The sequence below is a fragment of the Burkholderia sp. Bp9142 genome (assembly GCF_003853415.1).
Taxonomy (GTDB): Bacteria; Pseudomonadota; Gammaproteobacteria; order Burkholderiales; family Burkholderiaceae; genus Burkholderia.
In genome coordinates, this window is record NZ_QTPP01000011.1 from 114,763 (window position 1) to 171,471 (window position 56,709).

Sequence of the window (56,709 nt, forward strand, 5' to 3'; positions counted from 1 at the left end):
CGGTCTTCGGCCGCGTCGATCATGTCCGGCGACGTGCCGACGATCGGCACGCCATGCGCCTCGAGGTCGAGCGCGAGCTTCAGCGGCGTCTGGCCGCCGTACTGGACGATCACGCCGACCGGCTTTTCCTTGTCGACGATCTCGAGCACGTCTTCCAGCGTCAGCGGCTCGAAGTACAGGCGGTCGGACGTGTCATAGTCGGTCGACACCGTTTCCGGGTTGCAGTTGACCATGATCGTTTCGTAGCCGTCCTCGCGCATCGCGAGGGCCGCATGCACGCAGCAGTAGTCGAACTCGATGCCCTGGCCGATCCGGTTCGGGCCGCCGCCCAGCACCATGATCTTCTTGTTGGTGGTCGGCTGCGCCTCGCACTCTTCCTCGTAGGTCGAGTACATGTAGGCCGTCTTGGTCGCGAACTCGGCCGCGCAGGTGTCGACGCGCTTGTAGACCGGGCGCACGTTCAGTTCGACGCGGCGGCGGCGGACGTCTTCCGGCGTCGCGCCGAGCAGCTTCGCGAGGCGGCGGTCGGAGAAGCCGCTTTGCTTCAGGAAGCGCAGCTCGTCGAACGTCAGCGACGCGAGCGTGCGGCCCGACAGCGCCTTTTCCTTCAGGATGATCTGCTCGATCTGCGCGAGGAACCACGGATCGATCGCGGTTTCCGCGAAGATCTCTTCGGCCGTCATGCCGATGCGGAACGCATCGCCGACGTACCAGATGCGGTCCGGGCCCGGCTCGTGGATCTCGATCGCGATCTCGTCGCGGTCGGTCGACTTCTCGTCGAGACCGTCGACGCCGACTTCGAGGCCGCGCAGCGCCTTCTGGAACGATTCCTGGAACGTGCGGCCGATCGCCATCACTTCGCCGACCGACTTCATCTGCGTGGTCAGGCGCGAATCGGCTTCACGGAACTTCTCGAACGCGAAACGCGGGATCTTCGTGACGACGTAGTCGATCGTCGGCTCGAACGACGCCGGCGTCTGGCCGCCGGTGATCTCGTTCTTCAGCTCGTCGAGCGTGTAGCCGACCGCCAGCTTCGCCGCGACCTTCGCGATCGGGAAGCCGGTCGCCTTCGATGCGAGCGCCGACGAACGCGACACGCGCGGGTTCATCTCGATGACGACCATGCGGCCGTCCTTCGGGTTGATCGAGAACTGCACGTTCGAGCCGCCCGTGTCGACGCCGATCTCGCGCAGCACCGCGAGCGATGCGTTACGCAGGATCTGGTATTCCTTGTCGGTGAGCGTCTGCGCCGGCGCGACCGTGATCGAGTCGCCGGTGTGCACGCCCATCGGGTCGAGGTTTTCGATCGAGCACACGATGATGCAGTTGTCGGCGCGGTCGCGCACGACTTCCATCTCGTATTCCTTCCAGCCGAGCAGCGATTCCTCGATCAGCAGTTCGCGCGTGGGCGAGAGATCCAGGCCGCGCCTGCAGATCTCCTCGAACTCCTCGCGGTTGTACGCGATGCCGCCGCCCGAGCCGCCGAGCGTGAACGACGGACGGATCACGACCGGATAGCCGCTGCCGCCGGTGTACGCCATGATCTCGGCGTGCACCTGGGTCGCTTCTTCCATCGAGTGCGCGATGCCCGACTTCGCCGAGCCGAGACCGATCTTGGTCATCGCGTCCTTGAACTTCTGGCGGTCTTCCGCCTTGTCGATCGCTTCCGGCGACGCGCCGATCAGCTCGACGCCGAACTTCTCGAGCACGCCGTGGTGATGCAGGTCGAGCGCGCAGTTCAGCGCGGTCTGGCCGCCCATCGTCGGCAGGATCGCGTCCGGGCGCTCCTTCTCGATGATGCGGGCGACGACTTCCCACGTGATCGGCTCGATGTACGTGACGTCGGCCGTGTTCGGGTCGGTCATGATCGTCGCCGGGTTGCTGTTGACGAGAACGACCTTGTAGCCCTCCTCACGCAGCGCCTTGCATGCCTGTGCGCCCGAGTAGTCGAACTCGCACGCCTGGCCGATGATGATCGGGCCGGCGCCGATGATGAGGATGCTTTTGATGTCTGTGCGTTTTGGCATGGCTTGTGAATTCAATAAGTAATCGTTGTCGTGGGTCGGCCGGCCGCGCTCAGCTCATGGTGGCGAGCGCGAGCTTCACCGAGAAACCGATGAACAGGCCGCCCACGCTGCTCGCCGCGCCCGCCGCGAGCTTGCGGCGGCGGCGGAAATGCTCGGCGAGCCGTGCGCCCGCGAAGATCAGCGTGCTCAGGTACAGGAAGCTCGCGCATTGCGCGATCGCCCCGAGCACGACGAACGACAGCGCGGGATGCGGGAATGCCGGGTCGACGAACTGGATGAAGAACGAGATGAAGAACAGGATCGCCTTCGGATTCAGCAGGCTCACGATCAGCGCCTTGCGCAACGGCCGCTCGCCGTCGACCGCGGGCGGCGCGTCGGCCGGTGCCTGGGCCGGCGCACGCAGCTTTCGCCACGCGCTGCGCAGCATGCCGGTGCCGATGTAGAGCAGATACGCGGCGCCGCCGTACTTGACGACGGAGAACAGCAGCGGGTTCGCCTTCAGCAGCGACGCGACGCCGGCGGCCGACAGCACCATCAGCACCGTGTCGCCGACGAACACGCCGCACGCCGCGCGATAGCCGGCCTTCACGCCGCGCTGCGCCGCGAGCGACAGCACGTACATCGAGTTCGGCCCCGGCAGCAGGATGATGAAGATCACGCCGAACACGTAGGTCCAGATATCCGTGATGCCGAGTGCGTGGCCGAACATGATGCGAATCTCCCGTCCTTCGGTTGCGTCGGTGACGTTAAGCGTTACGCTGCTTCGCCGCGTCCATCAGCGCGGTGAAACGATCGAACAGATAGCCGATGTCGTGCGGACCGGGCGACGCTTCCGGGTGGCCCTGGAAGCAGAATGCCGGCTTGTCGGTCAACTCGAAGCCCTGCAGCGTGCCGTCGAACAGCGACACGTGCGTCACGCGCGCGTTGGCCGGCAGCGAATCCGCATCGACCGCGAAGCCGTGGTTCTGCGACGTGATCACCACGCGGCCGTCGCCGAGATCCTTCACCGGGTGGTTCGCGCCATGGTGGCCCGTCTTCATCTTCAGCGTCTTCGCGCCGACCGCGAGGCCCATGATCTGGTGGCCGAGGCAGATGCCGAAGGTCGGCACGCCGCGCTCGATGAATGCCTTCGTGGCCGCGATCGCGTAGTCGCACGGCTCCGGGTCGCCCGGGCCGTTCGACAGGAAGATGCCGTCCGGATTCAGCGCGAGCGCATCTTCCGCGCTCGCCTGCGCGGGCAGCACCGTCACGTGGCAGCCGCGCTCCGCGAGCATGCGCAGGATGTTGTACTTGACGCCGAAGTCATACGCGACGACGCGGTACTTCGGGGCTTCCTGCATCCCGTAGCCGCTGCCGAGGCGCCATTCGGTCTGCTTCCACTCGAACGGCTTCGTGGTCGACACGACCTTCGCGAGATCCATGCCCGCGAGGCCCGGGAACGAGCGCGCGAGCTCGATCGCCTTGGCCTCGTCGTCCGAACCGGCGAGGATGCAGCCGTTCTGCGCGCCCTTGTCGCGCAGGATGCGGGTCAGCTTGCGGGTATCGATGCCGGCGATCGCGACGACGCCTTCGTCGCGCAGGTAGTCGCCGAGCGTGCGGCCCATGCGGAAGTTCGATGCGAGCGTGGGCAGATCACGGATGATCAGGCCGGCGGCATGGACTTTCGTGGCTTCGACGTCTTCGGCATTGACGCCGACGTTGCCGATATGCGGGTAGGTGAGCGTGACGATCTGACGCGCGTAGCTCGGATCGGTCAGGATTTCCTGATAGCCGGTAATCGCGGTGTTGAACACGACTTCACCGATCGTGTGGCCTTCGGCCCCGATCGAATAACCACGAAAGACCGTGCCGTCGGCGAGTGCAAGCAAGGCGGGAGAAAAAGACGGCAACACGGGAGGCTCCTTGGGGAACACCCTGCTGCCGACCTGTTTACCCTGCCGCGCGAGCGCCGCGCTGCGTAGGCGCGCGGAGTCGCTAGCTGGACGCGACCTGCGTTGTCGAGACGCGAACCCGGCGCGTGGCGCACGAGGCTTCGCGGCATCGCCCGACAGGCGGCGTGCGGCGGATGAACGGGATGAGTGAGGTAGGCGCTAGGGTGCGAGGTTGATCAGCACAAACTTTCAAATTATAGCCCGAAAATGGCCTTATCTTCAATCGATATGGCCGTCCGATCGTACATGCGGCACGCATGGCGCCGTGGCGACGGCGCGCGGCCAGCGCTGCTGCGGCCCCGTTTACTCGGCCGCCCCACCTGTCAGCGTACCGCCGGATCAACCTGCTTGCCAGCGCCGCGCGCGGGCCACACGTACCAGGCTGCGCTCGCGAGCTGCTGCGCGGGCACCCTCGCCTGCACCGACGACATCGCCCCCGCCTGTGGCAGCGGCCCCGTTGCCTTGCACAAACGAAAACGCCGTCACCTCGGTGACGGCGTTGCTGCGCGTTTCGTCGGACGATAAACGCAATCGCGCGACCCGGCCGGACCGCCGCGTCGCGATCGCGACGGCGCTACTTCTTCTTGCCCTTGTTTGCCGCGGCCTTCGGCGCCGCCTTCGCGGGAGCGGCCTTCGCCGCGCGGGCCGCCGGCTTCGCGGCAGCATGCTTCGCGCCGCGCGACTTGCCGCCGACGGACAGGCTCGCGCGCTCGATATGCGCGCCGCCGGCCGACGTCGCGATTCGCTCCGGACCCGGCTCGGCCGGCACCGCGCGGCCGACCGGCACGTGCAGCACGAGCGCCTGACCCGGCATCGCCAGATCGCGATGCGTGCGGTTCCATGCCTTCAGCTGGCCGACCGACACGCCGTAGCGGCCCGCAATCGCCGCCATCGACTGCTTGCGGCGCACGCGGATCAGCATCTTGCGCGTGTCGGGCACGTCGGGCTCCATCGCGAGCACGCCGTTTTCCGCGACGTCCGCGCTAATGTCCTCGTCGTCGTCATCGCCGCGCGGCACGACGATCGTCGAGCCCGGCTTCAGGCGCATGCCGGCCGGAATCTTGTTGACCGACATCAGCGTATCGGCGTCGACGCCGATCTTCTCGGCGATCGCGGCCGGGCGCGCGCGCTCGCTGACCGTATAGGTGGTCCACGTCGACAATTGGCCGTTGTAGGCCTTCAGGCTCTTCTCGAACGCCGCCGCGTTGTCGAACGGCAGCAGGATCTGCGGCTCGGTCGCGCCGAGGATCACCGGCTTCGAGAACGACGGGTTCAGCGAGCGGAACTCGTCGAGCGGCAGGTTCGCGAGCTTCGCGGCCACCGCCACGTCGATGTCGCGCGACGTCGTGACCGTCACGAAATACGGGTGGTTCGGAATGTCAGGCAGCGCCAGGCCGAACTGCTGCGGATTCGCGATGATGTTCTTCACCGCCTGCAGCTTCGGCACGTAGTTGCGCGTCTCGTTCGGCATCCGCAGGCTCTGGTAGTCGGTCGGCAGGCCGGCTGCCTGGTTGCGCGCGATCGCGCGCTGCACGTTGCCCTCGCCCCAGTTGTAGGCCGCCAGCGCCAGATACCAGTCGCCGAACATGTCATGCAGGCGCGACAGGTAGTCGAGCGCGGCGCTCGTCGACGCGAGCACGTCGCGGCGCTCGTCCTGCCACATGTTGCGCTTCAGGTTGTACGTGCGGCCCGTGCCCGGCATGAACTGCCACATGCCGGCCGCCTTCGCGACCGACAGCGCCTGCGGGTTGTACGCGGATTCGATGAACGGCAGCAGCGCGAGCTCGGTCGGCATGTGGCGCGCCTCGAGTTCCTCGACGATGTGATACAGGTACTTCTGCGAGCGCTCGGTCATGCGCTGCACGTAATCGGGCCGCTGCGTGTACCACGTCGTCTGCATGTCGACGAGGTCGGTCTGCAGGTCGGGCATCTGGAAGCCGCGGCGAATGCGCGCCCACAGATCGGAATCTGCGCTGGTCAGGTCGCCGACGGATTGCTTGTCGACGTCGACAGTTTCTTTGGCAGTGGCTGATTTACGGAGGTAGGTGGACGTCGCCTGCGAATCGGCGGCGTTGTTGGCGACAGGGCCCTGGCTCGCACAAGCGGCGAGTAGCAGGACCATCAGCGCGCTCAATATAAGTCGCATGAAAATCTCGGCTTCCGACGGCTGGAAATTGCTGGCGATACTACGGAAGTGCGTGCTTCACGTCAATAAAAACACCGAAAACTCAGCGAAATCCTACATTTGGAGCAATTTTTACAGATGCCACCTGAGGTTTTGGAGTCCTCCGGAATGCCTCATCGGAAACGATTTTTCCACTCGCGCATCAGCGTGAATGCCGCCAGACGATCCGGCACCGTTTCGTGCAGCTCGGCCTCGAGCGTTGCATGGATCGCCGTGCTGTCCGCCCGCATGAACGGGTTGACGGCACGTTCGTGCGCGATCGTGGTGGGCAGCGTCGGCACGCCGCGCGCGCGCCGCGCCTGCGCGTCGTCGCGCCAGGCGGCGAGCGCCGTATTGCCCGGCTCGCACGCGAGCGCGAAACGGATGTTCGACAGCGTGTATTCGTGTGCACAATGCACGTGCGTGTCGCCGGGCAGCGCCGCGAGCGCGTCGAGCGACGCGAGCATCTGCGCGGGCGTGCCTTCGAACAGGCGGCCACAGCCGCACGAGAACAGCGTGTCGCCGCAGAACACGTGCGGGGTGGCCGCGCCTTGACCGGCCCGCTGGAAATACGCGATGTGGCCGCGCGTATGACCGGGCACGTCGAGCACGTCGAACGCAAGCGCCGGCGCATCGAGCGTCACGCGATCGCCGCCCGCGAGCGGCCGCGTGACCACGCCGATCGCCTCGGCCGCCGGGCCGTAAACAACGAGCGGCACATCGTCCGGTTGGCCATCGCGCAGTGCGGCGACACCGCCGACGTGGTCGGCGTGATGGTGCGTGAGTAAAATAGCGGTCAACCGCCAGCCGCGTTCGGCAAGAACACGGCGTACCGGCGCGGCTTCACCCGGATCGACGGCGATCGCATCGCGGCCGTCCGAGACGAGCCAGATATAGTTGTCTTCGAATGCCGGCACCGGCACGTATTCCAGCTCGTTCATGGGCGCGCAATCATCGTTATGTCCGATCCACAAATTATAGACTGGCCCGCCTGGACCGACTCGCCGCCCGGCCGCTACGTGCTGGGCTGGGAGCAGGCGCAGCTCGACCGGATCGTGTCCGACGTCTTCGGGTTTCACGCGCTCCAGCTCGGCCTGCCGCAGCTCGATGCGCTGCGCGAGAACCGCATGCCGTATCGCGGCCTCGTGCTCGATCCGGCGAGCGGCGCGAGCGCGCCGTACCAGTATCCGTGGGCGCGCGAGGCGCGCGCGCCCGAACATGCGCCGGCCGATCGCAGCACGACCTGGTGCGACCTGCTCGACCTGCCGTTCGAGTCGCAGAGCGTCGACCTGATCGTGATGCCGCACACGCTCGAATTCACGTCCGACCCTCACCGCCTGCTGCGCGAGGCCGAACGCGTGCTGATGCCGGAAGGCCAGCTCGTGATCACCGGCTTCAATTCGTTGAGCCTGTGGGGCATGCGACAATCGTTCGGGCGCATGGCGAACCGCCCGTTCGTGCCGGCCGCGCGCGACCAGATCGCGTTCATCCGGCTCAAGGACTGGATCAAGCTGCTCGGCTTCGATCTCGAGCGCGGCCGCTTCGGCTGCTACCGGCCGCCGCTCGTCACCGACAAATGGCTTGCCCGCTACGGCTTCATGGAAGCCGCCGGCGACCGCTGGTGGCCGATCTTCGGCGCCGTCTACATGGTCACGGCCGTCAAGCGCGTGCGCGGCATGCGCCTCGTCGGCCAGATCAGGATGAAGAAGCCCGTGCTCGCGCCGGGCCTGACGCCGGCGGCCACCCCGACCACCCATCAAGAACACTCATGACCACCGACACCATCGACATCTATACCGACGGCGCCTGCAAGGGCAACCCCGGCCCCGGCGGCTGGGGCGCACTGCTGCGCTACGGCGACCGCGAGAAGGAACTGTTCGGCGGCGAGCCCGACACGACCAACAACCGCATGGAACTGATGGGCGTGATCGCCGCGCTCGAAGCGCTGAAGCGGCCGTGCCGCGTGATCGTCCATACCGACTCGCAATACGTCCAGAAAGGCATCAGCGAGTGGATCCACGGCTGGAAGAAGAAAGGCTGGATCACCGCATCGAAAACCCCGGTGAAGAACGCCGACCTCTGGAAGCGGCTCGACGCGCTCGTCGCGCAGCACGAGGTCGAGTGGCGCTGGGTGAAGGGCCACGCGGGCCATCCCGAAAACGAACGCGCGGACGCGCTCGCGAATCGCGGCGTCGAATCGCTCGTGGCCTGAACGCAGGCCGCCCTACTGTCTTTCCCGATTTATCCGACATGCGCCAGATCATTCTCGATACCGAAACCACCGGCCTGAACCCCCGCACGGGCGACCGCCTGATCGAAATCGGCTGCGTCGAGCTGCTGAACCGGCGGCTCACCGGCAACAACCTGCACATCTACGTGAACCCCGAGCGCGACAGCGATCCGGGCGCACTGGCCGTGCACGGCCTCACGACCGAATTCCTGAGCGACAAGCCGAAGTTCGCGGAAGTCGCCGACCAGATCCGCGACTTCGTGAAGGACGCCGAGCTGATCATCCACAATGCGCCGTTCGACCTCGGGTTCCTCGATGCCGAATTCGCGCGGCTCGACCTGCCGTCGTTCACCGAGCATTGCGGCGGCGTGATCGACACGCTCGTGCAGGCCAAGCAGATGTTCCCGGGCAAGCGCAACTCGCTCGACGCGCTGTGCGACCGGTTCGGCATCAGCAACGCGCACCGTACGCTGCACGGCGCACTGCTCGACTCGGAGCTGCTCGCCGAGGTCTATCTCGCGATGACGCGCGGCCAGGACAGCCTCGTGATCGACATGCTCGACGACGCAGGCGCCGACGGCGGCGCGGCGAACGGCCAGCGCGTGTCGCTCGCGTCGCTCGACCTGCCGGTGCTCGCGGCGAGCGACAACGAACTCGCCGCCCACCAGACCCAGCTCGACGAGCTCGACAAATCGGTCAAGGGCACCTGCGTATGGCGCAAGTCCGCCGACGCGGACGCCGCCGAAGCCGCCTGACGCGACACCCCACCCGCCGCGCCGCGGCCGCGCTTACGCGCGCGGCTGCAGCGCGATGACGGCCATCCCGCCGAGCGCGAGCATCGCGCCCACTGCGTCCCAGCGGGTCAGCGCGACGCCATCGACCGCGCGCAGCCAGATCAGCGCCACCGCGATGTACATGCCGCCGTACGCCGCATATGTGCGTCCCGCCGCGCTCGGGTGCAGCGTCAGCAGCCATGCGAACAGCGCGAGCGACAGCGCGGCCGGCACCAGCAGCCACACGGGCCGCCCGCCCTTCAGCACGAGCCACGGCAGGTAGCAGCCGACGATTTCGGCCAGTGCGGTGACGGCAAACAGCGCCGCAATCTTCATCAGTTCGCTCATCCGGTTCCTCGTGGATTCGCCCGTCGCCGGGCGGGCCGCGCGACCCCGCCGCGCGCCGCCGATCATACCGGAGCCGCCCCCACCGGAACGGCCGCCAGACGGGGGATTCCAGGCAATTTGCGCGATCGTCTGCCATCGTGCTATCATGTCGCCTGTTTCAACATTCAATCTCTGTCTATTCGATTTCGAAAGAAGTCCGTCCGTGCGTTGCGGGCCGGTGCTTCGATCGAAATTGCATCCACAGGAAAGCCCGCCCGACAGGCCCGCTTTTCTCGTTTCGTTGCCCCTCCGGGGCGCTTGCCGGAACGCCGGACCCCGTCCGCACCGGCATTCGCCGCTCGCATCACGCGGCCCATTCTTCATGAGCGCACCGTCGCGACGGCCCTTCGGGCCCGCGTCGAAGCAGTCCCTTACGGCCCCTTACCGCCCCATGTGCAGTAAGTGCTTAAAGGCTTGCCCCGACGCGCAGCACACGACATCGCGCTCGCCGGCAAACCGTGTCGGACGGCCCGCCCGTTCCGGCGCAGTCAAAGGAGTGCATGACCTTGACCGCAACACACGTCAGCCCGACCGCTGCTTCTTCCTCCAAGTCGTCCGGCGAGGCCCCGCTCGCCGCGGACGACATTACCGTCGTCGACCAGAGCCTGCTCAAGCGCGCCGTCAGCGCGATGGCCATCGGCAATGCGATGGAATGGTTCGACTTCGGCGTCTACAGCTACATCGCCGTCACGCTCGGCAAGGTGTTCTTCCCGTCGAGCAGCCCGTCCGCGCAGCTGCTCGCGACCTTCGGCACGTTCGCGGCCGCATTCCTCGTGCGTCCGCTCGGCGGCATGGTGTTCGGCCCGCTCGGCGACCGCATCGGCCGCCAGCGCGTGCTCGCCGCCACCATGATCATGATGGCCGTCGGCACCTTCGCGATCGGCCTGATCCCCAGCTACGCGTCCATCGGCATCATGGCGCCCGTGCTGCTGCTCGTCGCCCGCCTCGTGCAGGGCTTCTCGACCGGCGGCGAATACGGCGGCGCCGCGACCTTCATCGCCGAGTTCTCGACCGACAAGCGCCGCGGCTTCATGGGCAGCTTCCTCGAGTTCGGCACGCTGATCGGCTACGTGATGGGGGCCGGCGTCGTCGCGCTGCTCACCGCGTCGCTGTCGCAGGAAGCACTGCTGTCGTGGGGCTGGCGCGTGCCGTTCCTGATCGCGGGCCCGCTCGGCCTGATCGGCCTGTACATCCGGATGAAGCTCGAGGAAACGCCGGCGTTCAAGCGCCAGGCCGAAGAGCGCGAAGCGCAGGACAAGGCCGTGCCGAAGGCACGCTTTCGCGAAACGCTGCTGCACAACTGGCGCGCGCTGCTGCTCTGCGTCGGCCTCGTGCTGATCTTCAACGTGACCGACTACATGGTGCTGTCGTACCTGCCGAGCTTCATGTCGTCGACGCTGCACTTCGACGAGTCGCACAGCCTCGTGCTGGTGCTGATCGTGATGGTGCTGATGATGCCGCTGACGCTCGCCGCCGGCCGCCTGTCGGACAAGATCGGCCGCAAGCCCGTGATGCTGTCCGGCTGCGTCGGCCTGCTCTTGCTGTCGATCCCGTCGATGATGCTGATCCATGCGGGCACCACCGCATCGGTGTTCGGCGGCCTGCTGATCCTCGGCATGCTGCTGTCGTGCTTCACCGGCGTGATGCCGTCCGCGCTGCCGGCGCTGTTCCCGACCGAGATCCGCTACGGCGCGCTCGCGATCGGCTTCAACGTGTCCGTGTCGCTGTTCGGCGGCACGACGCCGCTGGTGACCGCGTGGCTCGTCGACGTGACCCACAACCTGATGATGCCCGCGTACTACATGATGGGCGCCGCCGCGATCGGCATCGTGTCGGTGCTCGCGCTGGCCGAGACCGCGCGCCAGCCGCTCAAGGGCTCGCCGCCGGCCGTCGCGACGCGCCGCGAGGCACACCAGCTGGTGCGCCAGCTGCGCGAGGACGACGACGCGGACGTCTACGGCGTCGTGCCGACCGCGCGCGCTTGAGCGTCACCCACGAAAAAGCCCCGGCACAAGCCGGGGCCCGATCGACTCCGCTCCGCCCGACCGGCTTGCCGCCGGCCGGGCATTTTTTCATCCGTGCAGCGGACGCGCGTTCATGCGTGCGCTTCGCCGTGGCGGGAGAAGATCAGCGCGCGCGAGCGCGACACCGCAGCCTGCGCGCCACGCGCGGCGACGATCAGGCCGACCTGGCCGAGATTGAAATCGCGCTCGACCATCAGCTGCGTCAGCGCGGCAAGCGGCAACACGACGGACGGGTGGTACAGGCTCGATTCGATCAGGGCTCTCATCATCGGCTCCATCAGGCAATGCATATTCGATGGAGTGGATTCTAGGGATGGGCCGCATCCGGATAAACCGCACGAATGCGAAGTCACTTGTTGGCGGCGGTGAACAATCGGCCGCCCCTTGATCCGACAGGGCCGAGCGGGTGGCGTGGGGCAGTTCGGGAACGTAAAGCGGAAGGACGCGACGTGGTTTTGCGGACGCTGCGGCGACCGGGGAGAGAACAGGCGGCCGGGCGGTGGTCGAGGACGGACGGGTCGATCCGTGCCGACGCGGGTCGCGACGAGACCACGCGCCGGTCGCGCCGCCCCGCCCTCGCCCCGTGCCGACGCGATCGAAGCCGGGCTCAGTCGAGCGGCGTCTCGACAAACGCCGGCAGCGCTTCCGCGCGCACCGAGTGCGCGGCGAGCGCCGGATAACGGGCCGGGTCGATCCGCGCGAGCGCCGGGTATTCGGCGGTCATGAATTGCGTGAAACGCCATGCGACGGCGACGGTCACGTCGGACTGCAACAGGCGCGCGCCGCCGAGCCAGCCGTTCGCGGCCGCGACGAGCGGCTCGAGTGCGCCATACGCAGCCTCGAGCTGGCTCAGCACGCGCTCGAGCCACGGCGCGTGCTGCTTGTCGGCCGGGCGCAGCGACTGCTCGTACACGACCTGCACCGTCTTCTCGGCCGCCGCCAGCGCGAAGCCGACCGGCACGAGCGCGCGCAGCCGCGCATCGACGGCGTCGGGCAGCAGGCGCCGCTCCGGCGCGACGCGATGGTCGAGGTAGTCGACGATCAGCGACGAATCGATCAGCGTCGTGCCGTCGTCGGTCACGAGCGTCGGCGCCTTCACGACCGGATTGAAGGTCCGGAACCGGTCGAAGTGGCGGAACACCGAGACGGACTCGTGTTCGAACGGCAGGTCGAGCAGCTTCGCCGAAATGGCGACACGGCGCACGAACGGGGAATCCAGCATGCCGATCAGCTTCATCGCAAACGCTCCGCGTGAGGGAATGGGACCGACGACTGTAGCAGCGCCGTGCGTCGCCGCCTAGCGCGACGCGCACCTGATGCACGTCATCCGGTCACGTATCCGACACCCGCTGCGCGGCCAGAATGACCATAATGCAGATTCACGCCCCTTCCGCCCCAAGGTTTGCCATGTGGTATGCCGTCGTCGAGCAGCAGCGGGAATGGATGCGCGCCTGGCGCGAGGCGACGCGTCACGCGTTCGACGTGTGGCCCGCGGCGACGCTGCCGCACGCCGCGTCGTCGTGCTATGACGACCTCTTCGAGCCGCTGCTCGGGCCGGCCGTCGGGCCGCCGCGCTTCGAGATCCGGCGGCCGGCCGTCGACGAGCGGATCATCGCGCGCACGCCGTTCTGCCAGCTGCGGCGCTTCGCGCGCGACGATGCGCGGCGCACGGTGCTGCTGTGCGCGCCGCTCGCGGGGCATGCGGCCGTGATGATGCGGGAGACCGTCGAGGCGCTGCTCGCCGACGGCGACGTCTGCGTGACCGACTGGGTCAATGCGCGCGACGTCCCGCTCGCGTCGGGCCGCTTCGGGCTCGACGAATACGTGGCGACGCTCGACGGCTTCGTCGACGCGCTCGCACGCGACGACCGGCCGCTGCACGTCGTCGCGGTATGCCAGGCCACCGTACCCGCGCTCGGCGCGCTCGCGCTGCGCGCGGCGCGCGGCCTCGCAGCGCCCGCGAGCGTCACGCTGATCGGCGGGCCGCTCGACGCGCGTGTCAATCCGAGCACGCTCGGCACCACGGCCGCGTCCCGGTCGCTCGCGTGGTGCCGCCGCCACCTGATCGACATCGTGCCGCCCCACTTCCCCGGCCATGGCCGCCATGTGTTCCCGACCTATCTTCAGCAAGGCGAGATCGCGCTGCTGTTTCCGCAGCGGTTCCTGACGCTGATCGAGGACTACGCGCGCGCCGCGTCGCACTTCGATGTGACGGCACTGACGGACGCGCGGCGCGCGCTGCGCGAATACACGGCGCTGCTCGACATGCCGGCCGAATACTTCCTGGATACCGTCGATGTCGTGTTCCAGCGGATGTGCCTCGCGAACGGCACGTGGGAGGTCGGCGGCCGGCGCGTCGAGCCGGCCGCGCTGCGCGGTGTCGTACTGCTGACGGTCGAAGGCGGTTGCGACGCCGTCACCGGCGCCGGCCAGACGCATGCGGCACTCGACATGTGCCGCGGCCTCGCGGCCAGCGAGCGTCATCGTCTCGATATCGACGATTGCGATCACTACGGGCTGTTCACCGGCGACCGCTGGCGCGGCGACGTCCATCCGGCGCTGCAGCGCGTGTTCGCGCAGGCCGAAGCCGAACGCCCGGGATCGCGCCGGCGCCGGATCAGGCGGACGTAATGCCGTCGTCCCACGCGCGCGCCGCCTCGAGCAGCGCGCGCACCTCGTCGTCCCCGGTCTGGTCGAAACGCGCGTAGAACTGGCTGATCCCGAAGAACCCCTGCGGCTGCAACTCCGTGACGAACACGTCGGCCAGATCGTCGAGGGCATGCTCGGCATCGGCCGGCGCGACCGGTACGGCAACCACGACGCGCGCGGGATGGCGCTCGCGCAGCGCCTGCAGCGCGACGCGCATCGACGCGCCGGTTGCGACGCCGTCGTCGACGACGATCACGATACGGCCGTCGACCGGCAGCGGCGGCCGCGCACCGCGATACAGCGCGTCGCGCCGCCGCAGCTCGGCGGTCTCGCGCGCGATCACGTCGGCCACTTGCGCATCGGTCACGCCCATCGCGCGGATCGCCGAATGCTGCAGGTGGATCGCCCCGCCGGTCGCGATCGCGCCGATCGCGAATTCGGGATCGAACGGCATGCCGAGCTTGCGCACGACCAGCACGTCGAGCGGCGCACGCAGCGCCTGCGCGACCGGGAATGCCACCGGCACGCCGCCGCGCGGCAGCGCGAGCACGACGACGTCGCGCCGCCCCGCATAGTCGCGCAGCGCGTGCGCAAGCCGGCGACCCGCGTCGGCGCGATCGGCAAAACACTCGGTCACGATCGGCTCCCTGCCGTTGCACCGGATGCGCGACCATCGCGCCGGCGCCTGTCCAACGAGCATGGTTCATCGGGCGCGCCGATGCAAGCGGGGTCATACCGGCGCGGGCGGCATGCGAATTGCGGTGAGAAAGGGATGAGCGGGGTTCGCTCGCGCGGCCCGGGCGGACCGCCGGTCGGCGGTCAGAGCCCGCCGGCCTGCCGGTACAACCGCCAGAACGACTGTGCGTACGACTGCGCAAGCTCCGGCGCGCGCTGGAACACGTTCACCGTTTCCGCGTGCGCGGCCGCGCCGTCGGACAGCGTCGTCAGGGCGACGCTGTCGTCGACGATCACGAAGCGCGGCGCCGGATCGCCGTGCCGCGAGTCGATCGCGACATCGATGCCGGCCGATTTCAGATAGCCCGCGCCGCTGTACTTGCCGGCACGCGACGAACGCACCAGCACGACCCGCACTTCGATCCCGCGCGCGCGCGCCGCACGCAGCGCCGCCGCGACCGCGGGCGGCACGTACGCGTAGCCCGCCAGCAGCACGCGGCGCTGTGCTTGCCCGATCAGGTCGACCGTCGCGTCGGCCGCCGCATTGTCATACGAAAAGTACGTGCCGACCGAGGCGGCGTCGGACGGAATCGGGCTGGCGTGGGCGGTCGCCGCGCAGCCGAGCGCGGCGAGGAGGAAGGCGGCTGGTCTCATGGCGGGCGCCATTGTAGCGACGCCAATTCGCGTGGCAAGCGCCTGCTGAAACGGTGCTGCGCCGGCGCAACACCCGCTGCGGAACGGCCATCGGACGGGCCGGTTCCCGAATCGATTTCGCCGCGTTGCCGGACCGCTTGCGCGCCGCCGGTCAGCCGGCCGCGACGCGCGCGAGCCAGCTCGCGATGCCGTCGACCGAACGGAAATCCGCGACGCTGCGCGCCGGCAGCGCCGGATACGCGCCGCTCGCCATCTCGGCCAGCGCCCGGCCCGGGCCGAGTTCGAGGAACGCGGTCGCGCCGGCCTCGACGCACGCGGCCAGGCAGGCCGCCCACTCGACCGGCTCCGCGATCTGCCGCGCGAGCTTGTCGAGCCCCGCCTCGACATCAAGCACCGACGCGCCGTCGATCCCCGAAAACAGTCGCGTGCCGGGCAGCGGCCGGCGCACGTTCACGGCGGCCAGCGACGCGCGAAACGCGGGCACCGCCGACGCGAGCCGGCGCGTGTGCGACGCGATCCGCACGCACACGGGCGCGACGCGCAGTGCGCCGTCGCGTGCCGCGTCGCCGGCCACCGCGGCGACGTCGGCCTGCCGCCCTGCCACCACGAATGCGTCGCCGGGATTGACGATCGCGATCGCCGCGTCGCGGCCATCGCACAGCTGCGCGAGTTGCGCGCGCGTCAGCCCGCGCACGAACGCCATTCGCTCAGCGCCGCCGCTCGCGGCGTCCATTGCGCGCGCGCGCGCATCGGCGAGATCCAGCGCATCGTACGGGTCGATCATCCCCGCGACGCTCCACGACGCGACTTCGCCGACGCTGTATCCCGCGACACAGCGACGCCGCGGCCACACCGCCTCGAGCAGCGCGGTCGCCGCGAGCGCCTGCACCGTGCAGAGGATCTGCGCGGCGCGGTTCTCGCGCAGCGCGTCCGGTTCGGCGTGCCGCACCCAGTCGCGCGGATCGTCGCCGAGCAGCCGGCCCGCGTGCGCGAACAGCGCGTCGGCCTGCGGCACCGCGCCGGTCAGTTCGAACATGTCCGCGCGCTGTGCGCCTTGCCCCGAACACAGGATCGCCAGCGTCATCGCCTCACCTCGTCCGCTTCGTCCGCTTCGAGCGCATCGACGAACACGCTCATTGCCAGCAGGTCGGCCGCGCCGCCCGGGCTCAGCCGGCGTGCAACGAACGCGCGGTGTGCGGCGGCCGCACGCAAGCGCCAGTCGCGGGCGCGTATGCCGCCGCGAGCGACGAATGCGCGCGCCGTGGCGCGCGCGAAATCGAGGCCGGCCTGCCCGCCTCGATGCAGCAGATTCGTATCGTCGAGCACGGCGATCAGCGCAAAGCACGCGTCGACACGCACGCCTTCCGGGTCGTCCGGGACGCTGCGCCGCGCACGGCGCAATGCCGGCAACCCGACGCCGTACACGGTCGTGAACCCGTCGGCCGCCTCGCGACGCGCGCCGCCGACGCCGTAGCGGCGGCTCGCACGCTCGCCGTGACTGTCGGGCAGCCGCGGGCCGCCGAGAATCTCGGTACCCCAGCGCCGCGCGACGAACGCACCGAGCGTCATCGTGCGAGCAGCCGTGCCGGGCACCGTGCGACGGCCGGCGGCCGCGCACAGCAGCCCGAGCCCGAAGATCGCGCCGCGATGCGTGTTGACGCCGCCGGTCGCGGCGAGCATCGCGTGTTCCGCACGCAGCCCGATCTTGCGCAGCACGGCCATGTCCGCGTCGCGTGCGCCGGCGTCGGCGAGCTCCGCGAAGTACGGCCGCAACACGGCCGCGCTGCGCGCGAACGTCGCGGCGTCCATGTCCGTATGACTGCCCGTGTCGACGTGACTCACGAGCCCCGGTTTCGGATACGTCTCGATTTCGAGCACGAGGCTGCGCTCGGCGAGCTCGGCGATGCGCTCGGCGTCGGACGGCGCCGGTGCGCGGCGGGCGGCCCATGCGCTCATCGCATGCCTCCCGTGAATGCGTCGGCAGACATCAATTCGACAGCGATCGCCGTCTTGACCGCGACTTCAGGCAGCCGCGCATGCAGTTCGCGCCAGTTCACGCCCGCGCCGTCGTCGCGCAGCAGTTCGCCGTCGATGCGCATCGGCGCACGCGCGTCGAGCGCCGCCAGGCCGTCGAGCAGCGCGGCGAGCGATGCGGCGGCCGGCAGCGGAAACACGATGTCGAGATCGGAAGACGCGCTCAGGTAGCGCTCGCCCGTGAGCGCCTGCCATGCAAGGCTGCCGAACACGCGACCCGGCACGCCGCAGCGCGCGCCGAGCGCATCCAGCTCGCGCAACGTCGCGTGCCATGCGTCGGGGGCGACGGCGAGCACGTCGGCCAACGCGGGCAGCGGGCCGATCGACTCCACCATGTCGGCGGCGACGTTCAGTGCAATGCGCCGCTTGCCCGCGGAGGGCGGCAGCGGCAGGCCGAGCGGGATGCGCCCCGCATCGGCCTCGTCGGGCGATGCGCGGCGCACGATCAGCGGCCAGCAGTGCGCGGCCCACGCCCGCACGAGCGGATCGGCCGCCAGCGCGGGATCCCGCGCGCATGCCGCGCCCCACCCTGCCGCCGTCAGCGTGACGAGCGTGTGGCGGCGCGGCGGCGTGTCAGCGTGCTGCACGCGCGAGTGCCTCGACGCGTCGCGCGACGTCGGCCGCGACCGGCCGGCCGCGCGCCGCACGGCCATCGCCGCGATCGGCCGGTCTGCCGAGCCATTCGCCGACCTGCGCGTCGAGCGCGCGGGACGGGTCGAGCACGGCGTCGACGGCGCCCATCTTCACGAGATTGTCGAGCCCCGGCGCGAACACCGGCGTCGAGCGCGCCATCTCCTTCAGCACGTCGATCGGCAGCTTCGTCACGCGCGACATTGACGGCAGGTCCATCACCTCCGGCTCGGCGCCCGGCACCGCGAGCAGCGTGCGCGTCGCGAGCGCGGTCGCGATGAACGCACCGGCGGCCGTATGGCCGTACAGCACGCCGATCGTCCGGTGCCCGGCGAGCTCCGCGTGCATCAGGCATTTCGCGAGATGCGACAAGCCTTCGTTCAGGCCGAGCAGTTCGTCGCGCTTGCTCATCCGCTGGCTGTCGCTGTCGACGAGCACGAGAATCGGCGTGTCGCCGCCGCGCTCGATCGTGTCGAGCACGTGCGACGCGAGCGTCACGGCTTCGTCGATGCCGAACGGCAAGCGGTCGGCGACGCCGATCACGTCGACGCGCGTGCCGGCCAGGTCAGCCCGGCCCTTCAGCAGGCCGCCGGTTCGCACGATCGAATGGCCTTTCGGAAACAGCGAAGTCAGTACTTCATCGAGCGTCATGCTGGAACTCCTGCAGTTGGTCGGCGAGCTTCGCGAATGCGTCGTCGGGCATGCCGGGGATCGCTTCCGGCGTGTCCGCGCCGAGCATGCGCCACACGTCGAGCGCGTCCTTGCATGCGCCGAACCGTTCGACGCGCGCTTCGAGACGCGTCTGCTCCGCACGCAGCATCGCCGCATCGAAGCGCGGCGCACGGCCGAGCAGCTCGAGCGCGGCTGCACGAAACGCGTCCGGCGTATCGGCCACATAGCGGTCCGCGCCGCCGATCAGCCGCCGATGCTTGCCGCCCATCGTGCGCCAGATCAGCGCGCGATCCTTCGCGTCGAACTCCTCGACGCCGCGATTGGTCTCGATCACTTCGGGACCCGACACGCTGATGCGCCCCTGCTCGGACACCGCGAGCGCCGAGCAGCACGCGGCGAGCAGCCCGCCGCCGCCGTAGCACCCCGCGCGCCCGCCGATCAGCCCGATCACCGGCACGCCGGCCGCACGCGCGTCGACGAGCGCGCGCATGATCTCGGCGATCGCGAGTTCGCCCGCGTTCGCTTCCTGCAGCCGCACGCCGCCCGTATCGAACAGGATCAGCACCGGCGTGCCGAGTTCGCGCGCCGCACGCAGCAGCCCCGTGAGCTTCGCGCCGTGCACTTCGCCGAACGCGCCGCCCATGAAGCGGCCTTCCTGTGCGGCGACGAACACCGGCTTGCCGTCGAGCCGGCCGTGGCCGACCACCATCCCGTCGTCGAACTGCTGCGGCAGGTCGAACAGCGGCAGGTGCGGGCTCGTCACGCGCTCGCCCGGCCCGAGAAATTCCGTGAAGCTGCCCGCGTCGAGCAGCCCGTCGACGCGCTGGCGCGCCGACGCTTCGTACCAGCTCGCGCCGTTCGCGACGAACGCAGGTGCGTCATGGATCACGTCGTTCATCATGCGTCCCCCTCGATCGCGCGCACGGCCTGCGCGAGCCGCAGCGACACCATGTCGGGCCGCGCGCCGCCGTCGTTGATCGACAGCTTCAGGCCGCCCGGCGCGCGCCGCTCGACGAAGTCCGACACGACCGCCTGCCACACCGCGCCGAAACCGATCGCCGCGGTGCGGATGTCGATCTCGCATGCATTGCCCGGCAGCACGCGCTCGACGAGCACCTCGAGATTGCCGGACGCGACCACGCCGACGAGCGCCGTGGCCCGTTCGCCCTGCGCGCGTTCGCGCGCGGTGAAGCGATAGTTCAACTGTTCCATGCCCTCTTCCTCACCAGTTGCGGAACCGGGCCGGCGGCGCATACAGGCCGCCCGACCAGTGCACGAGATCCTTGATCGAGCGCGCGGCGAGCCAGCGGCGGTCGGCGTCGAGCGGATCGATGCCGAGATCCTCCGGGCGGCGGATCACGCCGCGCTCGCGCAGCCGCTCGACCATCCTGCGGTCGCGGCCGCGGCCGATTTCCGTATAGCCGGCCACGCCCCGGATCGCGTGCTCACGCTCGTCCTTGTCGCGGCACATCAGCAGGTTCGCGATCCCTTCCTCGGTGACGATGTGCGTGACGTCGTCGCCGTAGACCATGATCGGCGCGAGGTCGAGCTGCAGCTTGTCGGCGAGCTTCAGCGCGTCGAGCTTCTCGACGAACATCGGCACGTTCTTGTCGCCGAACGTCTCGCCGATCTGCACGACCAGCTTGCGGCCGCGCCTGAGCGCCGCCGGCGTGTCGGGGTCGGCTTCCGCACCGGCCTTCAGCCACGGCTCGCTCGGGTGGCGCCGGCCGCGCGCATCGCTGCCCATGTTCGGCGCGCCGCCGAAACCGGCGATCCGCTCGGCGGTGACCGTGGACGAATGGCCCGACAGGTCGATCTGCAGCGTCGAGCCGATGAACATGTCGCACGCATAGAGGCCGGCGGTCTGGCAGAACGCGCGGTTCGAGCGCAGCGACCCGTCGGAGCCCGTGAACCACACGTCGGAGCGCGCGCGGATATAGTCGTCCATCCCGACTTCGGAACCGAAGCAGTGGATCTGCTCGACCCAGCCCGATTCGATCGCGGGGATCAGCGTCGGGTGCGGATTGAGCGCCCAGTGCGTGCAGACCTTGCCCTTCAGCCCGAGCTTCGCGCCGTAGGTCGGCAGGAGCAGCTCGATCGCGGCCGTGTTGAAGCCGATCCCGTGGTTCAGGCGCTTGATCCCGTACGGTTCGTAGATGCCCTTGATCGCGAGCATCGCGGTCAGGATCTGCGTCTCGGTGATCGCGGCCGGGTCGCGCGTGAACAGCGGCTCGACGTAGAACGGCCGGCCGGCCTCGACGACGAAATGCACGCGGTCGCCGGGAATGTCGACGCGCGGCACCTTGTCGACGATGCGGTCGACCTGCGCGATCACGATGCCGTCCTTGAATGCGGTGGCTTCGACGACGGTCGGCGTGTCTTCCGTGTTCGGGCCGGTGTACAGGTTGCCGTCGGCGTCCGCGCTGACCGCGGCGATCAGCGCGACCTGCGGCGTGAGGTCGATGAAGTAGCGTGCGAACAGCTCGAGATACGTGTGCACCGCGCCGAGCGCGATCTTGCCGCCGAACAGCAGCTTCGCGATCCGCTGCGACTGCGGGCCCGAATACGCGAAGTCGAGACGCTTCGCGATCCCGCGCTCGAACACGTCGAGATGCTCGGGCAGCACGACGCCCGACTGCACCATGTGCAGGTCGTGGACCTTCGCGCTGTCGACGTCGGCGAGCGCCGTCGCGAGCAGGTCGGCCTGCTTCTGGTTGTCGCCTTCGAGGCAAACGCGGTCGCCGGGCCGCAGCACCGCTTCGAGCAACGCGACGGTGTCGCGCGCATCGACCCGCTTGCCGCGAGCGAAGGCCGCGCCGGCCGCGAGGCGTGCATCGCGCGCCTGCCGCGCGTGATTCCATCCCGTCATGAACAGTTCTCCCGCTTCGATGGTTCAGCGGCATTCTAAGCCGGGCGCCGCCGCCGATTGATGATGTTGACGCATGCGACTCAGAGGACGCCGCGATGGATGCGGCCCGCCGGGGCCCGCGCGCACCGGCTGCGCGCGCTGGGCCCCCGCGGGCCGCCCGACACGCAGGCGGCGGCTATGCGCCGACCAGCGCGCGCGTCGCGAAGAACAGCACCGACGGGCCGAGCAGGCAGCCGACGCCGGTATGGAACGTCGCGACCAGCGCGCCGTACGGCACGAGCCGGCGGTCGGTCGCGGCGAGGCCCGCGCTCACGCCGCTCACGGTGCCGGCGAGGCCGCCGAAGATCATCGCGGAGCGCGGGGTCTTGAGGCCCATGAAGTTGGCCGCGACCGGCGTGCCGACCATCACGATGATCGCCTTCACGAGCCCCGTCGCGATGCTGAGCGCGATCACGTCGGAGCTCGCACCGATCGCCGCGCCCGTGACGGGCCCGACGATGTAGGTGACGGCGCCCGCGCCGATGGTCGTCATGCTGACCGCATCGGTATAGCCGAACGCGCGTGCGACGCATGCGCCGACGATGAACGGCAGCACGGTGCCGAGCAGCAGCGACACGAAGCCGACGAGGCCGGCCTTGCGCGCCTCGGTCGGCTGCACTTCGAACGCGGTCGCGACGATCGCGAAATCGCGCAGCATCGCGCCGCCCATCAGGCCGACGCCGGCGAACAGCGGCACGTCGGCGATCCCCTTCTGGCCGCCGGTGAACGCGCCGCCGACATACGCGAGCACAAGACCGATCACGATCGCGATCGCGGAGCCGTGTACGCGGCCGAATGTGAGCTTGCGCGACGCGATCGACGACAGCCACATGATCAGGCCGACCAGCGCGAACGACGCGACGAGCCCGTTGTGGGCGACGGTTTTTTCGAGCATCTGCAGCATGGCGGTCTCCTTCACCGTTCGTCGAGTGCCGGCACGCCCGCGAAGGCCGTGTCGTCGCGCCCCATGCGCACGAGTACCGCAATGCAGCATGCGCAGATCGCGACCGCGCCGACGGCTGCGAGCAGGGCGACCGGCCCGCCCTTCAGCGCGGCGACGACGTTCTGGTTCGCGGCCATCGCGACGACGACCGGGATGTACATCGCGCCCCAGAAACCGACGCCCGCCTCGGTCTCCTTCGGCAGCCAGCCGCACCGGTGCAGCCACAGGCGCAGGCAGATCAGCAGCAGCATCGCGATGCCGACGCCGCCGACGTTGGTCTTCACGCCGATCGCGGCGCCCAGCAGGTCGCCGAGGAACAGTCCGGCCAGATGGCAGAACGCCAGCAGCGCGGTTCCGTAGATGATCATGAGTCGTCTCCAGTCTCTTCGTGACGGGCGCCTGACACCTGCGGGAGCCGGGCCCGCACGCCGATCCCGTGCGGACTGCCTGTCTCCTGCGGCGGTGCGCCGCGGCCCGGCGGCTCGTCGTGCGAGCGCGTTCTCGGGGGTCGATGGGATGATGCGGTTTCGGGCCGGACGCCGGATGGCTTAGACTGACCGATACAGCCGGCGGCGCGACACGGGCTACGCGTCCGGTGCGCCCCGCTTGCATGGGCCGCACCAGGGCGTGATCCGATACTAGCGCCGCAAAATCCGGCCATTTATGAAGTTGTCGAAACCGATTCAGTGGATTTAGCAATGCGTCCGTTACCGCCCGAGCTGCTGCGCAGCTTCGTCGCCGTCGCCCAGTCCGGCAGTTTCACCGCCGCGTCCGAGCGCGTGAGCCTGTCGCAGTCGACCGTCAGCCAGCACATCCGCCGCCTCGAGGAGCTGCTCGACCGGCCGCTGTTCGAGCGCGACACGCGCAACGTGCACCTGTCGCAGCACGGCGACGCGCTGTTCCGCTACGCGGTGCGCATCCTCGAACTGATGGACGAGGCCGTCACGTCGGTGTGCGGCCCGCCGCTGTCGGGCAAGGTGCGGCTCGCGATGTCGGAGGATTTCGCGTCCGCGCACCTGACGGCCGCGCTCGCGAGCTTCGTGCAGCGCAATCCGGACGTCGAGCTCGCGATCTCGACGGGGCTGTCGGGCGACCTGTTCGATGCGCTCGACGAAGGCCGCCACGATCTCGTGTTCGCCAAGCGCGTCGCGGGCAGCCGGCGCGGCCGCGTGATCCGCAGCGAACCGCTGTACTGGTGCACCGGCCCCGATTCGCGGATCACCGGTCACGAGGCCGTGCTGCCGCTCGCGATGCATCCGGAGCCGAGCGTGTCGCGCCGCCGCGTGCTCGAGTCGCTGGAGGCGGTGGGCCGCCCTTACCGGATCGCCGTCGTGAGCAGCAGCATCGCGGTGCTGCGCGCGGCCGCGAGCGCGGGGCTCGGCGTCAGCGCGTTCGCGGGCTACGTGATTCCGGCCGGGCTCGCGCGGCTCGACGCGGGACTGCCCGAACTCGGCGAACTCGAATACGTGATCGACCGGCCGGCGGCCGCTTCGCGCTCGACACTCGCGCTCGAAGCAACGCTGATCACGGCGGCGGCCGAACTGTAACGATCGTCTTCCATCGCGCATCACGCCGACGCCGCCCCGCCGCGGCGTTCGCGCGCAACTGACGGTCTTGCCCGGAACGCGTCAGCGTCCGCGCAGTACCCGCTCGCGACAATGGGACCCATCGGAACGCACGGCAGTGTGCCGCGCGTCCGCTGTCCCGTCCCCTTGATCGGAGCACACCATGAACGTCTTGCGATTCGCCGTCGCGACCGCCGCAGCCGCGCTGCTGTCCCCCGCCCTTGCGCAAACCGATGCCGCGGCGCCCGCACCGGGCCTGACGCGCGCGGAAGTCGTCGCCCAGTTGAAGCAGGCCTATCTCGACGGCGAACTGCCGACCAACGACGGCAACTATCCGCCGAATGCCGCGACGCGCGCACGCAACCGGGAACTGGTGCAGGCCGTGCAGCCCGCGTGGCTCGCGCAGACGCCGCAGGCACCGCAAACGGCCACCCAGCAATAACCCTTTACGGCCCGGCCGAAACGCGCGGCGCGGACGCGCTCAGGGCAGGAAGCTGCGGCGCCGCGCGTCGATCAGCTCGACGAGCAGCCGGTCGCGCTCGGCCGCCAGTTCCTGCATCGAGCGCGCGCCCTGGATCGCGCGCAGTTCGTCGTTCAGCTTGCGATCGACGGCCGGATCGAACGACGGCGTGCCGAGGTCGTCCCACCACGTCGTGATCGGCCCCGACAGGTGTTCGAGGAAGTGCGCGATCCCGCCCGCGCCGCCGCCGAGGTGATAGGTCAGGCACTGCCCCATCAGCCCCCAGCGCAAACCCGGGCCCCACGCGACCGCCTTGTCCGCATCGGCGACGCTCACCACGCCTTCCCCCACGAGGTGATACACCTCGCGAAACAGCGCCGCCGCGAGCCGGTTCGCGACGTGGCCGGTCATTTCCTTGTTGAGCACGATCGTCTGCTTGCCGAGTGCGTCGTAGAAATCCTTCACGCGCGCGATCACGCCCGGGTCGGTCGCGTCGCCGCCGACCAGCTCGACGAGCGGAATCAGGTGCGGCGGGTTGAACGGATGCGCGATCAGGCAGCGTTCCGGATGCCGGTCGCACGCGGTCTGGATCTCGGACATCTTCAGGCCCGAGGAGCTCGACGCGATTGGCACGCGCGCGGGCAGCACGTCGTCCATCTGCCGGTACAGCGCACGCTTCAGGTCGAGCCGCTCGGGACCGTTTTCCTGCACGAAATCGACGCCGTCGAGCGCGCGCACGAGATCCGCGTCGAACGACAGCCGCGCGGAAAATTCGGCGGCCCGCTCGCCAAGGAACGCAGCGAGCGCGTCGCGCAGCCGCGCGTCGGCCTGCGGCGCGGGATCGGTCGCGACGACGTCGAAGCCCTTCGACAGATAGAAAGCCGCCCAGCTCGCGCCGATCACGCCGGCCCCGACGATCGCGATGCGTTGAATGTCCATGTCCGTCCCGTCTCCGTGGTCTGTGGATAGCGCGACGATTGTCGCATCGATTCACTTCGTCTCGCGTTGATGCAGGTTGCGATGTCCCTCTTGAAGACAAAGCCCCGCCAGGCATGACACCTGGCGGGGCTTTGTTCAACGTGCGGCGCGGCGCGGTACGCGCGCGCCGTCGCACTCAATCGAAATCGAACAGGTCGAACACCGATTTCTTGCGACGCTGGCCTTCGTGTCGATAACGGTCGTCGTGTGAGCGCCCGTCGCGCCCCCAGCCATCGTCACGCCCGCGCTGCGCCTGCGCATCGTGCCGCGGCGGCGGCGCGTCGCGGCGTGCCGGCACATCGCCGGTTTCGCGTGCGATCAGCTTGTCGAGCTCGCCGCGATCGAGCCAGACGCCGCGGCACGTCGGACAGTAGTCGATCTCGATCGACTGGCGCTCGGCCATCAGCAGGTCGGGGGTCTTGCATACAGGACATTTCATCACGCTTCTCCTTGCATTGAGAATTCCGGATCGAGGGCAGGACGCGGCCCGCCCGCTTGCTCAGCGACCTTCGACCCGCGCCGCGCGCCTCGCCTTCGCACGCCGCGCCAGCATGTTCATGCCCTCGACGAACGCCGAGAACGCCATCGCCGCGTAGATATAACCCTTCGGCACGTGTGAGCCGAAGCCCTCCGCGATCAGCGTCATGCCGATCACGACGAGGAACGACAGCGCGAGCATCACGATGGTCGGGTTGCGATCGATGAAGCGTGCGAGCGGCTGCGCGGCGAACAGCATCACGCTCACCGCGACGATCACCGCGACGAACATGATCGGGACGTGCTCGGTCATGCCGATCGCGGTCACGATGCTGTCGATCGAGAACACGATGTCGAGCATCACGATCTGGCCGATCGCGGCCCACACCGTCAGGCCGGCCGCGCCGCCCGACGCGCCCGCACCGTCGCCGTCATGCGACACGTGATGATGGATCTCGGTGGTCGCCTTCCACACCAGGAACAGGCCGCCCGACAGCAAGATCATGTCGCGCCACGAGAACGCGTGATCGAACAGCGTGAACACGGGTTCGGTGAGGCTTGCGATCCACGCGACGCTGCCGAGCAGCGCGAGGCGCATCACGAGCGCGAGCGCGATGCCGAGGCGCTGCGTGCGGGCGCGCTGCGCCTCGGGCAGCTTGTTGCTGAGGATCGAGATGAAGATCAGGTTGTCGATGCCGAGCACGACTTCCATCACGACGAGCGTCAGGAGCGCGGCCCAGACGGCGGGGTCGGCGGCAAGCGTCAGCAGGTAGTCCATGAAAAGGGCCGATTCGAATGGGGAAAGCCTGATGATAGGCGACCCACGACTTCGAAAAAATCAGAGAGAATCTGATCTTTGGTTCGGTTTTTCCGAAATATTGATCCGATGCTGAATTTTCGACATCTGTACTATTTCTGGGTCGTCGTGAAGGAAGGCGGCTTCGCGCGCGCCGCCGAGCGGCTCGACATGGCCGTGCAGACGATCAGCGCGCAGGTGCGCGAACTGGAAAAGTCGCTCGGCCACCAGTTGCTGCGCCCGGCCGGGCGCGGCGTCGCGATGACCGATGCCGGCCAGGCCGCGTATGCGCGCGCGGAGGTCATCTTCGAGATGGGCCGGCTGATCCCCGACGAAGTGCGCGCGGCGGCCAGCCAGCCGACCGTGCGGCTCGCGGTCGGCCTCGCGGACGGGATTTCCAAGCTCGCCGCGCATGCGATCCTCGCGCCGGTGCTCGACACGCCCACGCTGCGGCTGTTGTGCCATGACGGCGAGCACGACACGCTGCTCGCGGAACTGGCGCTGCATCACCTCGATCTCGTGCTGGCCGGCCAGGGCGCGCCGTCGGGGTCGAATCTGCGCGTGACGAGCGAGCGGCTCGTCGCGTCGCCGGTCGACTGGTACGGGCCCGCGGCACTCGTCACGCCGGCGGCGCGGCAGCGCTTCCCGCACTGCCTCGCCGAGCTGCCGGTGCTGCTGCCGACCGCCCATTCGGCGCTGCGCGCACGCCTCGACCTGTGGCTGGAGCGGGAGCGGGTCGTGCCGCGCGTGGCCGGGGAATTCGAGGACAGCGCACTGATGGCCGTGTTCGCGGCACGCGGCCTCGGCGTGTTCCCGCTCAGCGAACTCGGCGCGAACGACGCGTCGCTGCTGCGCGGGCTGCGCCGGCTCGGCCGCGCCGGCGACGTGACCGAGGAGATCCACGCGATCCGCTCGCGGCGCGGCGAACACCATCCGCTGGCATCGCAGCTGTTCGCCGCCGCGCGGCCGACGCAGGCCGCCTGAAGCAAGCGCGACATCAAACGAAACTATAATGACGCCCCGGCCATACGAGATTGCCACGCGCATCGCACCGGCACCACCGTTGTGCGCCCTGCGCCCGCAGCCCCGCGCGGCATCTCGCCGAGCCTTTTGAAAGACGCCATGCACAACCGATTTCGCCTGTTTTCCGTTTCGTGCGCGCTCGCGGCCGCGACCGTGCTGGCGGCGTGCTCGTCGCCGCCCAAGCCGATCTATCAGCAGGAGCAGTTCGACGCGGCCAGCAGCCCGTATGCGCACACGTTCCGCTCGAAATCCGACGCGGCCTGCGAGGCCGCGCGCCGCGCGCTGCTGAGCCAGGGCTATGTCGTGTCGTCGTCGCGCAACGATGCGGTCGACGGCAGCAAGAATTTCCAGCCGAGCAACGACATGCACGTCGTGATCGAGTTTCACGTCGTGTGTGCGGACGCAAACGCGGACGGCACGTCGAGCATCGCGTACGTGAACGCGGTGCAGGACCGCTACACGCTGAAGAAGTCGAATACGTCGGCAAGCGTCGGGCTCAGCGTGTTCGGTTCGCTGTCGCTGCCGATCGGGTCGAGCGACGACGCGCTCGTGAAAACCGCGAGCGAGACGATTCCCGCCGGCGTGTTCTACGAGCGCTTCTTCAATCTCGTCGAGCATTTCCTGAAGATCGATCCGGCCCGCCGCGATCGCGCGACCGTCAAGGCGGCCGAGAAGGAACCGGTCGCACCGCTGCCCGAACCCGCACCGACGCCGCAAGGCGAGCCGATGAAGATGACGACGCCCGTCGTGCCGACGCCGCCGGCCGCGCCGGTGCCGCTGTCGGTGCCGAGCGTCGCGCCGGCTTCGGGCACGTCGGTCGTGCCGGCCGTGCCCGCCGCGGCATCGGCCGTGGTCGCGCCGGGGGCGATGCGGGGTGTGGGGCCGGGTGTGGGGGCCGGTGGCGCTTCGGTGCCTGCTTCGGCTTCGGCCCCCGCCCCTGCGTCGACGCCCGCTTCGACGTCGACGCCTGCCGCATCGATGCCTGCAGTTGCCAGACAGGCCGCCGCAACGCCGGCATCGGCCGCGCCTGCGGCATCCGCACCTGCGCCGTCGAACGCCGCGCCGACGTCGGCAGACACGACGCCGGTGCCTCCCGCTGCCGATCCCGTCGCCTCGTCCGCACCGACCGGTGCCAGCGCACCGTCCACGAACTGACCGCGCGGCCGACTCCGCGCGCCGTACGCCCATTGCGTGCGGCGCGCCACATGCCCTCCTCCCTGTCACGTCCGACGAGATGACCGCACACCGGCCCACCGGCTGCGCGTGCTCGCCATGACGTGACCGGCGATCGGGAACAGCCCGTCGCGACGGACAACGCCAATCCCGCTTTCACAAACGCCGGCGATCGTTCCCGCGCCGCCGTCACCCCGCCGTTACGTCTTCGCCAGCATCGCCTGCCGGCTGCGCCGCGTCCCGCGCGCAGGCGCGTTACCGCAACGTCGCGTTCAGCGTCTGCAACTGCTCGACCGTCGCCGTCACGCCGCCGCACACGATCACTGCGATGTCCGACGCCGAGGCAAGCACCGGCACCGACAGTTCGAGCGCGGCCAGCGCGGCGCCGCACGCCGGCTCGACGACGATCCGGTGCTCGTCCAGGAACCGCAGCGACGCAGCGACCGCCTGTGCATCCGACACCACGACCGGATGAATCGCATGCCGCGTCGCCCATTCGACCGCCGCGTCGCACGGCCGCTTCGCGCCCAGCGACGTCGCGATGCTCGTGATCGCAGGCAGTTCGACCGGGCGCCCCTGCGCGACCGAGCGCGCGTAACTGTCGGCGCCCTCCGTCTCGACCGCGACGACCGGCACGTCGTGCCAGCCGTTGCGCGCGAGCCCCTCGAGCACGCCGCACAGCAGCCCGCCGCCGCCGACCGCGAGCACCACCGCGTCGGGTTTCGGGCCGATTGCCGCCATCTCGTCGATCATCGTCGCGTGCCCCTGCCACAGCACGGGGTCGTCGAACGGATGCACGAACGCATCCTGCGTGCCGACGGCCGACAGCGCGAACGCGTTCGCCTCGGCCCAGCTCGCGCCGTGCACGACCACCTCCGCGCCTTCGACACGGATCAGCTCGCGCGCGCGGGCCGACGCGGTTTCAGGCACGACGACGAGCACCGGCACACCGAGCTCACGACCGCAATACGCGACCGCGATGCCCGCATTGCCGCCCGACGACGACACGAACCGGCGCGCGCCGGCCGCATGCCGCGCTTCGCAAACCGCGCCGATGCCGCGCAACTTGAACGAGCCGGACGGCTGCAGCGCGTCGAGCTTCAGCCGGATGTTGGTACCGAGACGGCGCGACGCGATTTGCGAGCGGATATAGGGGGTCTGGATATGAAGCGGCATGGTGCGGGATACGGTCGGGACAAAGGGAACGCACGCGGCCTGTGAACAGGCCCGGCAACCGCGACCATCGTACGGCACGCCGGTCATGCTTTCCAATACCATCGAATGGCACTTGCTATGCTTGACAGGCCTACCCGACGAATCGAAACCGGAGCCGACCGCGCATGCGTCAGATCGAACTGCGTCACCTGCGTTACTTCGTGGCAGTCGCGCAAGCCGGCAGCGTGATGGCCGGCGCCCGCGCGGCCGGGATCGTCCAGCCCGCGCTGTCGCGGCAGATCCGCGAGCTCGAGGACGCGATCGGCGCGCCGCTGCTGGTCCGCCGCGCGACGGGCGTCACGCTCACGGCGGCCGGCGCGAGTTTCCTGCAGGATGCGACCCGCCTGCTCGCGATGTTGCAGGAGAGCCGCGAGCGAGCGTTGCGCAGCGCGGCCGGCCAGCTCGGCGAGCTGCGGCTCGGCGCACTGCCGAACTGTCTGCCGCTGCCGGTCGTCGCGAACGTGCTCAAGGCGTTTCGCGATGCGTGTCCGGACGTGAAGCTGTCGATCGCACCGATGCTGTCGGCCGAGCAGGCGGCGGCGCTGATGCGCGGCCAGCTCGACGGCGGCATCATGGCGTGGCGCCGCGACGAGGCACCGCATCTGTCGGGCGTGCGGCTGCTGAGCGACCGCTTTGTACTGGCGATGCCCGCGCCGCCCGGCGGCCGCTTCCACGCGCCGCGCACGCTCGCCGACGTCGCGCACGAACCGTTCGTCTGGTTCGACGCGCAGCGCTCCGCCGCGCACCACCGCTTCCTGATGGCGCAGTGCGAACGCACCGGCTTCACGCCGCGCATCACGCAGGTCGGCAGCGACATCCCGACGCTGATCGGTCTCGTGGCGGCCGGCATGGGCTGTGCGTTCGTGCCGGAAAGCGCATCGCCGACATGCCCGCGCACCGTCCGGCTCGTCGCGCTCGACGAACTCGCGAGCCGCTTCGACATCGAGTTCGTGTTCGACGGGGCGGCGCCGCCTTCCCCCGTCGTCGCGAGGTTTCTCGACGCGGTGCGCGACGCAGCCGGCCGCGCGGACTGACCGACCGCCCGGCGTGCACGAGCCGCGCGCCGGCGACGGATTGCGCAGCATCGCCCGGCAGCGGATTCGCCCCCCAGCGCTGTCGTGTCGCATGGCAACCGGCTTCGCTGCCCTCGCACCGCAAACGGCCGCTCGAACGGACGAAAAAATCTTTCAAATCGATGACAACCGGCGCTACCGCGCCGGTATTTTTAAATTGGCACCAAAAACAGCCGCTTAACGTCATTTCGAATCGTTATGCGCCGAAATATACTGCGCCCCGCATCCAACCCTCGTGCCAAAGAGAGGATGCCTTTCTGCCCCGGTCACGGTCCCCCTGTGACCGGGGCTTTTTTTGGGCCGCGAGCCGCGCACGCACGACGCCCCGATCGCGCATTGTTGACATCAAATCAAGATAATTTCGCTCGAACGCGGCTTTTTCGGCAAAAGTCATGCAGGCACACTTCACGCTGTCCACAACGGCCCTGGTGCCGTTGCCCAACGCTTGCAGGAGCGCATCGCGTGAACGCCACGACCTCTTCCCCTTCCCGCCCGGGCGGCAGCGCCGCGCTGCCGCTGCTGGCGCTTGCCGCCGGCGCGTTCGGCATCGGCACGACCGAGTTCTCGCCGATGGGCCTCTTGCCCGTGATCGCCGACGGCGTGCACGTGTCGATTCCGCAGGCCGGCATGCTGATCAGCGCGTATGCGATCGGCGTGATGGCCGGCGCGCCGCTGATGACGCTGCTGCTCGCGCGCTGGTCGCGCAGATCGGCCCTGATCGCACTGATGTCGATCTTCACGATCGGCAACCTGCTGTCGGCCATCGCGCCCGACTACACGACGCTGCTGCTCGCTCGACTCGTCACGAGCCTCAACCACGGTGCGTTCTTCGGGCTCGGCTCGGTGGTCGCGGCCAGCCTCGTGCCGCGTGAAAAGCAGGCCAGCGCGGTTGCGACGATGTTCATGGGCCTCACGATCGCGAACGTCGGCGGCGTGCCGGCCGCGACCTGGCTCGGCCAGATGATCGGCTGGCGCATGTCGTTCGCGGCTACCGCGGCACTCGGCCTGATCGCGATCGCCGGCCTGTTCGCCGCGCTGCCGAAGGGCGAAGCCGGCAAGATGCCAAACCTGCGCGCCGAGCTGTCGGTGCTGACGCGCCCCGTCGTGCTCGGCGCGCTCGCGACCACGGTGCTCGGCGCCGGCGCGATGTTCACGCTGTACACGTACGTCGCGCCGACGCTCGAACACCTGACCGGTGCGACGCCCGGCTTCGTGACCGCGATGCTCGTGCTGATCGGCGTCGGCTTCTCGATCGGCAACATCGCCGGCGGCCGCCTCGCCGACCGCTCGCTCGACGGCACGCTGATCGGCTTCCTGGTGCTGCTGATCGTGACGATGGCCGCGTTTCCGGTGCTCGCCCGCACGCATGCCGGTGCCGCGGTCACGCTGCTGGCCTGGGGTGTCGCCACGTTCGCGGTGGTCCCGCCGCTGCAGATGCGCGTGATGCGTGCCGCGCACGAAGCGCCGGGCCTCGCGTCGGCGGTCAACATCGGCGCGTTCAACCTCGGCAACGCTGCCGGCGCGGCAGCCGGCGGCGCGGCGATCTCGGCCGGCTTCGGCTATGCAGCCGTGCCGCTCGTCGGCGGACTGATCGCCGCGGCAGGGCTCGCACTGGTCGCGCTGCAGGCGAACCAGCGCCGCCGCGCACCGGTCGCCGCGAACGGGTGAGCGCACGGCGATCCTCATGGTGTCGATATACGGCACCGGCATTGAAAAAACGCCTGCGCCGCACAGCCCGGCGCCCGATGCATCGTCAGAAGCGATGCACGATGCCGAGCTGCACGCCGCGCGCGTTCGCGCCCGGATACGCGAGCGGCAGGCCCGGATTCGCCGCGCCGGCGAGCGTGTAGCCGGCCTGGTTGCGGTTGCGCAGGTACGACAGCGCGCCATAGAAGCTCGTGCGCTTCGACAGGTCGTATTCGTACATCAGCCCGAACTGGTCCGCGTTGTCGCCTTGCGACGTCTGGTCGTGCAGGTATGCATAGCCGAGCGCGACATAGTTCGCCGGATTGAGCTGGTACTTGACCGACAGCCCGTACACGCGCGAATCGATCCCGAGATCGGCCCACTTCACCGCGGAGAAGCCGCCGTACACGGTCGCCTTGCCGATCTCGTACGATGCGCCGGCCATGATCGTGCGATCGGTCGTGGTCGCGGTCGCGTTCTTCAGCCACTGGCCCGCGACGAACGCCGCGAACGGTCCGTGCGTGTAGGTCACGTCGAACTGCTGGCTCGAGCCTGCCGAGCGCACGCCGCCCGCATCGCCGAACCCGACGTACAGCCCGGCCTGGAAGCCGGCGATCTCGGGGCTCTGGTACGACAGCGTATTGCTGGTGCGGAACTTGAACACGGTCAGGTTGTCCATGCCGGACGCCTGCGTGACGCCGCCGAACGCATCCTGCCCGCCCTGGTCGTTGAACAGCGGCGAATTCTGGCGGCCCGCGCGCACCGTGCCCCACTGCCCCGCGATGCCGACCCACGCCTGCCGATTGAACATGCTGCCCGAGCTCGCCAGCGAACCGTCGTTCGGATTAAAGCCGTTCTCGAGTGCGAACTCGATCTTCTGGCCGCCGCCGATGTCCTCGCCGCCCTTCATCCCGAAGCGGCTACCCCGTTGGCCGCTCGAGCCGATCGCCGCCGTATAGCCGTTGCCGGTATTCACGTACTGCGCGAATTCGTCGATCACGCCGTACAGCGTGACGCCGTCCTGCGCGAGCCCGGCGCCCGACCCACCCAAGCATGCGGCCGCGACGGCCATGCGAAGACCGGCATGCGCCGATCGCGCCCGGGAACGATTGCCTCGTGCGTTCATTTGCTTAGTCATACTATTCAATGAAATGAGAATGGAACAATGCCGGGCACGGTGGTCTGCCATGCCGGCATCGCGGGAAACGAAGGTGAGGGACAGCGCAGCTGCCGGTCGCGCCGGATTCGGCGCGGCGGGCCGCTCAGGCCGGCTGGAGGCCGGCCCGTCGGGCGACGCGATGCGTCAGTGGTGAACCTCGCCGCGCTCGAGCGGCAGGATCAGGCGCTCGGGGATGCTGCGTCGCGACGCACGCGCGCCGACGTAGTACAGCGCGGCCGGCACGACGAGGCCGAGGATCCACGAGATGTCGGTGCCGCCGAGTGCGTCGACGAGCGCGCCCGTGTAGATGTGCGTCGACATGAATGGCAGTTGCACCAGGATGCCGACGACGTAGATCGTGATCGCCATCACGTTCCAGCGGCCGTAGCGGCCATCCGGATCGGACAGCGCCGGCACGTCGTAGCGCGAGCGCGTGAAGCAGTAGTAGTCGACCAGGTTGATCGCGCTCCACGGCGTGAAGAACGCGAGCAGGAACAGGATGAACGCGGTGAATTCCTTCAGGAAAGAATGGCGGCCGGCAAGCGCGATCAGCGTCGATACGCAGATCATCCCGAAGATGTAGACGAGGCGGCTGCGCGACGACACCGCGCCCTTGCCGCGGAAACCGCTGACGATCGTCGCCATCGACATGAAGCTGCCGTATGCGTTGAGCGCGGTCACCGTCACCTTGCCGAACGCGATGCTGAAGTACAGCAGGGCGGCGACGGCGCCCGTCGAGCCGAGGCCGACGATGTACGACACCTCGTGGTGCGCGAACTGGCTGCCGGCCAGCGCGGCCGCGAACACGCCGAACACCATCGCGGCCTGCGCGCCGATCACCGAGCCGAGGCCGACCGCGAGGAACGTGGCGACCGACGACGTCGAGCGCGGCAGGTAGCGCGAATAGTCGGCGACGTACGGGCCGAACGCGATCTGCCACGATGCGGACAGCGACATCGACAGCAGGAAGCTCGCGAGCGAGAAGTGCTTGTTCGCGAGCAGCGCGCCGACGTCGTGGTTCGCGAACAGCTGCGCGAACATGTAGACGAACGCGACGATGCCGATCACGCTCGCGATCCGGCCGACGAAGTGGATCGCGCGATAGCCGAACACCGTCAGCACGACGATCACGGCCGCGAACAGCAGGATGCCGGCCGCGTCGTCGACGTGCAGCAGTTGCGCGACGGCCTGCCCGGCGAGCACCGAGCCGCTGGCGGAGAAGCCGATGTACATCAGGCACACGAGCACGATCGGGATCATCGCGCCGTAGACGCCGAACTGCACGCGGCTCGAGATCATCTGCGGCAATCCGAGCTGCGGCCCCTGCGCGCCGTGCAGCGCCATCACCGCGCCGCCGACCAGCTGGCCGAGCAACAGCGCGAGCAGCGACCAGAACACGTCGCCGCCGAGCACGACCGCCAGCGCGCCCGTGACGATGGCCGTGATCTGCATGTTCGCCGACAGCCACAGCGTGAACTGGCTCAGCAGGCCGCCGTGGCGTTCGGCATCTGGAATGAAGTCGATCGAGCGTACCTCGATCAGACCGCCGGCTTTTCCACTGGGATTCGTTGACACGGGACAATCTCCAAGATACTGAGGATCACAAATGGTTTTGACGAGACAGGAAACGTGCCGAGCCGCCCTTTCGGCTCGTCGGGTGCGGTGCGCCGTGGATCGCCGGCATGCGCCACGCACGCACGGTCTGCACGCGGACGCGCAACCGGCACGACGTATGCCGACATTGCCAGCGGATGATCTTGTATATACAACTTGGGTGATATCGGTGATTACCCGGTGTCCGGCAATTTTAGAAATCGTCCGAGAAAACGGGACACGTCCGACCTGCGGAGTCGCCGGTTGCGTGTGAAAAATGAAGGCTCAGGTGCCGGCGGGCAGTTCCTGATCGGGCGCGGCGACCATGTCGCCGGCAGAAAGGAGCGTCAGCATGCGCCGCGCAACCTCGACATCGCGTGCGTGCAGCCATTCGTCGTAGTCGTCGCGACGCAGGATCACGACGCCCCGCTTCTCGTCGCCGGGTCGATGCATGCGCGCGAACACGGTGTGATCCTCGGCATTGACCGTGAGCATCGTCATGCCGATCCGCTCGCGGCCGTCGGCGGCTTCGTAGCGCCGCCAGATGCCGGCGACGCAGCACGGTTGCCAGCCGTCGACGCCGATCCGGTGCCACACGTTGCGGCCCGTCTCGTAGCACGGCTCGACAATCCAGCGCACCGGAATCAGGCAGCGCTGGCCGTTGCGCCATGCGTTGCCGTAGAGCCGCGACGAACCGACCGTCTCCGCGCGCGCGTTCACCGTATCGAGCTTCTTTCGTTTGCGGCCGTTCTCGTCGAGGCGCTCGGGCTGCATGAACTTCGGCCAGAAGCCGAACACCGCGCTGACGACCGCAAGGCCGTCGCCGTCGGCACGCGCGATGGGCGCCGCGTAATCGGGATACACGTCGGGCGCCCAGGGATCGCGGCGAAACAGATCGCCGATGCCGATCTTCAGCTCGCTGATGCCCGGGTCTTCATCGGGGGCGCGGTAGTGGGTGCACACGATTCGTGCTGACGTTGGACGCGATGTCTTCATCGTAGGTCAGCACGCGCGCCACGTTCACGCTATCGCCTGGTCTGACGAAACAGTCTTACGCTCGTCGGGAACGGCGCGACGCATACAGGCAGATGAGTTCGAGCGCGATCGTCGCGCCGGCCAGCGACGTGATTTCCGCGTGGTCATACGGCGGCGACACCTCGACCACGTCCATCCCGACCAGGTTGATGCCGTTCAGGTGGCGCAGGATCTCGAGCGCCTGATGGCTCGACAATCCGCCCGAGACCGGCGTGCCGGTGCCCGGCGCAAACGCCGGATCGAGACAGTCGATGTCGAACGTCAGGTACACGGGATGATCGCCGACGCGTTCGCGAATCCGCGCGGCGACCGCCGCGGGCGTCGACGCGTGCACGCTGCGCGCATCCTGGATCTCGAATCCCATCAGCTCGTCGTTGGTCGTACGAATCCCGATCTGCGCCGATCGCTCGGGCACGACCCACCCTTCCCGCGCCGCGTGATAGAACATCGTGCCGTGATCGATGCGCTTCACGTCGCGATCGGGCCACGTATCGGTGTGCGCATCGAAATGCACGAGCGACAGCGGCCCGTGCACCTTCGCGTGCGCCTTCAGCAGCGGATACGTGATGAAGTGGTCACCGCCGAGCGTCAGCATCGCGCAGCCGCGCCCGAGGATCGCATCCGCATGCCGCTCGATCGCGCCCGGCACCGACTCCGGCTGCCCGAGATCGAACGCGCAATCGCCGTAGTCGACTGCGGCCAGCACGTCGAACGGGTCGAAGGTCCACGGCCACGGACGTTCCCACGCGATGCCGGTCGACGCGACCCGCAGCCCGCGCGGGCCGAAGCGCGTACCCGGCCGGTGCGACGCGGCCGCATCGAACGGCACGCCGGTGATCGCGAGATCGACGCCTTCGAGATCGCGGCTGAAGCGCCGGCGCATGAAGCTCGTCGCACCGGCGAAGGTCGGTTCGGCCTGCGTGCCGTAAAGGCTGTCGCGCGTGAACGCGAGATCGTTCTGGCTCATCGTCGGATTCCTGTCTGATGGGGACACCGGTCGCGCGACCGGCGACCTCGTGCCCGATTCTGCCGCGCCGCCATCCAACGGAAAATATGAACTAACATAAGCTGACTTCACGAAACGCGACGTATCGCCATGCTGACCCGCTTGAGAGACATGGATGTGCAACTGCTGCGGCTCTTCGTCACGATCGTCGAGAGCGGCGGCTTCAGCGCGGCCCAAGGTACGCTCGGGATGGCGCCGTCGACGATCAGCACGCAGATGGCCAAGCTCGAGACGCGTGTCGGCTTCCGGCTGTGCGAACGCGGCAAGAGCGGCTTCCGGCTCACGGCGAAGGGCGAACGCGTGCTGCAGTCGACGCGGCGCCTGCTGCAGGCAATGGACGCCTTCACGCGCGATACGCAGCACGTGTCGGGCACGCTGCTCGGCGAGCTGCGCATCGGTTTGTCCGAGCGGCTCGCACCGGACATCGTCGAAGCGATCGCGACAGCCGTCGGCCGCTTTCGCACGCAGGCGCCGGACGTGCTGATCGAAATGCTCGCGGTCGCGCCCGACGAGCTCGAGCGCAAATTGCTGAAAGGCGAGCTGCAGCTCGCAGTCGGCTATTTCTCCGGGCACCAGGCTGGCCTCACCTACGCGCCGCTGTTCGTCGAGCAGCAGTCGCTCTATTGCGGCGCCCGGCATCCGCTGGCCGAGAAAAGGACCGTATCGGTCAACGACGTCGCACGCGTGAGCAACGTCGCGCGGCGCTACAAGACCCACACTCCCGGCTCGACGCTGCGCAACGCGCAGCCGACTGCGTTCTCGGAGAACGTCGAGGCCGACGTGATCTTCATCCTGTCCGGCGCGCATGTCGGTTTCCTGCCCGACCATGTCGCGGCGCCGTGGGTTGCGGCCGGCAAGATGCGCAGGCTGCTCGCGAGCAAGCTGAGCCACACGGTCGAATTCCAGCTCGCGACGCCGCGCAACAGCGACGGCGGCGAAGCGCGCGATGCGTTCTGCGATGCGCTCGCGGAACAGTTCGGCCCGCTTGACGGCTGCGTGCGCGAATAGCCGGCGCGAGCGTCCGTTCGTTCATGCGTGCCGGCCATCTGCGTCGGCGGCACGTCGCCCGTTCCGGCTCAGGCGAGCCGTTCCGATCCGATCACATGCACGCCCGGGCGTGCGTCGAGCGCGGCGTCGAGCAGCGCGCGGGCAATGCGCGACGCGGGATTCACGCGCCACTTCGGCGGCAGCAGCGGCCCGGCGATACCCAGCGCACGCACCAGCATCCGTTCGCCGAACCTGAACTCGTCGCGGCTGCCGCCGATCAGGCCCGGCCGCACGCAGGTGAGCGATGCGAACCCGATGCCCGCGAGCGCACGCTCGACCTCGCCCTTCACGCGGTTGTAGAAGATGCGCGACGCCGGGTCCGCGCCGAGCGCGGAATTCAGCACGCAGGCCGGCGTGCCGGACCGGTGCGCGAGACGCGCGACGGCCAGCGGATAGTCGTGATCGACGCGACGGAACGCGGCTCGCGAGCCCGCGACCCGCATCGTGGTGCCGAGCGTGCAGATCACCGCGTCGGCCTGCCACCAGTCGGCTGCCTCGGGCAGGTGATCGAAGTCGACCACCAGCGCGCGCATCTTCGGATGCGGCGGCAACGGCCGGCGCGCGAGTACGACGACCTGGTCGACCCGCGCATCGGCCAGCGCGGCTTCGAGGACGTTGCGCCCGACGAGTCCGGTCGCGCCGACGAGCAACAGTTTCATGTCGGGTTGTTCCGTGTGAGGCCGGCCTCGGCTGGTCGTGAGCGACAGCAGCGCGCGCCGCCGTCGGCATGTCACGCCGCCGTGATCCCAACCGGGCGCGGCCAGCGAATCAGGGTGGAATCGACACGATGAACGGTTCGCGCGGAAGGGTCAACAGCAACCCGCAGCCCGCCCGCTATGAGCCCGATCCCGCCTGCCGCGACACGCTCGGCGCAACACCGGTCCACCGCTTGTATGCCTGCGAGAACGACGACATGTCGCTGAACCCCAGCGCCTCCGCGATTTCCTTGATCGACAGCCGCCCTTCGGCGATCAGCGTCTGCGCGCGCGTCTTGCGCACCGCATCCGAGATGTCGCGGAAGCGCACGCCCTCGTCCTGCAGCCGGCGCTTCAGGGTGCGCTCGCTCATGTTCAGCAGCGTCGCGATGTCCTGCAGCCGCGGCGGGCGGTCGAACGGACGCGTGGCAAGGTACTCGTTCAGGAACGCCACGAGATCGACCCGCGTGCGCCGGCGCGAGACCAGCTCCGCACACATGCGCTCGCACATCGCGGCGGTCGCGGCGTTGGCCTGCGGCAACGGCCGTTCGAGATGCGCATGCAAGAACGTGATCGTATTGGCCGGCCGACCGTACCGGACCCGCGTGCCGAGTACCTGCCGGCCGCCCGGCTGCACGTCGTACGCAAGATCGAACGTCGCGAGTTCGAACGCGTCGCCGATCGCGTCGCGCAGCACGCGGCAGGTCGCGCCCATCGCGCGCTCGACGAAGAAGCGCTGCAGCGGCGCGGACAGCGCCGGTGCCGCGTCGAATACGATCGCGTCGTGCCGCCCGGCGCGACGGTACGTCATCCCGACGAACGTATAGGTCAGCGCCAGATAGCGGCCCGCCAGCGCGACGGCGTCGTCGGCATGACGTTCCTCGATCAGCGTCTTCAACAGGTGCGCGACGAAACCGCACGCAACCTGTTCATGAGCCGCGTCGGCGGCCCGATGACGCACTTCACCGCGAAGACGCCACTGCGCGCGATGCGCATCCCGATGTCGCTCGCGAGCAAGATGCACGCGCTCGTCAACCGCGACGACGCGCTGAAGGTGTGGCTGTCCGATCGAACCTCGGCCGGCAACGCGATGACGATGGCCTTTCTCGACTCGTACATGGCGTATCGGCCGGCGCTCGAGCCGGAGGATTTCCGCATCTGCCCGGTGCTGCTCACCCAGCCGGCCGCGGACCGCTGGACGCCGCGCCACCTGAGCGAGCCGTTCCTCGCGCGCATCCGCGACGTGCCGGTCAAGGTCGTGATGCTCGAGAACGCCGGCCACTATCCGCTCGAACAGCCGGGGCTTGCGCAGATGGTGGACGCGATCGATGCGTTCTACCGCGACGTGACGGCGCGGCCCGCCCGGGCGCAGGCACTTTCATGAGCAGAACGAACTGCGCCTGCTGACGGCGCAAACGAGAAGCCCCGCCAGGGCGGGGCTTCGTTCGGCCGCACATGCCGGCACAAGCTCACACATGCAACGCATGCCCCAGCGCGCGCAACGCCGACTCCTGCATCGCTTCGCCGAGCGTCGGATGCGCGTGAATCGTGCCACCGACGTCCTCGAGCCGCGCGCCCATCTCGAGCGACTGCGAGAACGCCGCGGCCAGTTCCGACACGCCGCGCCCGACCGCCTGCCAGCCGACGATCAGGTGCGTGTCGCGCCGCGCGACGACGCGTACGAAACCGTCGGTCGCCTGCAGCGTCATCGCGCGGCCGTTCGCCGCGAACGGGAACGATGCGCTGATGCAGTCGACGCCGGCCGCCTTCGCGTCATCCGGTGACCAGCCGGACGTGACGACCTCGGGATCGGTGAAGCACACAGCCGGGATCGATGCCGGCGTGAATGTGCGCCGCCGTCCCGCGATCAGCTCGGCCACCATCTCGCCCTGCGCCATCGCGCGATGCGCGAGCATCGGCTCGCCGGCGACGTCGCCGATCGCCCATACGTTGCGCATCGACGTCCGGCACGCGTCGTCGATGCGCAGCGCGGGGCCATCGCGATCGAGCGGCAGCGACTCGAGCCCGAAGCCGTCGACGCGCGGCCGGCGGCCGACCGCGACCAGCACGCGATCGGCCGGCAGCGTCTTCTCCGTGCCGTCGGGCGCCTGCACGCGCACCGCGCCGTCGCTCGCGAGGCCCAGCACCTTGTGACCCAGCCACAATCCGACGCCGAGCCGCGCGAGCGAATCCGCGACCGGCTTCGCGAGTTCCGCGTCGTACGCGGGCAGCACGCGCTGCGCGGCCTCGACGATGCCGACGTCGACGCCGAGCTTGCGATAGACGGTCCCGAGTTCGAGCCCGATGTACCCGGCGCCGACGACGACCAGCCGCTTCGGCAACGACGCGGGCGACAGCGCCTCGGTCGACGATACGACGTGGCCGCCGAACGGCATCGACGGCAGCGCGACCGGTTCCGAACCGGTCGCGAGCAACAGGTGCTCGCACGCGATGCGCGTCGCGTCGTCGCCGGCGACGACATCGACCGTCTTGCCGTCAACGACGCACGCGTCGCCATGCAGCACGCGCACGCCGTGCTTCTTCAGCAGCGCGCCGACGCCGCGCGTGAGCCGCTCGACGATGCCGTCCTTCCACGCGACGCTTTTCGCGATGTCGATCTCCGGCGTGCGCACGCGAATCCCGAGCATGCCCTCGCCGGCCTGCCCGCATGCCTGCTCGAACGCATCGGCGACATGGATCAGCGCCTTCGACGGAATGCAGCCGATGTTCAGGCACGTGCCGCCGAGCCGTTCGCGCTCGACCAGCACCGTCGGAATGCCGAGCTGCCCCGCGCGAATCGCGGCGACATAACCGCCCGGACCGCCGCCGATCACGAGCAACGTGGTGTGTTCGTGATTCATCGTGCTCACTCCGCGAACAGCAGCGCCGGGCGCTCGAGCAACCCGCGCACGGCCTGGATGAATTCGGCCGCGTCCGCGCCGTCGACGACGCGATGGTCGAACGACGACGACAGGTTCATCATCTTGCGCGCGACGATCGCGCCGTCGCGGATCATCGGCCGCTCGACGATCCGGTTCACGCCGACGATGCCGACCTCGGGATGATTGATGACCGGCGTCGACACGATGCCGCCGAGCGCGCCGAGGCTCGAGATCGTGATCGTCGAGCCAATCAGCTCGTCGCGCTGCGCGCGGTTCGCGCGCACCGCGTCGGCGAGCCGCGCGATCTCCGCCGAGATCGACCACACGTCGCGCGCTTCCGCATGACGCAGCACGGGCACCGTGAGGCCGCCGTCCGTCTGCGTCGCGACGCCCATGTGCACCGCGCCGTATTGCGTCACGACACCTGCCTCGTCGTCATAGCGCGCGTTGATCTGCGGGAAGTCGCGCAGCGCGATCACTATCGCGCGAATCAGCAGCGGCAGTGGCGTGAGCCGGCCGCGCGAGTCGCCGTGGCGCCGGTTCAGCTCGGCGCGCAGCGATTCGAGCTCGGTGACGTCGATCTCCTCGACGTAGCTGAAGTGCGGAATGCGACGCTTCGCTTCCTGCATCTTGCGCGCGATCGCGCGCCGCAGGCCGATCACCGGCACCTCGGTTTCGTCGTTGCGCTCGTCATAGCCGTGCGCGTGCGATCCACGCGCCGCAGCGCCGCCCGTGCGTGCATACGCATCGAGGTCCGCATGCAGGATCCGCCCGGCTTCGCCGGTGCCGCGCACGTAGCGCAGCTCGATGCCCATGTCCCATGCGCGCTGGCGCACCGCCGGCGACGCGAGCGGCCGTTCGCCCGGCGCGAGCGCCGCGCGCGGCGGCAACGCGTGTTCCGCGTGTTCCGCGCGACGCGGCGCGGCCGGCGCGCGGTCGGCAGCGTGACGCTTTGCCTTCGACGGCTCGTGCGCTTCTGCATCAGCTGTTTCGGCTGGCTCGGTGACTCTGGATGCCTTGGCAGGCGCATCGACCGCCGCCGGACGCGGCGTCGCATCCGCACCTGCATCGCGTGCCTTCGCTCCCGGTTTCAGGTTGCCATCGCCTTCGACTTCGAGACGAATCAACTCGCTGCCGACCGCCATCATCTCGCCGATCCGGCCGCCGAGTTCCAGCACCTTGCCCGCGACCGGCGACGGAATCTCCACCGCCGCCTTGTCGGTCATCACATCGGCGAGCGGCTGGTCTTCGGCGATCACCTGCCCGGGCTGCACGTGCCAGGCCACCAGCTCGACCTCGGCGATCCCTTCGCCGATATCCGGCATCTTGATGACATGAATCCCCATTTCAGGCCTCCATCACGCGTCGCAACGCTTCGCCCACCCGGGCCGGCCCGGGGAAATACGCCCATTCCTGCGCGTGCGGATACGGCGTGTCCCAGCCCGTCGTCCGCTCGACCGGTGCTTCCAGATGGTAGAAGCAGTGCTCCTGGACGAGCGACACCAGTTCCGCGCCGTAGCCGCAGGTGCGCGTCGCCTCGTGCACCACCACGCAGCGGCCGGTCTTGCGCACCGACGCGACGATCGTGTCGAGATCGACCGGCCACAGCGTGCGCAGGTCGATCACTTCCGCGTCGATGCCGGTTTCCTCGACCGCGGCGAGCGACACGTGGACGGTCGTGCCATACGTCAGCACCGTCACGTCGCTGCCGGGCCGCACGACGGCAGCCGTATCGAGCGGCACCGTGTAATAGCCTTCCGGCACCACGCTGCCCGGATGCTTGAGCCACGACGTGACCGGACGCTCGTGATGGCCGTCGAACGGCCCGTTGTACAGGCGTTTCGGCTCGAGGAAGATCACCGGATCGTCATTCTCGATCGAGGCGATCAGGAGCCCTTTCGCGTCGTACGGATTCGACGGCATCACCGTGCGCAATCCGCAGACCTGCGTGAACATCGCTTCCGGGCTCTGGCTGTGCGTCTGGCCGCCGTAGATGCCGCCGCCGCACGGCATGCGGATCGTCAGCGGCGCGGTGAACTGGCCCGCGGAGCGGTAGCGCAGCCGCGCGCCTTCCGACACGATCTGGTCGGACGCCGGGTAGAAGTAGTCCGCGAACTGGATCTCGCAGACCGGCCGCAACCCATACGCGCCCATCCCGACCGCCGCGCCGACGATCCCGCCTTCCGAGATCGGCGCGTCGAACACGCGCGACTTGCCGTACTTGGCCTGCAGCCCTTCGGTGCAGCGGAACACGCCGCCGAAGTAGCCGACATCCTGCCCGAACACGACCACGTCGCCGTCGCGCTCGAGCATCACGTCCATCGCGGAGCGCAGCGCCTGGATCATCGTCATCGGCTGCGCCGATGCCGCCGTTGCTTCATGTTGGGCCATGATCACGCTCCCAGTTCCTGGCGCTGACGGCGCAGGTGCGCGGGCAGCTCCTTGTACACATCGTCGAACATCGACGCCGGCGACGGAATCCGGTCGTCGGCCAGCGTCCCGAACGTCTCCGCTTCCTTCTGCGCGGTGATCACCTCGGCCTCGAGCTCGGCCGTGAGCGCGTCGTGCGCGCTGTCCGACCAGATGCCCTTCGCGATCAGGTGCTGCTTGAAGCGGGCAATCGGATCGCCGAGCGGGAAATGGGCCCAGTCGTCGGCCGGCCGGTATTTCGTCGGATCGTCCGAGGTCGAATGCGCGCCCGCGCGGTAGGTGACCCACTCGATCAGCGTCGGGCCCAGATTGCGGCGCGCGCGTTCGGCGGCCCAGGTCGATGCCGCGTAGATCGCGAGGAAGTCGTTGCCGTCGACGCGCAGCGAAGCGATGCCGCAGCCGACGCCGCGCCCCGCGAACGTCGTGCCCTCGCCGCCCGCGATCGCCTGGAACGTCGAGATCGCCCACTGGTTGTTGACGACGTTCAGCACGACCGGTGCGCGATACACGTGCGCGAACGTCAGCGCGGTGTGGAAGTCGGCTTCCGCGGTCGCGCCGTCGCCGATCCAGGCGGACGAGATCTTCGTGTCGCCCTTGATCGCCGACGCCATCGCCCAGCCGACCGCCTGGATGAACTGCGTCGCGAGATTGCCTGAAATCGAGAAGAAGCCGGCTTCGCGGTCCGAGTACATCACCGGGAGCTGGCGTCCCTTCAGCGGATCGCCTTCGTTCGACATCAGCTGGCAGATCATCCGTTCGAGCGGCACGTCACGCGCGATCAGGATGCTTTGCTGGCGGTAGGTCGGGAAGCACATGTCGCCGTGGCGCAGCGCCATCGCATGCGCGGCGCCGATCGCCTCCTCGCCGAGGCTCACCATGTAGAACGAGATTTTCTTCTGACGCTGCGCGATCATCATGCGCGCGTCGAAGATGCGGGTCTTCAGCATCGCGCGCATTCCGGCGATCAGGCGCGCATCGTCCAGGTCCGGCGCCCACGGGCCGAGGGCCTGGCCGTGGTCGTCGAGCACGCGCACGAGGCTGCGGGCGAGATGGGCGGTGTCCGCCGGCGCAACGTCGATCGGCGGGCGGCGAACCGCGCCGGCCGGCGACAGATGCAGATAGGAAAAATCCGTCTTGCAGCCCGGACGCCCGGTGGGCTCCGGCACATGCAGACGCAATGGCTCTGACAGGCTCATCGTGTCGTCTCCACGCTCGATTGTGTCTCACGCTGTTGGAAACGCGCGGCCGGTTGCCGGCGCACGCGCGGGCTGGCGCACGGATAAGCACGCCAACCTTGGAAATTTATGCCTTGCTGCGCGGGACGTCGATGACCAAGCCGCTCGATTGCGGTGAGCAGATTTGCCATGGCGGATGTCGGCGGGCGATCGGGGCTGCCGGCGGAGCGCATGCTTGTCGCGCGTGCTGCGCTGCATCAACGGACGGTCGAGAGCGGGAATCGAAACCGAACCGGTCGGTGTACGCCCAAGCATCCTCGAGGATACGAAGCAAAAGACCCCGCGAAATCCTTGGCTTCGTCGGGGTCCTCGTACGTCCGGGCGCTTCAGCGTCCGCTTGCCGGGCCGCGCCGGCGCGCGACGAATTACGCGTCGGGGCGCGCGATGTCGAACCGGCTGTCGGGTTTGACGTGCACGTAGGCCGACGGACCGCCCGCGCGAAGAATGATGCCCGCGCCGAACGTGTCGAAGATGCCGTCCTTCAGCAGGTCGTTCCGGATATGGACGGCGACGACCTCACCCAGCACCAGCGAGGCCGGCGTATCCACGCCTTTGTGATCGCGCAGCCGGATCACGTCGATCACCTTGCATTCGAAGTTGACGCCGCTTTCCGCCACGCGCGGGACGTTGACGAGGCGCGACTCAATCGCGGTCAGGCCGCCGAGCTCGAATTCGTTGACGCCGTACGGCACGGCGGCACAGGTCTGGTTCATTCTCTCGGCAAGCTCGCGCGTCGCGAGGTTCCAGACGAACTCGCCGGTCTCCTGCACGTTGCGCAGGCTGTCCTTCGCGGCGGTGCTCGAAAATCCGATGATCGGCGGACGATAGTTGAACGCGTTGAAGAAGCTGTACGGCGCGAGGTTGAGCGTGCCGTCGTTGCCGCGGGAAGATATCCAGCCGATCGGGCGCGGGCCCACGATCGCGTTCAGCGGATCGTGCGGGAGGCCGTGGCCTTGCGACGGTTCGTAATAGTGATGGCTCGAGTCGGTCATGACGGGTGGTCGTGCGGGAGGCAAACTGCGTTGAGGGCGATCGGCGGGGTCGCGTATGCCGATGGCGGCAAAGGTACCCGGTGCGACGTGCGTGCCCAAGTATCACATGGTGTCGCTTTCGTCGCAGTGAAGCGCGCCTGCGAGCCGCGCCGCAGTGTCGAACCGGCATGGTATCCCCTTCGGAAACGTCCGCCCCGAGCAAGCCATGTCGGTCGTCGATAGCCTCACCCTCGCGACGCCGGAGCCCGCGACGATCTCCCCATACCCATCGCTCGATCGCCACCTCACGTAACCGCTTTACGCGCTGCCGAACAGCCCCCGATATGGAGAGCACCTTTCCATGCGGACGCACTAACAGCGGAATAACGGCTTATTACACTGCGCCCGTCGCATCGCCAAGGGCCGCCCGGCATCACGCAACGCGATACGACACACGTCAGACCGGCAAACAAAAGACCTTGGGGGAAAATCGTGATGAACAAGCGTTGGGGAGTCGTCGTGCCCGTCGCCGTGCTGGCTGCCGCCGCGCACGCGCAGAGCAGCGTGACGCTGTACGGCAAGATAGAGGACGGCGTCAACTACACGAGCAACGCGCGCGGCCACGGCACCGTGCAACTGCAAAGCGGCTACGATTACGGCAGCCGCTGGGGCATCAAGGGCGTCGAAGATCTCGGCGGCGGCTATCAGGCGGTCTTTCAGATCGAAAGCGGCTTCGACGTGAACAACGGGAAAATGAGCCAGGGCGGACGCGCCTTCGGGCGGCAGGCGTTCGTCGGCATCGCGTCGGACCGCTACGGCACGCTCACGCTCGGCCGGCAGTACGATCCCAGTGTCGATCTCTTCTCCCCGCTGACCGCGAACGGCAACTGGACCGGATACCTGTTCGCGCACCCGTACGACAACGACAACACGGACTACTCGTTCCGCGTCAACAACGCGGTCAAATACGTGTCGCCGGTCTGGCACGGCTTCACGGCCGAGGCAATGTACGGTTTCAGCAACCAGGCAGGCGGCTTTGCGAACAACCGTCTGTACGGCGCGGCGCTGCAATATCAGCAAGGCAGCCTGACGATCGGCGCGTCGTACCTCAAGATCGGTAACGCGCGCAACGCCGATTCGAACGGCGCGATCACCGGTGACAACACATTCGATGCTTCGTCGCAGCAAAATATCGGGATCGGCTTGAACTACGCCTACTCGAACGCGCTGATCGGCTTCGCGTATTCGCATGTCGACGTCTACGACCCGACGTCAAACGCCTACTTTACCGGCACGACCCAGCCGCCGGGCGGCACGTGGAAGTCGTGGAAGTTCGACAACTTCGAAGTCAACGGGCTCTATCACTTCACGTCCGCGTTCTACATCGGCGCGGCATACACGTATACGCAGGCGCGCGTCGATTCGACGAGCGGCGCGTTCAATCCGAAGTGGCATCAACTGAGCACGAAGCTGAACTACGACGTGTCGAAGCGCACATCGGTCTTCGTCGAAGGCGTCTACCAACGTGCGGTCAACGCGCATACCGGTACCGACTTCGACTACGCCTATGTGCCTGGCGCGGCCGACATCTCGTCCGGCCCCAACCAGTACGTCGCACGCATCGCGCTGCTGCATCATTTCTGACGAGACTCAATGACGCGCGGGCGACGGTTGCCTGCGCAACTATCAGACGCATGGCACGAGATGCTGAAGCGGCATCGCAACTCATGCCGCTCGAGTATTCGAGGCCGGCCGGCAAGCTGACGTTCGCCCCCAGTCGCCGGCGTTTATCTCGCCGCGCGATGCCTGCAACGCGGGCTGGACCCGATACTGATTCCATTGTTCAGGATCGGGTTCGGGATGGCAGCCTCGTCGAAGTCCTGCCCCACCTTCGCGGCCGCACACGCCCGTTCTCGGTGATCTATGCGCCGCATCGCCGCTTGTCTGCAGCCTCGCGCGCCCTGATCGACAGGCTGGCCGCAGCCACCGCCAACTCATCAGGAATGCAAATGTAACGAGAACGGCAACCGAAGGGGCCGACGCACAACCAGCATCGGTGCGTGCTCGCCAAGGTGACCGCGAATGCAGCCCATTCCCACCTACCCCGGATGGCAGATGCACCCGATGGAACGCCGCGCAAACAAAAAACCCGCGAGCGTCTTCTTTCTCGCGGGTTTTCGGACCCTCGTCCAATCGCATCGAAGCGATCGGTGGTGCCGGGGACCGGACTCGAACCGGCAAGCCAGTTAAGGCGGCGGATTTTCGTCACACTGCTTCTTTCGAAGCCGGCGTCGTCGAGACGAAGCCGTTCGTGCGCTGGACTATGCCTTCGCCGTCGCGCGCGGGCGTGATCGCCGCCCGTGCGCCTTAGGCGCCCCCCGTCTAGTCTCTACACCTTCCTCGCTGCGCTGTACCGCGAGGCTTGGCTCGGCGTTGCCTCGATGCGAGCATCAGGGGTTTCACCGAATTTGAGGGGTTCTGCACCGACCGTTTCCGGCCGGGCACTCAATCGTTTAAGTCCGCTATGTTTACCAATTTCATCACCCCGGCAAAAGGGCGGACGCGATTCTACCATTGCTTGCGCATGCGTTCGCTGATTCATGCGCAGTGCATTGCGCACGCAGCAGATGTGCCAACGCCGTCCGCGCCGGAATCGGCATCGACGCGACACCTCCGCCGATTTCATCCCGCGCCGCAGCATCCACCGATACAATCCAGTCCGCCCCGCTCGCCGGGCGCCTAACGTCTGATGTTTGTATCGTTCTTTTTACGAAACAGACGTCTCGCGCGTCATCGCGAAGTCACAAACGTTTTCGATAATTTCCCCGTCGAAAACGTTTACATCGCGTAACTTCATGACCCCGACCATCAAGGACGTCGCCGCGCTCGCCGGCTTCTCGATCGCCACCGTCTCGCGCGCGATCAACGCGCCGCATACCGTCAGCCCCGCGACGCTGGCGACCATCCGCAGCGCCATCGACACGCTCCAGTTCCGCCCGAGCCCGCTCGGCCGGCAGTTGCGCGGCGAGCGCACGCGGCTCGTCGGCGTCGTCGTGCCGACGCTGTCGAACCCGGTGTTCGCCGACTGCCTGCAGGGCATCGACGAGCTCGCGACCGCGGCCGGCTTCAAGCTGATCGTGATGACGACCGAATACGACGCGGCGCGCGAGCGCCACGCGATCGAGACGCTGCGCGAGCAGCGCGTCGAGGGGCTGATCCTGACCGTCGCCGATGCGGACACCCATCCGCTGCTCGACCTGCTCGACCGCGACGGCCCGCACTACGTGCTGATGCACAACGACACGCAACGCCGCCCGTCGGTGTCGGTCGACAACCGCCGCGCCGCCTATGACGGCGTCCGTCTGCTGACCGCGCGCGGCCATCGCCGCGTGCTGATGCTGGCCGGCTCGCTCGCCGCATCGGATCGCGCACGCCAGCGCCATCTCGGCTACGCGCAGGCACTCGAGGAAGCCGGCGTCGCGACGTTGCCGCCGGTCGAAGTCGACTTCAACGCGGCCGAGCTGCCTGACGCGGTGCTCGCGCACCTCACCGCGCACGCCACGCGCCCGACCGCCCTCTTCTGCAGCAACGACCTGCTCGCGATGGTCGTGATGCGCGGCCTGCGCCGCGCGGGCTTCTCGATTCCCGACGACCTGTCGGTGCTCGGCTTCGACGGCATCGCGATCGGCGAGCTGCTTGCGCCGCCGCTCGCGAGCGTCGCGACGCCGAACCAGGACATCGGCCGCCATGCATGGCGGCGCCTCGTCGAATGCATCGGCGGCGCGACGATCGAGCGCACGTCGCTGATCCTGCCGCACACGGTGCGCGACGGCGCGACGGTCGCGCCGCCGGCTACCGACCTGCTGTTGCACCAAGCCTGAACGCGCGCGCCGCGCCATCGCGCGCGGCGCGGCGAGATACCCACACCCCGCCCGGAGACCCACCGTGTCCTTTCGCCTGACCTCGCTGCTGCGCGCGCTCGCCGCGCCCGTCGCCTGCGCCGCGCTCGTCGCGTTCGCGCCCGCTGCCCATGCCGACGAAACCGCGATCTGCTACAACTGCCCGCCCGAATGGGCCGACTGGGCCGCGCAAATCGCGGCGATCAAGCAGAAGACCGGCATCCGCGTGCCGTTCGACAACAAGAACTCGGGCCAGGCGATCGCGCAGCTGATCGCCGAGCAGAAGAGCCCGGTCGCCGACGTCGTCTATCTCGGCGTGTCGTCCGCCTTCCAGGCGAAGGACAAGGGCGTGATCGCCCCGTACAAGCCCGCGCACTGGAACGACCTCCCCGCGAACCTGAAGGACCCGCAAGGCTACTGGTTCGCGATCCACTCGGGCACGCTCGGCTTCTTCGTGAACAAGGACGCGCTCGACGGCAAGCCGGTGCCGCGCTCGTGGTCCGATCTGCTGAAGCCCGAATACAAGGGCATGGTCGGCTACCTCGATCCGTCGAGCGCGTTCGTCGGCTATGCGGGCGCGGTCGCCGTCAACCAGGCGCTCGGCGGCAGCCTCGACGACTTCAAGCCGGGGCTCGACTGGTTCCGCAAGCTGAAGGCGAACGCGCCGATCGTGCCGAAGCAGACCGCGTATGCGCGCGTGCTGTCCGGCGAGATTCCAATCCTGCTCGACTATGACTTCGACGCGTATCGCGCGAAGTACAAGGATCACGCGAACGTCGAGTTCGTGATTCCGAAGGAAGGCACGATCGCGGTGCCGTACGTGATGAGCCTCGTGAAGGGCGCGCCGCACGACGCGAACGGCAGGAAGGTGCTTGACTTCGTGCTGTCCGACGAAGGCCAGAAGCTGTGGGCCAACGCATACCTGCGCCCGGTGCGCGCGCAGACACTCGGCGCGGACATCGCCGCGAAGTTCCTGCCGGCCAGCGAATACGCCCGGGCGAAACCGGTCGACTTCGGCAAGATGGCGGCCGGCCAGCAAGCGTTCGGCCTGCAATACCTGCAGGTGATGCAGTAAGCGGCCGGCCCCACGCAATGCTCGACCTCACTTTCCCGCTGCGCTGGCGCGTCGCGCTCGTCGCGCCGGCACTCGCGGTGTTTGCAGCGTTCTGGCTGCTGCCGATGATTTCACTCGTGCAGGTGTCCGCCGACGGCGCGTTCCTCACGCAGTACGCGGCGCTGCTCGGCAATGCGCGCTACATGAAGAGCCTCGGCGAAACGGTTGCGTTGTCGGCCGGTGTCACGCTCGCGACGCTCGCGCTGTCGACGATCTCGGGGCTGCTGCTCGCGCGCCGCGAATTCGCCGGCAAGCGCGTGCTGCTCGCGCTGCTCACCTTTCCGCTCGCGTTCCCGGGTGTCGTGGTCGGTTTCATGGTGATCATGCTCGCCGGCCGGCAGGGGCTGATCGGGATGCTGTCCGCGAAGCTGACCGGCGACAAGTGGGTGTTCGCGTATTCGGTTGCGGGGCTGTTCGTCGGCTACCTGTACTTCTCGATTCCGCGCGTGATCGTCACCGTGATCGCGGCCGCGTCGAAGCTCGACGCATCGCTCGAGGAAGCCGCGCGCTCGCTCGGCGCGTCGCCGTGGCGCATCTTCATCGACATCGTGCTGCCGACGCTCGCGCCGGGCCTCGTCGCGGCCGGCGCGATCTGCTTCGCGACCGCGATGGGCGCGTTCGGCACCGCATTCACGCTCGCCACCGACCTGAACGTGCTGCCGATGACGATCTACACCGAATTCACGCTGAACGCGAACATCGCGACGGCGGCCGGCCTGTCGATCGTGCTCGGCATCGTCACGTGGGCCGTGCTCGCGCTCGCACGTCGCTTCACCGGACACACCGCCGCCGCCGCGGCCTGAGGAATCCTTCATGCAATCGCTTTCCGGTTCGTCCGCGCCGTCGCCGGCGCCCGCTCCGTCGCATGCGCGCGGCGCCGCCCGACGCGCGCCGCGCGTCACGGGCGCGCGCGCGATCGCCGCGCTGCAATGGGGCGTCACGCTGCTGCTGTGCGCGTTCCTGATCGTGCCCGTCGTGATGTCCGTGCTCGCGGGCCTCACCGTCAACTATTTCCGCGGGCTGTCGAGCGGCCTCACGCTGCGCTGGCTCGAACAGGTGTGGCAGCAGTACCAGGGCTCGGTCGTGCTGTCGCTCGGCGTCGCGTTCGCGACGCTCGCGATCGTGCTCGTCATCGGCGTGCCGGCCGGCTATGCGCTCGCGCGCAGCAAGAGCCGCGTCGCCCGCGCGATCGAGGAAGCACTCGTGCTGCCGGTCGCGCTGCCGGGCCTCGCATCGGCACTCGCGCTGCTGGTCGTGTACGGCGGCTTCACCGCGTTCCGGATGAGCCTGTGGTTCATCGTCGTCGGCCACGTCGTGTTCACGCTGCCGTTCATGGTGCGCGCGGTCGCGGCCGTCGCGGCCGGTGCCGACCTGCGCACGCTCGAGGAAGGTGCGGCGAGCCTCGGCGCGTCGTTCGTCACGCGCTTCGTGACGATCGTGCTGCCGAACCTGCGCCCCGGCATCGTCGCGGGCGCGCTCGCGGTGCTCACACTGTCGATCGGCGAATTCAACCTGACGTGGATGCTGCATACGCCCGACACGAAGACGCTGCCCGTCGGGCTCGCCGATACCTACGCATCGCTGCGTCTCGAAGTCGGCAGCGCGTACACGATCGTGTTCCTGCTGATGACGCTGCCGCTCCTCGTCGCGATGCAGTGGCTCGGCGTCGACCCGTCCGGCACGCGCGCCGTGAAGCGCCGCCCGCGCTGACCCTGCGCTGACTTTACCGATCTCATGAAACTCGATTCCACACCCATCACCCTGACCCGCTGCGCGAAGACGTTCCGCGGCACGCGCGTGCTCGAACCGCTCGACCTGTCGATCGGCGCGGGCGAGACGCTCGTGCTGCTCGGCCCGTCGGGCTGCGGCAAGACGACGACGCTGCGCCTGATCGCCGGTCTCGACACGCCGGACGCGGGCGGCACGATCCGGTTCGGCGGCGACGACGTGACCCTGCTTCCGATCGAGCGCCGCCAGGTCGGCATGGTGTTCCAGAACTACGCGCTGTTCCCGAACCTGACGGTGCGCGGCAACGTCGGCTACGGGCTGAAGATCCGCAAGACCGAGCCGCGCGCGCTGCGCGACCGCGTCGTCGAATTGCTCGCCATGATGCGGCTCGACGCGCACGCGGACAAGCCGGTCGATCAGCTGTCGGGCGGCCAGCGCCAGCGTGTCGCGCTGGCGCGCGCGCTCGCGGTGCGCCCGCGCGTGCTGCTGCTCGACGAGCCGTTGACCGCGCTCGACGCGAAGCTGCGCGACGTGCTGCGCCGCGAGATGAATGCGCTGCTGCGCGAACTCGGCGTGACGACCGTGTACGTGACGCACGACCAGGCCGAGGCGATGGAACTCGGCGACCGGATCGTCGTGATGGGCGCGGGCCGCATCGAGCAGATCGGCACGCCGCGCGACATCTACTACCGGCCGGCGAACCGCACGGTCGCGCAGTTCATCGGCACGCTGAACCGGCTTGCGGGACAATGGCGTGACGGCGCGCTCGTGACGACGGGTGGCGCGATCGTCACGCCGCACGCCGCCGACGAGTGGTTCTTCCGCCCGGAGGACGCGCAGCTCGCCGATCCGGCTCATGCGCCGCTGCGCGGCGCGATCGGCGCGTGCGCGTTCCTCGGCGAGCGCACGCGGCTCACGATCGAGCATGCGGCGCCCGACGCGCTCGTGATCGACGTGCCGGGCCGCATCGAGCTCGCGCGCGGCACGGCGGTCGGCCTCACGATCGCGGCGGAAGGCCTGATCGCACTCGCCGCGTAACACCGCCCCACAATAACCAGACATTCCGAGGAACGACGATGCTGCTTGCTCAAATCAGCGATCTTCACATCAAGCGCCCGGGCCAGCTCGCGTACCGGCGCGTCGACACGGCCGCCGCGCTCGCGCGCTGCATCGCGAAGCTGAACGCGCTGGTGCCGCGCCCTGACGCGGTGCTCGTCACGGGCGACCTGACCGACTTCGGCCACGACGACGAGTACCGCCATCTGCGCGACCTGCTCGCGCCGCTCGAGATTCCGTACTACCTGATGGTCGGCAATCACGACGATCGCGAGGGGCTGCGCCGCGCATTCGCCGATCGCCCCGAATTGCAGGGCGGCGATTTCGTGCAATACGCGCTCGACGTTGGCGCCGTGCGCGTGCTCGCGCTCGATTCGCAGGTGCCCGGCACGAGCCACGGCGACCTGTGCGAGGCGCGGCTCGCGTGGCTCGCCGCGCAGCTCGACGCCGCGCGCGACCGGCCGGTGATCGTCGCGCTGCATCATCCGCCGTTCGCGTCCGGAATCGGGCACATGGACGCGCTGCGCCTCGCGCCCGCCGCCGCCGCGAAGCTCGATGCGCTGCTGCGCGGCTATCCGAACGTCGAGCGCGTGCTGTGCGGCCACGTGCACCGTACGATGTTCACGCGCTTCGGCGGCACGCTCGCGTCGGCCGTGCCGGCGCCCGCGCATCAGGTTGCGTTCGACCTGCGCGCGGACGCGCCGTCCGCGTTCCGGCTCGAGCCGCCCGCGTTCGCGGTGCACTTCCATTCACCGGAAACGGGGATGACATCCCATCACGTCTATGTGGACGAAGGCGACGGGCCTTATCCGTTCTATGAACCGAGCGGGGAACTGGTCGACTGACGGCGCGCGGCGCGCGCGATGACGGGCGGCTGCGGGCGATCGCGGCCCGTTGCGGCTCATCGCGGCCGATAGCGGCCCGTCACGTGCCGCTCGCGCCGGTCGCACCGCCGAGTCGCCCGGCCGGCAGGATTCACGGTGCTCCGGTATGATCGGCAGCCTCGATCGGCGCCCGGCCACCTGCGCAACCGACGCCGCGCCGCGCGCCACGCCGCCCCACTCCGTTCCGTTGCCGCCATGTCCGCCGCCTCCACCGACCGTCCGACCGACGCCGCCTCGCCCCACTACTCGCGCAGCCTGCTGTTGCTGCTCGCGACGATCGCGGGCGTGTCGGTCGCGAACATCTACTACAACCAGCCGCTGCTCGACAGCTTCCGCTCGGCCTTCCCCGACGGCGCGTCGTGGATCGGCGCGGTGCCGACCGCGACGCAGCTCGGCTATGCGGCCGGCATGTTCCTGCTCGCGCCGCTCGGCGATCGTTTCGATCGCCGCGGGCTGATCCTGATGCAGATCGCGGGCCTGTCGATCGCGTTGATCGTGGCTGCGGCCGCGCCGTCGCTGGCGGTACTCGCCGCCGCGAGCCTCGCGATCGGCGTGCTCGCGACGACCGCGCAGCAGGCCGTGCCGTTCGCGGCCGAGATCGCGCCGCCCGCCGAGCGCGGGCATGCGGTCGGCACGGTGATGAGCGGCCTGCTGCTCGGCATCCTGCTCGCGCGCACGGCCGCCGGCTTCGTCGCCGAATATTTCGGCTGGCGGGCGGTGTTCGGTGCATCGGTCGCGGCGCTCGTGGCGCTGGCCACGGTGATCGTGCTGCGACTGCCGCGCAGTTCGCCGACGTCGACGCTGTCGTACGGCAAGCTGCTCGGCTCG

The 56,709-nt window shown here is 68.7% G+C and carries 55 protein-coding genes and 1 pseudogene (2 of these 56 cut by a window edge); 22 read left to right on the forward strand and 34 right to left on the reverse strand.

The features are described from left to right. The 5 genes from carB to gloB form a co-directional block, all read right to left on the reverse strand. Nucleotides 1-2,027: the 5' portion of a carbamoyl-phosphate synthase large subunit gene (carB, locus tag DIE22_RS14960; protein WP_124499591.1), read on the reverse strand. It extends 1,228 nt beyond the left edge of the window; the window shows 2,027 of its 3,255 coding nt (coding positions 1-2,027); it begins with the start codon at nt 2,025-2,027; the stop codon falls past the left edge of the window. Between the two features lie 49 nt (nt 2,028-2,076). After that, complete coding sequence (gene leuE / locus DIE22_RS14965; RefSeq protein WP_124499590.1) at nt 2,077-2,736, reverse strand: leucine efflux protein LeuE; 660 nt, start codon at nt 2,734-2,736, stop codon at nt 2,077-2,079. A gap of 37 nt (nt 2,737-2,773) precedes the next feature. Beyond that, nucleotides 2,774-3,919, reverse strand: coding sequence for a glutamine-hydrolyzing carbamoyl-phosphate synthase small subunit (gene carA, locus DIE22_RS14970; protein ID WP_124499589.1), 1,146 nt, complete (start codon nt 3,917-3,919; stop codon nt 2,774-2,776). 613 nt (nt 3,920-4,532) lie between these two features. After that, the gene (locus tag DIE22_RS14980) at nt 4,533-6,104 is read right to left on the reverse strand and encodes a transglycosylase SLT domain-containing protein (protein WP_124499588.1); all 1,572 of its coding nucleotides are present in this window, start codon (nt 6,102-6,104) and stop codon (nt 4,533-4,535) included. A gap of 152 nt (nt 6,105-6,256) precedes the next feature. After that, entirely contained in the window at nt 6,257-7,063 is an 807-nt protein-coding gene (gene gloB / locus DIE22_RS14990) for a hydroxyacylglutathione hydrolase (RefSeq protein ID WP_124499586.1), read from the reverse strand. 18 nt (nt 7,064-7,081) lie between these two features. Here gloB and DIE22_RS14995 point away from each other — a divergent pair, with 18 nt between their 5' ends. The 3 genes from DIE22_RS14995 to dnaQ are packed head-to-tail and all read left to right on the forward strand — an operon-like array spanning nt 7,082 to nt 9,107. After that, the gene (locus DIE22_RS14995) at nt 7,082-7,894 is read left to right on the forward strand and encodes a class I SAM-dependent methyltransferase (protein WP_124605406.1); all 813 of its coding nucleotides are present in this window, start codon (nt 7,082-7,084) and stop codon (nt 7,892-7,894) included. Beyond that, nucleotides 7,891-8,334 (forward strand): ribonuclease HI, encoded by a 444-nt coding sequence (rnhA, locus tag DIE22_RS15000; protein WP_124499584.1) that lies wholly within the window; start codon nt 7,891-7,893, stop codon nt 8,332-8,334. Before DIE22_RS14995 ends, rnhA begins: the two co-directional genes overlap by 4 nt. A gap of 38 nt (nt 8,335-8,372) precedes the next feature. Then, complete coding sequence (gene dnaQ / locus DIE22_RS15005; RefSeq protein ID WP_124605407.1) at nt 8,373-9,107, forward strand: DNA polymerase III subunit epsilon; 735 nt, start codon at nt 8,373-8,375, stop codon at nt 9,105-9,107. A gap of 33 nt (nt 9,108-9,140) precedes the next feature. Here the strand turns inward: dnaQ and DIE22_RS15010 are convergent, their stop codons facing one another. Then, the gene (locus tag DIE22_RS15010; RefSeq protein WP_124499582.1) at nt 9,141-9,473 is read right to left on the reverse strand and encodes a YnfA family protein; all 333 of its coding nucleotides are present in this window, start codon (nt 9,471-9,473) and stop codon (nt 9,141-9,143) included. Between the two features lie 539 nt (nt 9,474-10,012). Between DIE22_RS15010 and proP the strand changes: the two genes are divergently transcribed. Further along, nucleotides 10,013-11,497: a glycine betaine/L-proline transporter ProP gene (proP, locus tag DIE22_RS15020; RefSeq protein ID WP_124499581.1), complete on the forward strand. Its 1,485-nt coding sequence runs from the start codon at nt 10,013-10,015 to the stop codon at nt 11,495-11,497. Nucleotides 11,498-11,607: 110 nt separating this feature from the next. On the opposite strand, the gene DIE22_RS15025 is transcribed toward proP, so the two are convergent. Both DIE22_RS15025 and DIE22_RS15030 read right to left on the reverse strand, forming a co-directional pair. Further along, nucleotides 11,608-11,802 (reverse strand): hypothetical protein, encoded by a 195-nt coding sequence (locus DIE22_RS15025; RefSeq protein WP_124499580.1) that lies wholly within the window; start codon nt 11,800-11,802, stop codon nt 11,608-11,610. Nucleotides 11,803-12,143: 341 nt separating this feature from the next. After that, nucleotides 12,144-12,773 (reverse strand): glutathione S-transferase family protein, encoded by a 630-nt coding sequence (locus tag DIE22_RS15030; protein ID WP_124499579.1) that lies wholly within the window; start codon nt 12,771-12,773, stop codon nt 12,144-12,146. Nucleotides 12,774-12,943: 170 nt separating this feature from the next. Here DIE22_RS15030 and phaZ point away from each other — a divergent pair, with 170 nt between their 5' ends. Further along, the gene (gene phaZ / locus DIE22_RS15035) at nt 12,944-14,167 is read left to right on the forward strand and encodes a polyhydroxyalkanoate depolymerase (protein WP_124499578.1); all 1,224 of its coding nucleotides are present in this window, start codon (nt 12,944-12,946) and stop codon (nt 14,165-14,167) included. On the opposite strand, the gene DIE22_RS15040 is transcribed toward phaZ, so the two are convergent. The 11 genes from DIE22_RS15040 to madL all read right to left on the reverse strand — a co-directional run bounded on the left by DIE22_RS15040 (nt 14,154) and on the right by madL (nt 23,069). Further along, on the reverse strand, nt 14,154-14,822 hold the full coding sequence (locus DIE22_RS15040) for a phosphoribosyltransferase (RefSeq protein ID WP_260426678.1): 669 nt from the start codon (nt 14,820-14,822) through the stop codon (nt 14,154-14,156). The genes phaZ and DIE22_RS15040 overlap by 14 nt on opposite strands. Before the next feature lie 182 nt (nt 14,823-15,004). Then, nucleotides 15,005-15,526 carry a phospholipase D-like domain-containing protein gene (locus DIE22_RS15045; RefSeq protein WP_124499576.1) on the reverse strand — a complete coding sequence of 174 codons (522 nt, stop codon included), beginning with the start codon at nt 15,524-15,526 and terminating at the stop codon, nt 15,005-15,007. Nucleotides 15,527-15,665: 139 nt separating this feature from the next. Further along, on the reverse strand, nt 15,666-16,598 hold the full coding sequence (locus DIE22_RS15050; protein WP_124499575.1) for an acyltransferase domain-containing protein: 933 nt from the start codon (nt 16,596-16,598) through the stop codon (nt 15,666-15,668). Further along, the gene (gene mdcB, locus DIE22_RS15055) at nt 16,595-17,470 is read right to left on the reverse strand and encodes a triphosphoribosyl-dephospho-CoA synthase MdcB (protein ID WP_124499574.1); all 876 of its coding nucleotides are present in this window, start codon (nt 17,468-17,470) and stop codon (nt 16,595-16,597) included. The genes DIE22_RS15050 and mdcB overlap by 4 nt, the downstream gene beginning before the upstream one ends. Continuing rightward, nucleotides 17,467-18,135 (reverse strand): malonate decarboxylase holo-[acyl-carrier-protein] synthase, encoded by a 669-nt coding sequence (gene mdcG, locus DIE22_RS15060; protein ID WP_124605408.1) that lies wholly within the window; start codon nt 18,133-18,135, stop codon nt 17,467-17,469. The genes mdcB and mdcG overlap by 4 nt, the downstream gene beginning before the upstream one ends. Next, entirely contained in the window at nt 18,122-18,829 is a 708-nt protein-coding gene (gene mdcE / locus DIE22_RS15065) for a biotin-independent malonate decarboxylase subunit gamma (protein ID WP_124605409.1), read from the reverse strand. The genes mdcG and mdcE overlap by 14 nt, the downstream gene beginning before the upstream one ends. Then, entirely contained in the window at nt 18,816-19,751 is a 936-nt protein-coding gene (locus tag DIE22_RS15070) for a biotin-independent malonate decarboxylase subunit beta (RefSeq protein WP_124605410.1), read from the reverse strand. Before DIE22_RS15070 ends, mdcE begins: the two co-directional genes overlap by 14 nt. Further along, the gene (mdcC, locus tag DIE22_RS15075; RefSeq protein ID WP_124499570.1) at nt 19,748-20,062 is read right to left on the reverse strand and encodes a malonate decarboxylase acyl carrier protein; all 315 of its coding nucleotides are present in this window, start codon (nt 20,060-20,062) and stop codon (nt 19,748-19,750) included. Before mdcC ends, DIE22_RS15070 begins: the two co-directional genes overlap by 4 nt. A 10-nt stretch (nt 20,063-20,072) precedes the next feature. Next, entirely contained in the window at nt 20,073-21,719 is a 1,647-nt protein-coding gene (gene mdcA, locus DIE22_RS15080; protein WP_124605411.1) for a malonate decarboxylase subunit alpha, read from the reverse strand. A gap of 175 nt (nt 21,720-21,894) precedes the next feature. Continuing rightward, entirely contained in the window at nt 21,895-22,662 is a 768-nt protein-coding gene (gene madM / locus DIE22_RS15085; RefSeq protein WP_124605412.1) for a malonate transporter subunit MadM, read from the reverse strand. A gap of 11 nt (nt 22,663-22,673) precedes the next feature. Then, nucleotides 22,674-23,069, reverse strand: coding sequence for a malonate transporter subunit MadL (gene madL, locus DIE22_RS15090; RefSeq protein WP_124605413.1), 396 nt, complete (start codon nt 23,067-23,069; stop codon nt 22,674-22,676). A gap of 330 nt (nt 23,070-23,399) precedes the next feature. Between madL and DIE22_RS15095 the strand changes: the two genes are divergently transcribed. Both DIE22_RS15095 and DIE22_RS15100 read left to right on the forward strand, forming a co-directional pair. Beyond that, on the forward strand, nt 23,400-24,248 hold the full coding sequence (locus DIE22_RS15095; protein ID WP_006754565.1) for a LysR substrate-binding domain-containing protein: 849 nt from the start codon (nt 23,400-23,402) through the stop codon (nt 24,246-24,248). A 181-nt stretch (nt 24,249-24,429) separates the two neighbouring features. Then, entirely contained in the window at nt 24,430-24,708 is a 279-nt protein-coding gene (locus tag DIE22_RS15100) for a DUF4148 domain-containing protein (protein ID WP_124605414.1), read from the forward strand. Between the two features lie 39 nt (nt 24,709-24,747). Here the strand turns inward: DIE22_RS15100 and DIE22_RS15105 are convergent, their stop codons facing one another. From DIE22_RS15105 to DIE22_RS15115, 3 genes are all read right to left on the reverse strand, one after another. After that, nucleotides 24,748-25,665, reverse strand: coding sequence for a 3-hydroxyacyl-CoA dehydrogenase NAD-binding domain-containing protein (locus DIE22_RS15105; protein WP_124605415.1), 918 nt, complete (start codon nt 25,663-25,665; stop codon nt 24,748-24,750). Between the two features lie 175 nt (nt 25,666-25,840). Beyond that, nucleotides 25,841-26,143: a zf-TFIIB domain-containing protein gene (locus tag DIE22_RS15110; protein ID WP_124499564.1), complete on the reverse strand. Its 303-nt coding sequence runs from the start codon at nt 26,141-26,143 to the stop codon at nt 25,841-25,843. 60 nt (nt 26,144-26,203) lie between these two features. Beyond that, nucleotides 26,204-26,959 (reverse strand): TerC family protein, encoded by a 756-nt coding sequence (locus tag DIE22_RS15115; RefSeq protein ID WP_124605416.1) that lies wholly within the window; start codon nt 26,957-26,959, stop codon nt 26,204-26,206. Between the two features lie 108 nt (nt 26,960-27,067). Here DIE22_RS15115 and DIE22_RS15120 point away from each other — a divergent pair, with 108 nt between their 5' ends. Further along, entirely contained in the window at nt 27,068-27,961 is an 894-nt protein-coding gene (locus DIE22_RS15120; RefSeq protein WP_124499562.1) for a LysR family transcriptional regulator, read from the forward strand. 138 nt (nt 27,962-28,099) lie between these two features. Then, nucleotides 28,100-29,155 carry a DUF2242 domain-containing protein gene (locus DIE22_RS15125; RefSeq protein ID WP_124499561.1) on the forward strand — a complete coding sequence of 352 codons (1,056 nt, stop codon included), beginning with the start codon at nt 28,100-28,102 and terminating at the stop codon, nt 29,153-29,155. Nucleotides 29,156-29,428: 273 nt separating this feature from the next. On the opposite strand, the gene DIE22_RS15130 is transcribed toward DIE22_RS15125, so the two are convergent. Further along, complete coding sequence (locus DIE22_RS15130) at nt 29,429-30,349, reverse strand: pyridoxal-phosphate dependent enzyme (protein ID WP_124605417.1); 921 nt, start codon at nt 30,347-30,349, stop codon at nt 29,429-29,431. 164 nt (nt 30,350-30,513) lie between these two features. On the opposite strand from DIE22_RS15130, the gene DIE22_RS15135 reads away from it, so the two are divergent. Both DIE22_RS15135 and DIE22_RS15140 read left to right on the forward strand, forming a co-directional pair. Further along, entirely contained in the window at nt 30,514-31,422 is a 909-nt protein-coding gene (locus DIE22_RS15135) for a LysR family transcriptional regulator (RefSeq protein WP_124605418.1), read from the forward strand. A 501-nt stretch (nt 31,423-31,923) separates the two neighbouring features. Next, nucleotides 31,924-33,129 (forward strand): MFS transporter, encoded by a 1,206-nt coding sequence (locus DIE22_RS15140; RefSeq protein ID WP_124605419.1) that lies wholly within the window; start codon nt 31,924-31,926, stop codon nt 33,127-33,129. Nucleotides 33,130-33,214: 85 nt separating this feature from the next. Here the strand turns inward: DIE22_RS15140 and DIE22_RS15145 are convergent, their stop codons facing one another. The 4 genes from DIE22_RS15145 to speB form a co-directional block, all read right to left on the reverse strand. Further along, nucleotides 33,215-34,285 carry a porin gene (locus DIE22_RS15145; protein ID WP_124605420.1) on the reverse strand — a complete coding sequence of 357 codons (1,071 nt, stop codon included), beginning with the start codon at nt 34,283-34,285 and terminating at the stop codon, nt 33,215-33,217. 165 nt (nt 34,286-34,450) lie between these two features. Beyond that, nucleotides 34,451-35,881: a cytosine permease gene (locus DIE22_RS15150; protein WP_124605421.1), complete on the reverse strand. Its 1,431-nt coding sequence runs from the start codon at nt 35,879-35,881 to the stop codon at nt 34,451-34,453. A gap of 303 nt (nt 35,882-36,184) precedes the next feature. Beyond that, nucleotides 36,185-36,862 (reverse strand): SOS response-associated peptidase family protein, encoded by a 678-nt coding sequence (locus tag DIE22_RS15160; RefSeq protein ID WP_124605422.1) that lies wholly within the window; start codon nt 36,860-36,862, stop codon nt 36,185-36,187. An 88-nt stretch (nt 36,863-36,950) separates the two neighbouring features. Beyond that, a complete protein-coding gene (speB, locus tag DIE22_RS15165; protein WP_124499554.1) occupies nt 36,951-37,901 on the reverse strand; it encodes an agmatinase in 951 nt (316 codons plus the stop codon). A 129-nt stretch (nt 37,902-38,030) separates the two neighbouring features. Between speB and DIE22_RS15170 the strand changes: the two genes are divergently transcribed. Beyond that, nucleotides 38,031-38,948 (forward strand): LysR family transcriptional regulator, encoded by a 918-nt coding sequence (locus DIE22_RS15170; protein ID WP_124499553.1) that lies wholly within the window; start codon nt 38,031-38,033, stop codon nt 38,946-38,948. A 68-nt stretch (nt 38,949-39,016) separates the two neighbouring features. Here the strand turns inward: DIE22_RS15170 and DIE22_RS15175 are convergent, their stop codons facing one another. Then, nucleotides 39,017-39,646: an NAD-dependent dehydratase gene (locus DIE22_RS15175; protein WP_124499552.1), complete on the reverse strand. Its 630-nt coding sequence runs from the start codon at nt 39,644-39,646 to the stop codon at nt 39,017-39,019. Nucleotides 39,647-39,821: 175 nt separating this feature from the next. After that, nucleotides 39,822-40,580, reverse strand: a complete 759-nt coding sequence (locus tag DIE22_RS15180; RefSeq protein WP_260426679.1) for a helix-turn-helix transcriptional regulator — start codon at nt 40,578-40,580, stop codon at nt 39,822-39,824. On the opposite strand from DIE22_RS15180, the gene DIE22_RS15185 reads away from it, so the two are divergent. Beyond that, nucleotides 40,554-41,066 carry an alpha/beta hydrolase gene (locus tag DIE22_RS15185; protein ID WP_124605423.1) on the forward strand — a complete coding sequence of 171 codons (513 nt, stop codon included), beginning with the start codon at nt 40,554-40,556 and terminating at the stop codon, nt 41,064-41,066. The genes DIE22_RS15180 and DIE22_RS15185 overlap by 27 nt on opposite strands. Nucleotides 41,067-41,151: 85 nt before the next feature. Here the strand turns inward: DIE22_RS15185 and lpdA are convergent, their stop codons facing one another. The 5 genes from lpdA to DIE22_RS15210 form a co-directional block, all read right to left on the reverse strand. Then, nucleotides 41,152-42,543, reverse strand: coding sequence for a dihydrolipoyl dehydrogenase (gene lpdA, locus DIE22_RS15190; RefSeq protein WP_124605424.1), 1,392 nt, complete (start codon nt 42,541-42,543; stop codon nt 41,152-41,154). A 5-nt stretch (nt 42,544-42,548) separates the two neighbouring features. Further along, the gene (locus DIE22_RS15195; RefSeq protein ID WP_124605425.1) at nt 42,549-43,910 is read right to left on the reverse strand and encodes a dihydrolipoamide acetyltransferase family protein; all 1,362 of its coding nucleotides are present in this window, start codon (nt 43,908-43,910) and stop codon (nt 42,549-42,551) included. Between the two features lies 1 nt (nt 43,911). After that, a complete protein-coding gene (locus DIE22_RS15200; RefSeq protein WP_124605426.1) occupies nt 43,912-44,955 on the reverse strand; it encodes an alpha-ketoacid dehydrogenase subunit beta in 1,044 nt (347 codons plus the stop codon). Between the two features lie 2 nt (nt 44,956-44,957). Next, the gene (locus DIE22_RS15205) at nt 44,958-46,190 is read right to left on the reverse strand and encodes a 3-methyl-2-oxobutanoate dehydrogenase (2-methylpropanoyl-transferring) subunit alpha (RefSeq protein WP_124605427.1); all 1,233 of its coding nucleotides are present in this window, start codon (nt 46,188-46,190) and stop codon (nt 44,958-44,960) included. Nucleotides 46,191-46,594: 404 nt separating this feature from the next. Next, entirely contained in the window at nt 46,595-47,221 is a 627-nt protein-coding gene (locus DIE22_RS15210) for a flavin reductase family protein (RefSeq protein WP_124499545.1), read from the reverse strand. Between the two features lie 474 nt (nt 47,222-47,695). Between DIE22_RS15210 and DIE22_RS15215 the strand changes: the two genes are divergently transcribed. From DIE22_RS15215 to DIE22_RS15260, 9 genes and pseudogenes are all read left to right on the forward strand, one after another. Next, a complete protein-coding gene (locus tag DIE22_RS15215) occupies nt 47,696-48,844 on the forward strand; it encodes a porin (RefSeq protein ID WP_124499544.1) in 1,149 nt (382 codons plus the stop codon). Nucleotides 48,845-49,032: 188 nt separating this feature from the next. Then, nucleotides 49,033-49,215 (forward strand): annotated as a pseudogene (locus DIE22_RS38775) (LysR family transcriptional regulator); the annotation flags it as partial. A gap of 840 nt (nt 49,216-50,055) precedes the next feature. Next, on the forward strand, nt 50,056-51,081 hold the full coding sequence (locus tag DIE22_RS15230; protein ID WP_124605428.1) for a substrate-binding domain-containing protein: 1,026 nt from the start codon (nt 50,056-50,058) through the stop codon (nt 51,079-51,081). A gap of 64 nt (nt 51,082-51,145) precedes the next feature. Further along, on the forward strand, nt 51,146-52,174 hold the full coding sequence (locus DIE22_RS15235; protein WP_124499542.1) for an ABC transporter substrate-binding protein: 1,029 nt from the start codon (nt 51,146-51,148) through the stop codon (nt 52,172-52,174). A gap of 17 nt (nt 52,175-52,191) precedes the next feature. After that, complete coding sequence (locus DIE22_RS15240; protein WP_124605429.1) at nt 52,192-53,016, forward strand: ABC transporter permease; 825 nt, start codon at nt 52,192-52,194, stop codon at nt 53,014-53,016. A gap of 10 nt (nt 53,017-53,026) precedes the next feature. Beyond that, nucleotides 53,027-53,923, forward strand: coding sequence for an ABC transporter permease (locus tag DIE22_RS15245; RefSeq protein WP_124605430.1), 897 nt, complete (start codon nt 53,027-53,029; stop codon nt 53,921-53,923). Nucleotides 53,924-53,947: 24 nt separating this feature from the next. Beyond that, complete coding sequence (locus tag DIE22_RS15250) at nt 53,948-54,979, forward strand: ABC transporter ATP-binding protein (RefSeq protein WP_124605431.1); 1,032 nt, start codon at nt 53,948-53,950, stop codon at nt 54,977-54,979. Between the two features lie 38 nt (nt 54,980-55,017). Then, entirely contained in the window at nt 55,018-55,842 is an 825-nt protein-coding gene (locus DIE22_RS15255) for a phosphodiesterase (RefSeq protein ID WP_124605432.1), read from the forward strand. 234 nt (nt 55,843-56,076) lie between these two features. Then, nucleotides 56,077-56,709: the 5' portion of an MFS transporter gene (locus DIE22_RS15260; protein WP_124605433.1), read on the forward strand. Its footprint extends 567 nt past the window's final position; 633 of the gene's 1,200 nt are visible here — the first part of the coding sequence; it begins with the start codon at nt 56,077-56,079; its stop codon lies off the right edge, out of view.

Coding starts and splice junctions, on each gene's coding strand:
- leuE (WP_124499590.1), bottom strand. CDS start 2,736: ATGTTCGGCCACGCACTCGGCATCACGGATATCTGGACCTACGTGTTC.
- DIE22_RS14980 (WP_124499588.1), bottom strand. CDS start 6,104: ATGCGACTTATATTGAGCGCGCTGATGGTCCTGCTACTCGCCGCTTGT.
- gloB (WP_124499586.1), bottom strand. CDS start 7,063: ATGAACGAGCTGGAATACGTGCCGGTGCCGGCATTCGAAGACAACTAT.
- DIE22_RS14995 (WP_124605406.1), top strand. CDS start 7,082: ATGTCCGATCCACAAATTATAGACTGGCCCGCCTGGACCGACTCGCCG.
- rnhA (WP_124499584.1), top strand. CDS start 7,891: ATGACCACCGACACCATCGACATCTATACCGACGGCGCCTGCAAGGGC.
- dnaQ (WP_124605407.1), top strand. CDS start 8,373: ATGCGCCAGATCATTCTCGATACCGAAACCACCGGCCTGAACCCCCGC.
- DIE22_RS15010 (WP_124499582.1), bottom strand. CDS start 9,473: ATGAGCGAACTGATGAAGATTGCGGCGCTGTTTGCCGTCACCGCACTG.
- proP (WP_124499581.1), top strand. CDS start 10,013: ATGACCTTGACCGCAACACACGTCAGCCCGACCGCTGCTTCTTCCTCC.
- DIE22_RS15025 (WP_124499580.1), bottom strand. CDS start 11,802: ATGAGAGCCCTGATCGAATCGAGCCTGTACCACCCGTCCGTCGTGTTG.
- DIE22_RS15030 (WP_124499579.1), bottom strand. CDS start 12,773: ATGAAGCTGATCGGCATGCTGGATTCCCCGTTCGTGCGCCGTGTCGCC.
- phaZ (WP_124499578.1), top strand. CDS start 12,944: ATGTGGTATGCCGTCGTCGAGCAGCAGCGGGAATGGATGCGCGCCTGG.
- DIE22_RS15045 (WP_124499576.1), bottom strand. CDS start 15,526: ATGGCGCCCGCCATGAGACCAGCCGCCTTCCTCCTCGCCGCGCTCGGC.
- DIE22_RS15050 (WP_124499575.1), bottom strand. CDS start 16,598: ATGACGCTGGCGATCCTGTGTTCGGGGCAAGGCGCACAGCGCGCGGAC.
- mdcB (WP_124499574.1), bottom strand. CDS start 17,470: ATGAGCGCATGGGCCGCCCGCCGCGCACCGGCGCCGTCCGACGCCGAG.
- mdcE (WP_124605409.1), bottom strand. CDS start 18,829: ATGACGCTCGATGAAGTACTGACTTCGCTGTTTCCGAAAGGCCATTCG.
- DIE22_RS15070 (WP_124605410.1), bottom strand. CDS start 19,751: ATGATGAACGACGTGATCCATGACGCACCTGCGTTCGTCGCGAACGGC.
- mdcC (WP_124499570.1), bottom strand. CDS start 20,062: ATGGAACAGTTGAACTATCGCTTCACCGCGCGCGAACGCGCGCAGGGC.
- mdcA (WP_124605411.1), bottom strand. CDS start 21,719: ATGACGGGATGGAATCACGCGCGGCAGGCGCGCGATGCACGCCTCGCG.
- madM (WP_124605412.1), bottom strand. CDS start 22,662: ATGCTGCAGATGCTCGAAAAAACCGTCGCCCACAACGGGCTCGTCGCG.
- madL (WP_124605413.1), bottom strand. CDS start 23,069: ATGATCATCTACGGAACCGCGCTGCTGGCGTTCTGCCATCTGGCCGGA.
- DIE22_RS15095 (WP_006754565.1), top strand. CDS start 23,400: ATGCGTCCGTTACCGCCCGAGCTGCTGCGCAGCTTCGTCGCCGTCGCC.
- DIE22_RS15100 (WP_124605414.1), top strand. CDS start 24,430: ATGAACGTCTTGCGATTCGCCGTCGCGACCGCCGCAGCCGCGCTGCTG.
- DIE22_RS15105 (WP_124605415.1), bottom strand. CDS start 25,665: ATGGACATTCAACGCATCGCGATCGTCGGGGCCGGCGTGATCGGCGCG.
- DIE22_RS15110 (WP_124499564.1), bottom strand. CDS start 26,143: ATGAAATGTCCTGTATGCAAGACCCCCGACCTGCTGATGGCCGAGCGC.
- DIE22_RS15115 (WP_124605416.1), bottom strand. CDS start 26,959: ATGGACTACCTGCTGACGCTTGCCGCCGACCCCGCCGTCTGGGCCGCG.
- DIE22_RS15120 (WP_124499562.1), top strand. CDS start 27,068: ATGCTGAATTTTCGACATCTGTACTATTTCTGGGTCGTCGTGAAGGAA.
- DIE22_RS15125 (WP_124499561.1), top strand. CDS start 28,100: ATGCACAACCGATTTCGCCTGTTTTCCGTTTCGTGCGCGCTCGCGGCC.
- DIE22_RS15130 (WP_124605417.1), bottom strand. CDS start 30,349: ATGCCGCTTCATATCCAGACCCCCTATATCCGCTCGCAAATCGCGTCG.
- DIE22_RS15135 (WP_124605418.1), top strand. CDS start 30,514: ATGCGTCAGATCGAACTGCGTCACCTGCGTTACTTCGTGGCAGTCGCG.
- DIE22_RS15145 (WP_124605420.1), bottom strand. CDS start 34,285: ATGACTAAGCAAATGAACGCACGAGGCAATCGTTCCCGGGCGCGATCG.
- speB (WP_124499554.1), bottom strand. CDS start 37,901: ATGAGCCAGAACGATCTCGCGTTCACGCGCGACAGCCTTTACGGCACG.
- DIE22_RS15170 (WP_124499553.1), top strand. CDS start 38,031: ATGCTGACCCGCTTGAGAGACATGGATGTGCAACTGCTGCGGCTCTTC.
- DIE22_RS15175 (WP_124499552.1), bottom strand. CDS start 39,646: ATGAAACTGTTGCTCGTCGGCGCGACCGGACTCGTCGGGCGCAACGTC.
- DIE22_RS15185 (WP_124605423.1), top strand. CDS start 40,554: ATGACGTTCCTCGATCAGCGTCTTCAACAGGTGCGCGACGAAACCGCA.
- lpdA (WP_124605424.1), bottom strand. CDS start 42,543: ATGAATCACGAACACACCACGTTGCTCGTGATCGGCGGCGGTCCGGGC.
- DIE22_RS15195 (WP_124605425.1), bottom strand. CDS start 43,910: ATGGGGATTCATGTCATCAAGATGCCGGATATCGGCGAAGGGATCGCC.
- DIE22_RS15200 (WP_124605426.1), bottom strand. CDS start 44,955: ATGGCCCAACATGAAGCAACGGCGGCATCGGCGCAGCCGATGACGATG.
- DIE22_RS15205 (WP_124605427.1), bottom strand. CDS start 46,190: ATGAGCCTGTCAGAGCCATTGCGTCTGCATGTGCCGGAGCCCACCGGG.
- DIE22_RS15210 (WP_124499545.1), bottom strand. CDS start 47,221: ATGACCGACTCGAGCCATCACTATTACGAACCGTCGCAAGGCCACGGC.
- DIE22_RS15215 (WP_124499544.1), top strand. CDS start 47,696: ATGAACAAGCGTTGGGGAGTCGTCGTGCCCGTCGCCGTGCTGGCTGCC.
- DIE22_RS15230 (WP_124605428.1), top strand. CDS start 50,056: ATGACCCCGACCATCAAGGACGTCGCCGCGCTCGCCGGCTTCTCGATC.
- DIE22_RS15240 (WP_124605429.1), top strand. CDS start 52,192: ATGCTCGACCTCACTTTCCCGCTGCGCTGGCGCGTCGCGCTCGTCGCG.
- DIE22_RS15245 (WP_124605430.1), top strand. CDS start 53,027: ATGCAATCGCTTTCCGGTTCGTCCGCGCCGTCGCCGGCGCCCGCTCCG.
- DIE22_RS15250 (WP_124605431.1), top strand. CDS start 53,948: ATGAAACTCGATTCCACACCCATCACCCTGACCCGCTGCGCGAAGACG.
- DIE22_RS15255 (WP_124605432.1), top strand. CDS start 55,018: ATGCTGCTTGCTCAAATCAGCGATCTTCACATCAAGCGCCCGGGCCAG.